Annotated in this window: 36 protein-coding genes (1 of these 36 cut by a window edge); 5 read left to right on the forward strand and 31 right to left on the reverse strand. The window is 38.8% G+C overall.

What is annotated here, in order from left to right; all coding sequences use genetic code 11:
- Window positions 1-564, forward strand: the 3' end of a protein-coding gene (locus H5203_RS01025; protein WP_145233113.1) for an Nramp family divalent metal transporter. The gene continues 636 nt to the left of window position 1, outside the view; the window shows 564 of its 1,200 coding nt (coding positions 637-1,200); the start codon falls outside the window, past its left edge; the stop codon is at window positions 562-564.
- Between the two features lie 25 nt (window positions 565-589).
- Here H5203_RS01025 and H5203_RS01030 read toward each other — a convergent pair whose 3' ends face one another.
- The 10 genes from H5203_RS01030 to H5203_RS01075 form a co-directional block, all read right to left on the reverse strand.
- The gene (locus H5203_RS01030) at window positions 590-994 is read right to left on the reverse strand and encodes an MAPEG family protein (RefSeq protein ID WP_145233112.1); all 405 of its coding nucleotides are present in this window, start codon (window positions 992-994) and stop codon (window positions 590-592) included.
- A 115-nt stretch (window positions 995-1,109) separates the two neighbouring features.
- Complete coding sequence (locus H5203_RS01035) at window positions 1,110-1,973, reverse strand: PhzF family phenazine biosynthesis protein (protein WP_145233111.1); 864 nt, start codon at window positions 1,971-1,973, stop codon at window positions 1,110-1,112.
- Between the two features lie 164 nt (window positions 1,974-2,137).
- Entirely contained in the window at window positions 2,138-3,004 is an 867-nt protein-coding gene (gene blaCARB, locus H5203_RS01040; RefSeq protein WP_182819213.1) for a CARB/PSE/RTG family carbenicillin-hydrolyzing class A beta-lactamase, read from the reverse strand.
- A gap of 135 nt (window positions 3,005-3,139) precedes the next feature.
- Window positions 3,140-5,113 (reverse strand): exodeoxyribonuclease V subunit alpha, encoded by a 1,974-nt coding sequence (gene recD, locus H5203_RS01045; RefSeq protein ID WP_182734284.1) that lies wholly within the window; start codon window positions 5,111-5,113, stop codon window positions 3,140-3,142.
- Complete coding sequence (recB, locus tag H5203_RS01050) at window positions 5,110-8,730, reverse strand: exodeoxyribonuclease V subunit beta (RefSeq protein ID WP_182819214.1); 3,621 nt, start codon at window positions 8,728-8,730, stop codon at window positions 5,110-5,112. The genes recD and recB overlap by 4 nt, the downstream gene beginning before the upstream one ends.
- Entirely contained in the window at window positions 8,717-12,025 is a 3,309-nt protein-coding gene (gene recC / locus H5203_RS01055) for an exodeoxyribonuclease V subunit gamma (protein ID WP_182819215.1), read from the reverse strand. Before recC ends, recB begins: the two co-directional genes overlap by 14 nt.
- A gap of 167 nt (window positions 12,026-12,192) precedes the next feature.
- Complete coding sequence (locus H5203_RS01060; RefSeq protein WP_182760883.1) at window positions 12,193-13,257, reverse strand: alkaline phosphatase D family protein; 1,065 nt, start codon at window positions 13,255-13,257, stop codon at window positions 12,193-12,195.
- A complete protein-coding gene (locus H5203_RS01065; RefSeq protein ID WP_182757597.1) occupies window positions 13,254-14,381 on the reverse strand; it encodes an alkaline phosphatase family protein in 1,128 nt (375 codons plus the stop codon). The genes H5203_RS01060 and H5203_RS01065 overlap by 4 nt, the downstream gene beginning before the upstream one ends.
- Window positions 14,382-14,447: 66 nt before the next feature.
- Complete coding sequence (locus H5203_RS01070; RefSeq protein ID WP_182777665.1) at window positions 14,448-16,817, reverse strand: TonB-dependent receptor domain-containing protein; 2,370 nt, start codon at window positions 16,815-16,817, stop codon at window positions 14,448-14,450.
- A 367-nt stretch (window positions 16,818-17,184) separates the two neighbouring features.
- Entirely contained in the window at window positions 17,185-18,228 is a 1,044-nt protein-coding gene (locus H5203_RS01075) for an alkene reductase (protein WP_182819216.1), read from the reverse strand.
- 145 nt (window positions 18,229-18,373) lie between these two features.
- Between H5203_RS01075 and H5203_RS01080 the strand changes: the two genes are divergently transcribed.
- The 4 genes from H5203_RS01080 to H5203_RS23100 all read left to right on the forward strand — a co-directional run bounded on the left by H5203_RS01080 (window position 18,374) and on the right by H5203_RS23100 (window position 22,852).
- A complete protein-coding gene (locus H5203_RS01080) occupies window positions 18,374-18,955 on the forward strand; it encodes a TetR/AcrR family transcriptional regulator (protein ID WP_145233102.1) in 582 nt (193 codons plus the stop codon).
- A gap of 72 nt (window positions 18,956-19,027) precedes the next feature.
- Window positions 19,028-19,423, forward strand: coding sequence for a DUF2750 domain-containing protein (locus H5203_RS01085; RefSeq protein ID WP_145233101.1), 396 nt, complete (start codon window positions 19,028-19,030; stop codon window positions 19,421-19,423).
- A 261-nt stretch (window positions 19,424-19,684) separates the two neighbouring features.
- The gene (locus H5203_RS01090; protein WP_182794003.1) at window positions 19,685-21,505 is read left to right on the forward strand and encodes a tetratricopeptide repeat-containing diguanylate cyclase; all 1,821 of its coding nucleotides are present in this window, start codon (window positions 19,685-19,687) and stop codon (window positions 21,503-21,505) included.
- 246 nt (window positions 21,506-21,751) lie between these two features.
- Window positions 21,752-22,852: a methyl-accepting chemotaxis protein gene (locus H5203_RS23100; protein WP_274803910.1), complete on the forward strand. Its 1,101-nt coding sequence runs from the start codon at window positions 21,752-21,754 to the stop codon at window positions 22,850-22,852.
- A gap of 175 nt (window positions 22,853-23,027) precedes the next feature.
- Here H5203_RS23100 and H5203_RS01100 read toward each other — a convergent pair whose 3' ends face one another.
- The 21 genes from H5203_RS01100 to H5203_RS01195 all read right to left on the reverse strand — a co-directional run bounded on the left by H5203_RS01100 (window position 23,028) and on the right by H5203_RS01195 (window position 57,637).
- Window positions 23,028-25,277 (reverse strand): dynamin family protein, encoded by a 2,250-nt coding sequence (locus H5203_RS01100; protein WP_182819217.1) that lies wholly within the window; start codon window positions 25,275-25,277, stop codon window positions 23,028-23,030.
- Window positions 25,270-26,655, reverse strand: coding sequence for a TerB family tellurite resistance protein (locus tag H5203_RS01105; protein ID WP_182819218.1), 1,386 nt, complete (start codon window positions 26,653-26,655; stop codon window positions 25,270-25,272). The genes H5203_RS01100 and H5203_RS01105 overlap by 8 nt, the downstream gene beginning before the upstream one ends.
- Window positions 26,656-26,667: 12 nt before the next feature.
- The gene (locus H5203_RS01110; protein WP_182819219.1) at window positions 26,668-27,912 is read right to left on the reverse strand and encodes a TerB family tellurite resistance protein; all 1,245 of its coding nucleotides are present in this window, start codon (window positions 27,910-27,912) and stop codon (window positions 26,668-26,670) included.
- A 45-nt stretch (window positions 27,913-27,957) separates the two neighbouring features.
- Window positions 27,958-29,652, reverse strand: coding sequence for a dynamin family protein (locus H5203_RS01115; RefSeq protein WP_182819220.1), 1,695 nt, complete (start codon window positions 29,650-29,652; stop codon window positions 27,958-27,960).
- Window positions 29,652-33,317, reverse strand: a complete 3,666-nt coding sequence (locus H5203_RS01120) for a patatin-like phospholipase family protein (RefSeq protein ID WP_182819221.1) — start codon at window positions 33,315-33,317, stop codon at window positions 29,652-29,654. Before H5203_RS01120 ends, H5203_RS01115 begins: the two co-directional genes overlap by 1 nt.
- 238 nt (window positions 33,318-33,555) lie before the next feature.
- Window positions 33,556-34,650 carry a hypothetical protein gene (locus H5203_RS01125; RefSeq protein ID WP_182819222.1) on the reverse strand — a complete coding sequence of 365 codons (1,095 nt, stop codon included), beginning with the start codon at window positions 34,648-34,650 and terminating at the stop codon, window positions 33,556-33,558.
- 61 nt (window positions 34,651-34,711) lie between these two features.
- Window positions 34,712-35,149, reverse strand: a complete 438-nt coding sequence (locus H5203_RS01130) for a hypothetical protein (protein WP_182819223.1) — start codon at window positions 35,147-35,149, stop codon at window positions 34,712-34,714.
- A 44-nt stretch (window positions 35,150-35,193) separates the two neighbouring features.
- Entirely contained in the window at window positions 35,194-35,388 is a 195-nt protein-coding gene (locus tag H5203_RS22745; protein WP_259401884.1) for a hypothetical protein, read from the reverse strand.
- Window positions 35,389-35,419: 31 nt separating this feature from the next.
- Entirely contained in the window at window positions 35,420-35,818 is a 399-nt protein-coding gene (locus H5203_RS22750) for a hypothetical protein (protein WP_259401885.1), read from the reverse strand.
- Between the two features lie 9 nt (window positions 35,819-35,827).
- Window positions 35,828-36,499 carry a hypothetical protein gene (locus H5203_RS01140; protein ID WP_182819224.1) on the reverse strand — a complete coding sequence of 224 codons (672 nt, stop codon included), beginning with the start codon at window positions 36,497-36,499 and terminating at the stop codon, window positions 35,828-35,830.
- Between the two features lie 7 nt (window positions 36,500-36,506).
- On the reverse strand, window positions 36,507-38,456 hold the full coding sequence (locus H5203_RS01145; RefSeq protein WP_182819225.1) for a dynamin family protein: 1,950 nt from the start codon (window positions 38,454-38,456) through the stop codon (window positions 36,507-36,509).
- Window positions 38,449-40,659 carry a sugar kinase gene (locus H5203_RS01150; protein WP_182819226.1) on the reverse strand — a complete coding sequence of 737 codons (2,211 nt, stop codon included), beginning with the start codon at window positions 40,657-40,659 and terminating at the stop codon, window positions 38,449-38,451. Before H5203_RS01150 ends, H5203_RS01145 begins: the two co-directional genes overlap by 8 nt.
- A 174-nt stretch (window positions 40,660-40,833) precedes the next feature.
- Complete coding sequence (locus H5203_RS01155) at window positions 40,834-43,857, reverse strand: DEAD/DEAH box helicase (RefSeq protein WP_182819227.1); 3,024 nt, start codon at window positions 43,855-43,857, stop codon at window positions 40,834-40,836.
- Between the two features lie 56 nt (window positions 43,858-43,913).
- The gene (locus H5203_RS01160; protein WP_182819228.1) at window positions 43,914-45,653 is read right to left on the reverse strand and encodes an EH signature domain-containing protein; all 1,740 of its coding nucleotides are present in this window, start codon (window positions 45,651-45,653) and stop codon (window positions 43,914-43,916) included.
- Window positions 45,654-45,655: 2 nt separating this feature from the next.
- On the reverse strand, window positions 45,656-46,414 hold the full coding sequence (locus H5203_RS01165; protein ID WP_024597107.1) for an OmpA family protein: 759 nt from the start codon (window positions 46,412-46,414) through the stop codon (window positions 45,656-45,658).
- Window positions 46,414-48,591, reverse strand: a complete 2,178-nt coding sequence (gene zorA / locus H5203_RS01170) for an anti-phage ZorAB system protein ZorA (protein ID WP_182819229.1) — start codon at window positions 48,589-48,591, stop codon at window positions 46,414-46,416. Before zorA ends, H5203_RS01165 begins: the two co-directional genes overlap by 1 nt.
- Window positions 48,592-49,039: 448 nt before the next feature.
- The gene (locus H5203_RS01175) at window positions 49,040-49,927 is read right to left on the reverse strand and encodes a hypothetical protein (protein ID WP_182819230.1); all 888 of its coding nucleotides are present in this window, start codon (window positions 49,925-49,927) and stop codon (window positions 49,040-49,042) included.
- Window positions 49,927-51,393 (reverse strand): AAA family ATPase, encoded by a 1,467-nt coding sequence (locus H5203_RS01180; RefSeq protein WP_182819231.1) that lies wholly within the window; start codon window positions 51,391-51,393, stop codon window positions 49,927-49,929. Before H5203_RS01180 ends, H5203_RS01175 begins: the two co-directional genes overlap by 1 nt.
- A gap of 3 nt (window positions 51,394-51,396) precedes the next feature.
- Window positions 51,397-52,563, reverse strand: coding sequence for a restriction endonuclease subunit S (locus H5203_RS23105; RefSeq protein ID WP_182819232.1), 1,167 nt, complete (start codon window positions 52,561-52,563; stop codon window positions 51,397-51,399).
- Window positions 52,560-54,140, reverse strand: coding sequence for a class I SAM-dependent DNA methyltransferase (locus H5203_RS01190; RefSeq protein ID WP_182819233.1), 1,581 nt, complete (start codon window positions 54,138-54,140; stop codon window positions 52,560-52,562). The genes H5203_RS23105 and H5203_RS01190 overlap by 4 nt, the downstream gene beginning before the upstream one ends.
- Window positions 54,141-54,196: 56 nt before the next feature.
- Window positions 54,197-57,637: a DEAD/DEAH box helicase family protein gene (locus tag H5203_RS01195; RefSeq protein WP_182819234.1), complete on the reverse strand. Its 3,441-nt coding sequence runs from the start codon at window positions 57,635-57,637 to the stop codon at window positions 54,197-54,199.
- Window positions 57,638-57,671: the final 34 nt, after the last annotated feature.

Consider the following 57,671-nt stretch of genomic DNA (forward strand, 5'->3'; position numbering starts at 1 on the left):
AAGCAAAAAGTTATTAAGCAAACTAATGTAGATACGGGTGTGTCTATCACCTTAGGTGGCGTGATCACGCTGGCAATTTTATCAACCGCGTCAGTGGCATTTTATGGCACAGATGCAGGGCAAATTAGCGCTGCCAACATGGCGGTACAACTTGAGCCATTACTTGGCGATGCCGCCCATTACTTTTTTGCTATTGGCTTATTTGCAGCAGGTTTAACCAGCGCAATAACAGCTCCCCTTGCCGGTGCATATGCAGTATGTGGCATGTTAGGTTGGTCAAATAAAATGGATAACACCCGCTTTAAAAGTGTCGCGATTATTATTTTATTATTTGGTGCAGCCGTGGCGTCTCTGGGTTTAGACCCTGTTGCCGTGATAATTTTTGCCCAAGCAGCTAATGGCCTATTACTGCCTATTGTCACCACTTACCTTGTGTGGCTGGTTAACCAAAAATCAGTAATGGGCAAATACACCAACTCACTGCTGGTAAACTTACTTACTTTACCGGTGTTAATGCTTATTTTTGGCCTAAGTGGTTACAAGCTGTTTAGTTTGATTTTTTGATACGTTTGCGAGTCTTTCCACCTTGTTAACTGCTCATTTTTTCAATGCTATACATCACCCACATTGCGAGTACTGCGATGAAGTTAATAGTAAAAACACTTCCTCGCAGCCTGATGTTTGAAGTGAATATTTGAACGCCACTGTGCAACACTCGCCCAGCGATAAAGACCCAAGCCAGCAAATAATAAGCTGAACTAATTGTTGAATCAGTAGAAATTAAAAGCACACAAACCAGATGAAAAAATACCGGCCACTCGAATTGGTTGCTCAAATTAGCGCTGAGTTTTGGCTGTATAGATTGAAATGGATTAGAGCCATCCGCTCTTTTACCAAGCCCCCATACACTTGGAGCTCTGGCAATAGTGAGCAAACCATATAGCACAACACACAAAATCACGTGCGCGAACATGGGCAAAAATATAGTATTCATTTCACACTGAGTCCTTTAAAGTAATCTAACCTTCGCTAAAACAAGCTTCTTCAACATAGAATAAAAACAGTCAATTGTACGCTATTGTCAATTACTAGGCTTAAGAGAGTAGCTGTTATACGGCGACTATTACTGAGCCTATACTATTGGCAAAACCACCCACCTTTACGCTGTTTATTATTGAATTGTTAGACTCAACAGATGCTGTAATTATTGAATGGCAATTCATAGCCCTACCTTGTTCAAAAACATATTCACTCCCTAACTCAGCAAGATGCTCGGTAAGGTAACATGCTAAAGCCCCACAAGAGCTTCCTGTTGCTGACTCTTCAGAAATACCAAACAAAGGAGCAAAATTACGGCAGCTGGCTGTATGTTTACTTTGCACTTCACAAAGCTCAAAAACATGAAAGCCAACAAGGTTATGCTGTTTGCAAAAATCAGCGATACGTTCATCGTTTGGCTCTATTGCATCTAAATAGCCATGAGGAACAGCAATAATGACATCGGCTAGTCCTGTTGAGATAGCTTCAATAGGTAAGTTTGTGCTTTCAAGTATATTACTTTCAATACCTATCACATGGGCAATTTCTTGATATGAAAAACCAGCTATTTTTTCAGGTAATTGCTGCTCCATGACAACCTTACCATTTGGTTCAATACTCACAGATAACATGCCAGCCTTGGTGCGCTGAACATAAGTGCCCGCAGTAAGCATACCTTCTTGGAACATAGTAGAAAAAGTAGCTAGCGTAGCATGACCACAAAAATCAACTTCTGCTGTTGTAGTAAAAAAAGACACCTCAAAATCAGCTTCATTATCACTAGCAACAAAAGCCGTTTCTGAATACCCGACAACTTGAGCAATTTTTAATTTTTGAGCATCTGTGAGCCTGTCAGCATTAAAAACAACGCCTGCAGGGTTGCCACCTTTGCCATTTACTGTAAACGCGTTTACCAAAGCAACTTCAATATCCACCTGTACCAACTCCCTCTATAACGAGCCTTAAGAGTGACTCGTTTTATTTATCTTTTAATCCATCAACCATAGCCGAGTTGCTATTTTGATTCAATGGTTTAGCTGTTCTGGGAGGATCATCAGACTTTACTCTTTATCCATGAAAGACCTCAACGTTAGCTTTATCAACGAGACTGCGATGTATAAACTTTAAAAATGGAGTTCCCTAGTTTAGCGATCACCTCATTGCGTTCTTTCATTGAGACCTCAGTTTGCGCTATGTAGATGCTAATTATGATCGGTGATTGATGTTCACTCCATACTACAGCTGTAATGCTTCGAGCACCAAAGCCACCAGCCCCGGAACGATCGGCTATGTTCCAACCTTCAGGCAACACTGAGCGCAACAAGTTACCAGTTACTTGGTTATTGACCATCCATGTTTTTAACTTTTCTTGGCTCATTGGAGAAAGTGTTGAGCCGAATAATAGCTCATTTAAAGTGTTTGCTATTGATTTAGGAGTCGTTGTATCCCTTAAGTCTCCTGGTATTCCTTCATTTAAATCGGGCTCAAAACGGTCTAAGCGAGTTTTTTCATCCCCTGTGTGCCTTACAAAATCAGTTATGCTTTTTGTGCCCCCTACTGCATTTATGATGATGTTTGCCGCGGTATTATCACTTGTTTTCATGGTTGCAGAGCACACATCATCGAGGGTTATTGCTTGTCCTACATACTTTTCTATAACCGGAGAATACGTCACAAGATCTGTCTTTTTAATTTTGACTGTACTATTAAGATTAATATCCCCTTGCTCAGAGTCATACAATAACTTTGCACAAGCAATTGTTTTAAAAGTACTTGTCAAAGGGAAGCGTTCATCACCTTTGTAATCCCAGTATTCTCCATTTTTAGTATCAAGAACCGTTACCCCTATCCGGCCCGAAAGCGTCACTTCTATTAACCTAGCTTCTTGCTCCACTTGTTGAAATTTTGGGCTATGTGAAAATGCCACAAATGGTATTAAAAGCAAAATAACCAATAAAGAATTCATCTATTTAATCCCATGATTCTGATTAACCAGCATTTTATATAAAAGCATCTGTGACAACAAAAAAGCTAAAGCTTGACCTACATGATAAATTTAACGGGGTCAGATCAAGCAGCTTAAAACTTAAAGCTTTCCCTTTCAAAGCTCCACCAACCTCTCATACAATCCTGATGCCCTGCTGACTGATTTATTCATTGCCATTAACAACACTTTTTTATCAGCCACCAGCTCGAAAGTGTTTTTAGCGCGGGTAATGCCGGTATAGACTAACTGGCGGTTGATGCCGGCAGTTGCTTGGTTTTGTGGTGGTAGTACCATAGCCGTATAGGCAAACTCTGAGCCTTGTGATTTATGAATAGTCATTACATAAACGGTGTCATGGGCAGGTAGTCTGGCTGGTGAAAATGCCCGTTGATTGCCCTGCTCGTCAATAAATATGGCTTTGAGCTGGGCACTGTCGTCGTGCATTAAAATCCCAATATCTCCATTAAATAGTTTTAGCTGATAATCGTTTTGCGCAATCATAATCGGCATGCCCAAATAATGCCGCTGATTTGAGTTTACATTAATCAATCCTTGCTGGCTTAATTGCGTTTCAATGCGTTTATTTAAACTATGAACGCCGTAATCGCCTTCGCGTACTGCGGCTAACAACTGGTAGCTGGCAAAGGCTTTATGTATGTCTTGTACGCTCGCGTGTTGTTTAATTAAATTAAGGTACTGAGCGTATTTACTGGCGGCGCTTTGTACTAGTTTATCAATCGGTTTACTTACAATGTCATAGTCTAAAATAACGTCTTTAAATTGGCCGCTGCTCAGCTCTTGCTCTACATAATTGAGCTTGCCGCTGTTATTGGTATTAACCGCTAATGCTAATTGCCCTATGCCGCTGTCGGCAGTGAAACGGTAACTGTGCTGTAAAAACGCGATACAGTCGGCCAGTTTGAATTGACTATTACCTGCGACTAATTTGCGCTGGTTATTAAAGCATAAGCTGTTTAGTTCAGCGCAACGCGCCTCTGAATAACTTGGTGTTTGGCCAAGCACTAAACCTTGGCATAAATCGCTCATTACACTGCCGGTATCAACCGAGGCAAGCTGGTCTTTGTCACCGAGTAATATAAGTCGCGCATGCTCTGGTAAGGCCTCAATTAGTTTAGCCATCAGCGATAAATCAACCATCGACGCTTCATCAATGATCAATACATCTAAATGCAATGGATTACTGCGGTTATGCCTAAACTTATTAGTAAACGGTTTTACCCCCAGTAACCGGTGAATCGTTTGCGCGCTTTCTGGGATCAGCGGCGTAATAGCAGCGCTTATTTTATCTTTTAACTGTTGTTTTGCCCCAAGGATTGATTCACTTAATCGCGCAGCGGCTTTGCCTGTCGGTGCCACCAACTTAATACTCAGTGGGGCATTTTGATAAAGCGATTGTAAAATTGCTAGTAGCTTAGTCACGGTCGTGGTTTTACCTGTTCCTGGGCCACCGGTAATAACGCTAAAGCCTTTGGTTGCTGCCATCGCACAGGCAACCTTTTGCCAATCGAGCCCTTGCTCTGGTGCATCTTGTTCGGGGAAATAGTCACAAAGTAACTGAGTTAACTTATCGCTATCAATATCGAGCTTACGCTCACTCATTAACAACAATCGTGATGCCAGTGTTTGCTCATAACCGCTTAGACGTGCAAAATAAAGTCGTTGTTCAAGTAACTGTAACGGTTTAGTCTCCCCGACACTAGGATGGTTTTGCAAGCAATTAATTGCCTCTGCGGTGGTAAATGTGTCGCTAAACGGGCTGAGTGTGTCAGGAATTATGCCCGCTAGTTTGGTAAAATCACTTTGCCGTAAATTAAACGGATTACGCCAATCTACCTGCGCTAAATCTAAACAGCTGTGCTGACTTTGCTGCGATAAACAGAGTAATAAAAGCAGTGAATAAACGTCGTTTGGTTGTTGAGTTTGCTCACTGCTACACAGTAATTCTGCCAGTTTTATATCAACCATTCGTAGCCGGTTTTCGCTAAGTAGGTAATCAAATAATGGCACTATTTGTACGTCGTTCGTCGCTGCTGTTGCAATGGCTGTATTGGTATCTAACACGCTCATAGCATTGCTCCTTGGCTATTTTCGGTTGCCTCATCTATGCTTTGGGCAACCCTGCCTTGACTAAAAAGCCCATCTAAAATAATAACTTGCTCGGCGGTCAACTTTTTAAAGTACACACCTTTTCCATCTGCCATACCACGTAAAAAGGTGTAATATACGCCACCTAAATGCTGCTCAATGCTGTAATTGTTGATCCGTTGTTTTAATAACCGATGCAATGCCACGGTGTAAATTAGATACTGTAAATGGTACTGGTGGCTACTCATAGCTTGCTCTAAATGCTCTTGCTCATAATCAGTAGGCTGATTGCCTAAAAAGTTAGACTTATAATCCAAAATAAAATACTGCTCGTTATGACAAAATATTAAATCGACAAACCCTTTTAATAAGCCTTTTACATCATAAAAATCGAGCCTACTTTGATTAAAACCAAAGTGCTTAATCAATGTTTCATTCAAGCCTTTTGCCGTTAAACTGGTAATTGGCAGATTAAACTCCATTTCAACCAAACAATCCCGTGGCGTTAATTTACTTAAACTTAAACCGTTTTCATTCAATGGGCAGTTTAACGCGGCAAGCACCCATTGCTCAGTTGTTTCTTGCCATTGCTCACTAATATGGTATTTGTTCAAGCTACGCTCAACTACCACGCTTAGGTTTTGCTCATGGTTTGTGGGGTGCTGCTCTGGGCTGGTGAAATCTAGTTGTTCAAAAATCTCGTGTAAACAACTACCCGGTTTTGCCCCCTTGGGAAAGCTATAAGGTGAGCGAATATCGTCTTGTTGCGTTGCAAACTCATCTTTTTGATGATCTTCGTCGCTGCGCCCAGGTTCTAAATGCTCGCTATGACTTTTAAAACTCAGCGCACTAAAACTGGTGGTGCGCCAATCACGTTCAATTTTAACTTTAACCTTATTAACACTCACACTGTGACTTTGTGTTTGGCTTGATTGCAGTGATAATGCACCCTGCTGAGATAACTCTTCCCTAGTAAACTGTTGATAGCTCATGGCTGGTTTGTCTGCACAAAACTCTTGTAAATGCGTGCGCCACACTAAACTACTGGTGATATCAAGTCCTGCAAATAATACATGCCCTAAGGAGCTACTTTGAATTGCCAACCGACTACTTTGTCCTTGGCCTAGGTTATACATACCAATTGCGCAGTAATGAACGGCGCGAGTGAGTGCAACATACAATAACCGTAAATCTTCAGCTAGGCGTTCTTGCTCCGCTTTTTGTAACGCATCGTCATTTTTACTGAGATCGTAAATCAGCTGGCCATCTTGATGATACAACGCATCTTTCGTTTCACGATACCCGCTGGCAAATGGCATAAATACCAGCGGGTATTCAAGCCCTTTTGAAGCATGCATAGTGACTATTTTTACCAAATTGGCATCACTCTCAAGGCGTACTTGCACGGTTTCACCATCTTGTTGACTTACTTGCTGCGCAAACCAACGCAATAACCGTAAAGTACCCTCTAGCTCGATTTGTTTTTGCTGTAGGATCTCGCCTAAATGACGAAAATCGGTCAGCCAACGCTCAACGTTGTAACCCAGCCCTTGCCATTTCGCGCTTAATTGATTGTGACTGAGTAAGTGCTCAAGCATAGCCATAGCACCTTGTTTGTACCAAATAGAGCTCAAGTAAGCAAAAAAGTTAAGATGCTCTTGCCACTGTGCTTCATCATCAGCCAAGGCATAAATGTCATTATAACTTAAGCAAAATAGTGGCCCAGCTAACACGCCGCGCAACAGTGATTCGTTGTATTGGCCATGTAAAGCCGATAAAAAATTAAGTAAATGATGGCTCAGCTCTTGGCTAAATACACTCTCACGGGATAAGTACACGCTCGCAATTTTGGCATCACTGAGGGCTTTTTTCATAATTTGCGCTTCAACCCGATCACGCACCAAAATACAAATATCTGCCGCCGTGACTGGCTTATTCGCAATACACGCACGCCCTTGCTGTGCTTGCTCAAGTAAGATCACTATTTTATTGGCAAAATAGCTAGCTAAATGTTGCTGGCCAATGCCTTTATTAGTTGGTTTATTTTTTTCATCTGCGGCGCTATCTGCAAACACACAAAACTCAAAGGCGGTGGCAGGTTGGCCATCAATTAAAAACGATTTATCGGCTTTTTTACCTTGTGCCGCCACGCGATTAAACGGGATCGCATCGTTATAAATAAAGCTGTTATCGTGTTTACTAAACAGTGCATTGACGCTTGCAACCACATCGCTACTGGAACGAAAGTTAGTACCAAGGGTAAATTGCTGCTCCTTTGCCACTTCGTGTTTAGCACCAATGTACGTAAAAATATCCGCGCCCCTAAAACCGTAAATAGCTTGTTTAGGGTCGCCTATCATGGCAAGCGTTGTGTTTTCTTGGCTATAAATTTTACTAAAAATACCGTACTGAATGGGATCAGTATCTTGAAACTCATCAATCATCGCTACCGGGAACAACTGCGCTATTTTTTCTGCCAGTGCTGCGCCTTGCTCTGTATTGAGTGCACTGTGCAAATTAGTTAATAAATCATCAGGAGTTATAACGCTTTGCTCTTGCTTGCGTTTTACAATGGCTTGTTTAACCCAACTTGCCGCATGTTGCACAATAGCGATTGCCAAGCCTTGATTAACGGTGTTAACAAGCTTAGCCATTTCATCAAACTGGCTAAGCATTACATGACTAAACAAAGGCTGATTTTTTTTATAATTAGCTTCGTCACTGAGGTTTTCAGTACTCCATATTTCATAAGAGTACTTGTTTGTACCAAACTCAAAAAATAGCTCATCACCTTTACAAAATGCCTCAAGCGCTGCAAGGCTGCCTTTACGTGCAGGTGTTTTGGCACCACTTAAGCCAGAGCTTTTTACAGCTGCAATAAATTCGCTATCAAGGCAGGCTTTTTTAAAGCTCGCGACTTTACCAAGATATAGCTCGCGTGCTTGCCACACATCATCTAGTTTTATTTGCGGAGTAACCAGCGCATTGCCTTTATTAAGTATGTTCGCCACTTTACTAAATAACGCTTCAGGGGCAGCAAATACCTCTAAAATTGCATCAGTTTTTTCTTTATTGAGTGGATATACAAACACTCGCCAAAAATCTTTAATGGTTTCAAGCAAGATCTCTCGTTGATCTAAAATAAACTCCAAATTAAACGCCACACCAGACTCAAACGCATGCTGTTTTAACATTCGTTGGCAAAAACCATGAATGGTGAATATTGCTGCTTCATCCATCGATTTAGCGGCGGCATCGAGCAAATCAAATGCACGGTGTTTATCATCGATTGTGGCGATCACAGCATTGATCAGCTCATCCTCTGTTGCTTGGCCAAGCAGTGCATCACGTGCTGCTATAATACGAGTGCGCACACGGTCTTTAATTTCTTGGGTGGCGGCATCGGTAAACGTAACGACCAATATTTGTTCAACACTCAACGGAGTATTTACGGGCGATGAGTGTTGTTGCGCGATTTGCATGCCGAGTAAATAACGTAAATATAAACCTGTAATAGTATAAGTTTTACCGGTGCCTGCACTGGCTTCAATGAGACTTTGCCCAATAAGCGGCATCGTAAGTGGATTAAGCGCTTGCATGGTCACTCTCCTTTGCATGTGCAAATAACGGCGCAAGTAGCATATCGCACCAGCGTATAAATTCCTCTTGGCACTCATTCAACGATTGCGTTGTTAAGCGAATATAGGGGTTCTCGCCCTCGCCTCGGCCAATATATTGTGGGCTAAATTTGCTCATTGCTTTGCCAATATCGCCACCACTTTTTACGTACTCATAGCCACTCACAGGAAAAAACGCCACTGGTTCTTTAAGTAGCGCGTTATATAAAGTAAACCAATCTTGCAACAGTGCTTGGGCATCTGCTTTATCCAAAGCTGCAAAAGTGATTTGTTTATCAAGCCCAAGTAATACAGTTTCTACATGTTGATCCACGCACTGCGCAACAAGGTGATATATAAAGCCCTTGATGAGATCTTTTGCCTTGATACTGGCACTGCGATAAAACACTTGTTTGTGCTGATAAAGATGATTTAACCAGCCTTCAAGCTCAGTACTGTTGTTATCACTGTGAAGTGTTAGCGCAACTTCAATCGGTTCATTTTTGCCGCCCTTGATGTGCTCTTTAACTTGCCCTGCCAGTGCATCAACCCGGTGCTGCATTTTCTCAAAGATTAAATCTCCAACATGCGCCTGCGGTAACTCGCCTCGTTGCAGTATTTGCTCACGACTAAGGGGCTGCTCAAAAATAGCCGCTTCGAGTATTTCGTCGAGATAAAAATAACGCTGCAGTGCGTCTAAACTAAATGGCTCTTCATCTTTAGCTACTTCGTTAAATTGTGCTAAACGCAACCCTAAACTTTGCTGATAAAAACTCTCTTGTGCATTGCATACGCTGCGGATAAACATATCCAGCTCAAGATGTTCAGGTGCGCTGACCTCAAGCGCCGTCAGTGGCTCTGGGATTATCGCCTGAGCGGGTAACCAAATTGGATTATAACTGTGATTGGATTGCAGCGTATTAGTGGTATCTGCCTGATAATTTAGGCTATTAAAAGGCTGTAAATGCTGTTTATTGATCAAACACTCAGGCAAGGTTTGCTCACTTGGCTCAGCAAATTTGAAACTGCGGCCAATGTATTCTAGTAATTCACTCACTAAGGTTGATGGCATACGCGGTTGATTATCAAAACATGAACGGCCAATATAGCTCATGTATAAGTTATCACGGGCACTGAGCAGCGCTTCTAAAAATAAGTAACGGTCATCTAATTTGCGCGATCGGTCACCTTTTTGCTTTTTCGAATAAGGCACTAAATCAAAACCAATCGGCTGCACAGTTCGTGGGTAATCGGCATCGTTAAGCCCTAACATACACACCACTTTAAATGGCACAGCACGCATTGGCATTAGCGTACAAAAGTTCACTTGGCCGACTAAAAAGCGTTGCCCTACACCTTTTTCTTGAATGCCTTGTTTAATTAAATAACTCACAATACGCTGCGACACTACTTGCGTGTAATCGCCATTATCATGGTGCTTTTGCAGCTCTTCGAGCACCTTTTGCAGTACCATTAAATCCCAGCTATCGTCGCTTTCGCTCTCGTAAATAGCCGTTAATAGTTCACTCAGGATAAGGGTTTTATTAGTTAGCGTGTCGTCTGGGGTGAGCCTGTGTTTAAAGTGTTGCAATACATCAATAAAATGCACTAATTTATTGAGTGTATCAAGTGCCATCCCTTCCACTTCATCAGCGCTATATATGCCATTAAACGGGCATTGTTCATCACGTTGGGCGATACCTAACAATAAGCGGTTTAAGCCATGTTGCCAGGTATTTAATTCTATCGCGGGTAAATCAAAGCTATGCTTATGCTCGGCGTTTATTCCCCACTTGACGCCAACACGCTCAAGCCAATATTGAATTTGCTCATATTCGTGCGCTTCAACACTAAACTTTTCAGCTATTTGCGTCACTTGCAGTAAATCAAGGATATCTGACACACCAAAGCGCGAAAACGGCAGATCTGCTAAACTTGCAAACGAACTAAGTACCGGTTTTTCTTGCTCAATGGCTAGATCGGCTAACGCATAGGGAATAAAACGGTTACCCTGCGCACCACCAAATACCGCTTCGATGTAAGGGCTATAAGTGCCAACATCCGGCATCATTACTATAATATCTTTTGGGGTGAGTGCGGGGTTTTGATTAAATAAATTAAGTAAGTAATCGTGCAAACGCTCAACTTCTCTAAGTGGAGTATGGCAATCACTTAGAGCAATGCTGGTATCGGTAGCGCTTATTGCAAGCTTACCTTCATCGTTTATAAACCATTCTTTATTGTCAGTAAGGGATTCACCTTTAAACGCTAACTGGTAAATTTCGCTTTGAATTTGACCAAGTAAACTGTCGTCAAACACATCAATAAAGCCATCAATCCAGCTTGCGTCACGCTGTACCAGTTGTTCAAAGTAATCACGGCCTAATTTACCCCACGATGATAACAACGGATTACCAATAAAATAGTAGTCTTGCTCTGGCTCACTTTGCTTTTTTTGCTGCGCTTCCAGCAATGGCATTTTGGCGTATTTAGCCGTTATTTTAGCTGCAGTTTTTTCATCAATTAAATCCCCCCAATAATGTTCGCTGGGATTAAAAAAGAATAAAAACACCTCAGTTTTTTTACTCAATGCATCAAACACATCAAGTTGCGAACTGGCAATGGCTGAAATACCAAATAAACTGATCCGCTTTGGTAATAAGCTACTGTCCATTTTATCAAGCGCGGCTAATAACTGCCCTTGCATATTGGCGCGATGAAACTGACTTTGCCCAAGCACTTGACTATGCGCTACTATTTTTCGCCACAGATCAGGCTGCCACGGCGCGATACTAATATCTACATCATCTAATTTATCAGTGCCGCTGTCCCATGTGGCTATCCAGTGCGGACGGTACATTAAATATTGGTCATATACATCGGCTATTTTTTCACATAAAGCAAAGGTTTTTTGACCGTCTGTGTCACCTGCTAAGTAGGTTTTAAGGGGTAAATATAACGGTTCATCAATGCAGTTTGGTAAAATAGCAAATAACTTCCAAGCAAGATTAGGTTTATTAAACGCCGACTCCTTGGGTACATTCGGTAATAGCTGCTGGTATAACTGCCAAATGAAACTCGACGGCAGTGGAAAATCTACCTGTGCTGCCACCCCCAAACTTTCACTTAAACCAATTTTCAGCCACTGCGACATACCCGGAGATTGCACCAACACCACTTCTTTATCAAATGGGCTGCTTAATGGGTTTACTTTTAAAAGCTGATGAAACTGCGCTTGCAGGGCTTCCATACGGTTAGATTGAATAATATTGAGCATAGCGACACTGTTCTTGCTTGAGATAAAAACAGTGTAAGATATTTTCAATTATAGGGGTAGCCATTGTCGCTAATTGGCATTAATAAATCAGCGAGTTAGCACAATAATTAACTCACTTTTTATACGCACAGTATAGCTACTGTCCGTTTTATTTTCTGAGGGAGTCATTATTTATATGGGCTAATACTTGATAAGCTAAATTGGCTTTGCATGATCACATCGCCATCAATGCCTTTTAGCTGGAGTGAAATAGCTGGATCTGTTTGTTGCCAATCAATGCTTAAATCACCGTAATTAACGTCATGTGTGAACTTCCCCACGCGGTGTTTATTAGGACTGACGTTTTTCCATTTTTCAGTAAGGCCTGAGCTGGTCATTTCAATCAGTGGATAATCAAGGTTCTGTTCATACCTTGATATCTCTCCCCAGTGTGTGTCACCACTGATAATTACCACGCCGTTTACTTTGTGTTTTTTAATTAACGCAAATAAACGGTTTCTATCCTCCGGAAAATTAGCCCATGACTCCCAGCCGGTAAAGTCAGGCAGTAACTGTAAGCTCGAAGCAATCAGTTTAATTGCAGCAGGCTTTTTAAGCTCTTGTTCAAGCCATTGCCACTGCGCCTCACCTAACATCGATGCGCCTTTTACTTCACTTGGGCTATAAGGCCCTTGATTATTCGCTTTACGCTCAGTCTTGTATTGTGTTTCACTAACGTGGTTAAGTGCATCGCGGTTCCAACGCAGATCAGGCATGATCACTTGTATCGTGTGCTCACCTTCGCCATACATATACGAGGTATAAATCCCATCGGCACGTGTGCGACGCACTGAACCCGTTGGCTCTTGCCAAAAGTCGAGCATAATTTTCCGAGACTGTTCTTTATGTGGGTACTCTTTACCTGCATCATTTTGGCCAAAATCATGATCATCCCACATGGCAATAAGGGGAGTCTGTGCTTTTAACGTTTTAAAACCGGGCTTAGCGCCTAAGCGCTGATATTTATCGGCAAGTACGCGCATATCGTTGGTGTCGCCGTAGATGTTATCACCCAAAAAGATAAACAAATCTGCCTGCTCTTTATTGATCGCGTCAAAAATCGGAATATCTTTATCTTGATGCCCACATGAGCCAAACAGTATTTTTTGCGGCGTTAGTTTTTGCGGTGTACTTAATACTGAAAAACTCGCAACAATGCTTACCAATGCGGCCGCTTTAATTAAATGCTTCATTTTAAAATCTCATCAATTGCATCCGCCATAGCGGGATTAAGCTGCTTAGGATTTTCGCCAAGTACGGTTAAAATCGTTGCCGCAACTTGTGCTTGTTTGAGCTCTGTTGTTGTTTTTAATAAACCTTGCGGTTTAATATCTGGGCCAATTGCAGCTAACCAAATATGCTCAGAGCCAATAATTCCCTCAGGAAAAGCTTTACGACCTTGCTCCGATTTTGCCATTGCTTGTTTTGAACTATGATGCTGCCAATCATTAGCGTTACTGCCACGGCCATGATCCGTGGTGATAATAAGCGTTGTGTTATTTTTATAGCCAGGTGTAGTCTGAATGGTTTGCCATAAGTCTTTGATAAAAGCGTCACTTTGTTTAGCCGACTGCAAATAGTGATCGTAATGACCATCATGGGCAAAATCATCGGTTTCACCTAAGCTGATCACTAATAACTTAGGCTTTTTTGCCAGCATATAAGCTTTGGCAAAACGATATGTAAAACTGTCTAAACGCACATTATGCCAAGGACTTGGGATCTCCTGTTGTAAAGCATTTAATAGTGGCGCATCGGCAAATAAGTCTGCCTCAATTGGCATAAAACCCGCATTTACATATACGTCGCTGCGTTTGGTATTAACAATAAACGGAAATACATCCCAACTGCCAAATAAGGCGGTTTTATTTTTATAGTCAGCGCGTTGCTCTAATCGCTCTAAAATAGTTTTATTTGGATTTGGCGTTTTATCATTACTGTTAATTGCCTCATCAACACTGCCAGTTAAGATCTCACTGTAGCCTGGGTATGAAAAATACCACGGGTTACTCACCGACATTGTTGAACCATTCTCTCTATCGCCAATTAACACACCGTGTTGAGCAATCGTATTGCTAATAAATGGCATTAACTGAGCTTGTCGGGCGTGTTTGTCATCGCGCCAAAACTGTTGTTTCAATTGCTCTGGCTGTTTAACAAAATCGGGATTTGCTAACAATTTTTTATCGGCGCCGTTAAATACCTCTTGCCAGCGCACACCATCAAGCGTCACAAGTACGACATTATCACTGGCTTTGACAATATGACTTACCATTAATGTACAGCCTATTACGGCCAGTTTAGCTATTGCTTTCATAGTATTCCTATCAATAAAAACCCATCAACAAGGATGGGTTTTGGTTATTATTTTTATAATTAGGGCTTAAAAATTAGCAGTAAATGTAAGTGCTGCAGTTCGTGGTGCACCAATAAAATAAGTGCTGCCATTACCTGTCCCACCCGCTAAATACTGTTTATCTGTTACGTTAGTGACAGCAAAAGCAATATCGATTGATTTAAATGGGCCGGCATTGACGTCTGCGGCATAACCGGCATTGATATCAAGCACGGTATAACCATCAACTTTATTACGTGTACGAGTTTGCTCATCTAAAAATGCACCTAAGCGTTCACCGGTATATTTAGCGGATATACCAAAGCGGAAGTCGCCACTGTAATAATCGGTCGAAAGCACAAACATATCGCTTGGTGAATCGATAACGTCATCGCCTTTTTTAAAGCTTGGCGGTAGCGCTTTTCCGTCTTCATCTTTGAGGATAACACCATCGGCATCGTAGGCACTTGGATCGTGCGATGCGTATTCAGAGCTGTTATTAGTATATGAAGTATAAATATTCCATTCATTTGTAAGCATATAACTTGCTGATAGTTCAATACCTTGCGAGTCAATACCACCTACATTGATGTAAGAGCCATTTGTACCTATCGTATAATCAATCCCGCCGGTATCACTGCCAGGTGCGATAAAGGTGATACGGTTATCAAAGGCAATAGAATAAGCGGTCGCAGTTAGGCTCAAGCGGTCTGCTTTATAACGTACACCAAAGTCGATATTTTCAGCTGTTTCTGGTTCAATTTCTGTGAGTGTAGAACTATCACGCTCCAGCACACCATCTTTAATTGCTGAGAAATTTTCACTGAAACTGGCAAATAACTCAGTGCTGCTAGTTAGCTGGTACAAAGCACCTGCACTAAATAACACATCTGAATCACTGTTTATTTTATCAGAGCGTAGATCTGCAAAATGATCGTATTTTTGTAATTCAACTAAATACTGTTTAGCGCCAAGATTAACTGTAAAATCGCCTAGGCTGATAGAATCTTGTACGTACCACTTAAAGGTATCTGTTTCAAAAGTATTTTTATATTGCGTCCAGTATGGGGTGCTATCAAAGTGATGATACACGCGAGCGTCAATAACTTTATGCCAATCACGAGATTCGTCACGATCAGTTTGCTCAAGCCAAATACCTGCTTCAATATCGTGCATCCCTAAGGTTAATTTATAATCGGCGGTTAAACCTAAACGGTCCTTGTCATAGTGTGTATGGCGATATGACATTACCGGTATTGCCGAATCTGGGTAACACGCCGGATTCAACCCTGTGCCTGAATCCCATGGCCAACTGAGTGTGTCTGTACAATTTGCGTTAGGCGTTAATGGCTTACCTTGGCTATCTGCAAAACCATATGAGCCAGCATTTGTGCCGCCTTCGGTTGTTGGATTACCGTCTTTGTCGACAGGTGATGTTAAATAAGGTGGGATCCAATCACCACGCCCTGAGTTTTTATGGTAATAAGGGCTGATTGTTAATAATGACGAAGGTGAGATTGCGTATTCAAACTTTACGTAACCTAACGCATTTTCACGCAATGTACCCCAACCTTCTGCAAACATTTGGTCAAAGTGTGGCACGCCAGTCCAATTCCAAGTTAGTTGATCCCAATTTGGTGTTTGCGCAAATTGCTGCAAGCTCACACTGTTATAGTTGGTCTCACTTACATCATCATACGATAAACGCCCTGTTACAGTCAGCGCATTAAAGTTAGATACAAATTTAGCCTCAGCATGTTGATTATCTTTACCGCCATTACTGCCATCACCTATCCAGCGGCTAGTATTGGTTTGTGAATAACTCACATAAGCTTGCGTGTTATCAAAGAGAGTGCCAGTTTCATGCTTAAAATAATAACGGGTCGCATCATGGTCACCATTGGTGTAAGCAAATGTAGTTCCTCGCTCAAGGCTAGGATCTTTACTAACAAAATTAAACGTACCACCGAGTGCTTCAAGTGATGCTGAGGCGATATCTGAGGTACCTTGTCCCACTTCAACCGTGGCTAAGTTTTCGCTGTCTAGGTAGCGATTAGCTTTTGCACCACCGCCATAATTAGAGCCGCCGTTTGGAATACCATCAACCGTCATACCTAACTGCTGTTGGTTACCATCGATACTAAAGCCGCGCATCGTAATAGTGGTAGACCAATCATCACCACCAAATGCATCACCTTCGTTAATACTAATTCCCGGTAGGTTATCCATCACCGATAATACACTTGATACCGAACTCTGCTGTTCAATCATTGATTGCTCAATCACACTATTTGCATAGCTCGTTGGTTTTGCCACTACCGTGACTTCTTCTATTTCATTGGTATTTGCAAAGCTATTAGTTGAAAACGCTAAAGCGATTGCTAAGCTTAAAGTCGATCTTTTAGTAAAAGTACGCATTGTTGTCCCATTTGCAATTATTGTTTTGTATACGGGCAAAGTATGGAGGGAATATATGACAAAAAAGCTCGAAAAAATTGACGTAACAGTGACAAATATATTGATTATTTATGGCAACAATGCAGCTTAAACAATTAACATATAAAGATATTATAATTTAAATAACAGTCTATCGCGGTAATATTTGTAGGAAATAGAGAGGGAGTTAAATCAATACGAAAGAGTATTTTTCACAGCATTAGTAACGATTAAAAAGCAATATTGCTAATCGCAAATAAATACCTAAAACGAGTTTGCAATCAACATGTATGGCGTTAATGCAACCACCTACAGAAGTAGGTGGTTTAGTAACTAAAACAAACTACGTTTAAATTAGTTCAGCCAGCATTTCATCACTATACGGAACCACTTCTTCAGCATTTTTGATTTTACTGATGTAATCTGGGTTTGCAATAAACGGGCGACCAATAGCAATTAAATCAAACTTATTGGCGTTAATCGCAGCTTTAGCCGTGTCAAAATCATAGCTACCAACACCCACTAAAGTACCTGAATAAGCTGCACGTAAATATTCTGACGTCGTTTTATCTGCAAGGCTTGCAAAGCGCATGCTATCGTCAAAAATACCGCCATGTAAGTAAGCGAGAGATCGGCTATTCAACTCATTTAAGAGGTAATCAAATACCGCTTTATCGCGGCTATCTTCGCTCATATTAAAGTAAGCACCAGGAGATAAACGTAGCCCAGTTTTATCTGCGCCGATGACATTAATTACCGCATCAACAACTTCAAGTGCAAAACGCGACATATTCTCTGGAGTTTGCCCGTATTCATCATCACGCTCATTGGCTGCATAATGTAAAAACTGATCGATTAAGTAACCATTCGCACCATGGATCTCAACGCCATCAAACCCTGCTTCAAGCGCATTCTCTGCAGCCTTTGCATAATCTGCAATTAATGACTTAATATCGGCAGTGGTTGCTGCTTTTGGGGTAATATAAGTAAGCTCACGCATACGTGGTACAGAGCCTTCAACACCAATCGCAGATGGGGCTAAAACGTCGCCATCAAAAAAGTGTGGATGTGCAACCCGACCAACATGCCAAAGTTGTGCAAACATTTTACCGCCCTGCTCATGCACAGCATCGGTTACTTTTTTCCAGCCTTGAATTTGTGCGCTGGTAAATAAACCTGGCGTATTCGGGTAACCTTGCGCATCAGGGCGAATAATCGTGGCTTCACTAATTATTAAACCGGCTTCAGCACGGCGTGCGTAGTAATCAACCATCGCTTGGGTTGGCACTAAGTTATCGTCAGCCATACAACGCGTTAGCGGTGCCATAAGTATACGGTTTTGTAATTCAATCGTGTCATTAAGCTTAAACGGTTGCAGTAGATCAGTGGTCATTCTTATCAATCCTTATCTTGAGTGTACATTCAAGATAAGGGCGAACAATAAAACATTCAAGTCTATTTTTGAATATTTGTTCAAGATTAAGTAAACTAACCCCATCTACACCTTATAAGTCAAATAGAATGCAACAGAGCGCCCTATGAGAATAGCCGAATTTGACCGTGAATTTGTACTTCGCCAAGCGATGCTGGCTTTTATGCAACACGGTTATGCTAAAACGAGTATGCAAAAATTAACGCAAGTTACAGCGCTTCATCCGGGATCTTTATATGCTGCGTTTGGCAATAAAAAAGGTATTTTTTTAGCAGCTATTGAGCAATATCAGGCTGATCGAAATCAGCAATTTACGGCACTTTTTTGTCAACATAAACCCGTTTTACCAAGCCTACGCCAATACTTAGACTCAATAGTCAACGAGTGCATCAGTGGTGATGCGATGAAAGTATGTTTACTGACTAAAAGTATTAGTGAAGTTGAAGGGCAAGATTCACAGATCAGCCACGTACTGATGACAAATTTAAACGCCTATGAAAACGCCCTCGCCGAACAATTTGAGCGCGCGATAAAAGAAGGTGAAATACCAAACACACGCACAGCTGAGCATCTAGCTCGTTTTTTAGCAATGGGCCTTTACGGCTTGCGAACCTATGCACTGACTAACCGCTGCGAACAAGATCTAAGCCAACTCGCCGACGATTTATACCACGCAATGTGTAATTAATTTTTAACTAATCGACATTTTGTCATATTAGTCAATATACTATACCTAAGCCATTCTAGAGAGAGTCTATTAATGAGTAATGCAACTGCAACCGCATCTGAAAAATTCGAGACAATCTTAAATTTAGGAGCCAAAAAAAGATTGGCTTTTATGTTTGAGACCGTCCAAGAGTTCAAACAAGTGTGGATATTAAATGACGACGATGGCTGTGTTATGCTCGCCAACGAAGATGATGATTGTGTGCCGGTATGGCCTGAACGTATTTATGCCGAGGCATGGGCTACCGGTGAGTGGGAAAATTGCACAGCTAAAGCAATTCCATTGAAAGATTGGACAACCCGATGGACACCCGGTCTTGAACAAGATGACTTACTTATCGCCGTTTTTCCAACTGAAGAAGACGACGGCACGATTTTATTTCCTGATGAATTTGATTCACAACTAAAAGCACCTAAAAAACGTTACTAATTACACTTCGCTATAATTGAGTCGCAGACGTGTTGTTCTGCGACTTATCCACGCAAACTTTAAATTTTTTACGCGCAACGCTTTAAGACAAAGATACAAAATTAATACCTATAAAAATTAAAATATAACGGCAATAATGTCGCTTTTAGCGATAATTAATTTATGCTTATTCACACTGATCAGTGAAATAAACACAGCTCCGACTGCAAAAACTTTGGCATTAGTTGACTTCAACACGCCCCTTACTCTTTGGACTTTATAATGGTACGACAAGGTATTTTAATATTACTACTGCTAACGTTTATTAATAGTGGCTATGCCACAGAGCAAATTGACTCACTAGAATCCACACTCAGTGAAATAAAACAGCTCAAAAGCGATGGTGAATCCGCACAAGCTTATCAACAATTAAGGACAACATATTCCTCGGCACAATCAACCACACAACAAGCTGAGTTAATGGTTGTTTGGCTTGCATTTATGAATGAAGACAAGAACTGGCATGAATTCGACTTGCTCAAAGACGATGTCTCACAATTACTCGTTAGCGAAGTCGATATAGAAACTAAATACGCACTTTATGACAACCTCGGACTAATGAAATATCGCTTAGGTAAGTTTGCCGAAGCCGATTCTTATTTATCAAAAGCGGTGTCTTTTGCTGATGACACACAGCTTGCTACGAGTATGACTTACTATTTGTATGGAATTAACTCTGTTAGACAAGGAAAAATGGTAGATGGACTCGATAAAATCTTACATGCTCACGATTTACAAATAAACATTCAAGGATATGCTTCACCGAAGATATTAATTGGTTTAGGGTTTACCAATTATTATATGAAAAACTACGACAAAGCGATTGAATACACTCAACAGGCAATAGCAGCATACCCTGAAAATGACATACTGCTCACTGAGCTGTATGCAAACTTAGCTGCAATGTACGTTGATAAAGCCCAATACCAAGAGGCATTAATTGCCATTAATCAAGCCGAAAAAGTAGCCCACTTTCATAATATATTTGACCGAGTTCCTATAATTATTAATAAAGGCACTATTTATGCTGAGCTAAATGAGCACCAAAAAGCCATTGATTATTATTTAAAAGCGTTAGATATTGTAAATAAAAACAATGATTTAATACATAAGCCTACCGTTTTAAGTAATCTGGCACAAAGCAATCAAAGTTTAGGTAATTATAAACTTGCTGCCGACTATTTTGAGCAAGCCCTTGCTATATTTTCAAGCGAGAGTCAACTCATCAAACGTTTAGAAAACTATCCGCCAATGATCGAAAATTATCAATCATTAGGAAATTACCAACGCGCATTAGAACTTATGGTTGAATACAAAGAATTAGATGATGAAAGTACCTCATTAGCTGCAAAAGAAAAATTTGATCAATCACAAGCAGCCTATGATATTGCCTCTAAAGAAAAGTCATTAATCGAAGCTAAACTAGCGCAAACAAGCAATGAAAATGCAATTCTACGACTCTATGGGATCGTTGCCTTCAGTCTTTTAATTATCCTATTTATTTATATTGCCTATAGACTAAAACACTCTGCCTACCTGCAAGTTAAAGAGCTTGCGTTGCGCGATCAGCTCACGGGACTATTTAATCGCCGCGCATTGCACGATATCTTTGAATTAGAAATGAGCCGGGTTAATCGCAATAAAAAAACTTTTAGTATTATTTTGCTGGATATAGATCATTTTAAAGTACTCAACGACACCTATGGACATGACTATGGTGACATTGTATTGCAAAAAGTGGCTAGCGCATTGCAAGATTCAATTAGAAGTATGGATAAAGTTGCTCGCTGGGGAGGTGAAGAATTTCTGGTGTTTTTACCTGAAACCAATAAAGAGCAAGCATCGCATCTTGCAGAAAAGTTACGCTTAGCCGTAAGTAACATTGAATTGACTTACCAAGATAAGCTACTTCAGGTCACTGTTTCTTTAGGTGTCTGTGAATATAATCAACAAGGTGAATATAAAGACATGGTTAAACAAGCCGATCTTGGTCTTTATAAAGCTAAAGAAACAGGGCGGAATAAAGTCGTCTGTCTCAGTTAAACTAACAAATGTTCTTGCGCGCAACTATCTTCAAACATATAGTTTACTAATAAAGCGATGTTATTTCCTCGCATTAAGGCTGCTCTGTTGACCTAAAAATAGCAATGGCACACTGTTTTATTGCGCTTGCTCAAAAAAATTACGACATAGTTTGCTAAACTAACCTAATAACCTATTAGATTAAGTGTGCTAGCACAACGCTGAGATTTACTCTGGGCACATTTACAGAAACAGTTGGACAAATACGTGATATTTAATTCTAAGTATAAAAAAGAAATTGCAAAACTAAAAAATGAAATTGTAGATATTCGTAACCAAAATGAAGCACTGCATGATGAACTGGAACAAGTTAAGAATGCTAAAAGTCAGTTAGTAGCGCAAATAAATCAAACTGATAAAACTGCCAAACAACAAGACGAATTAAACCGCTTGTGGCTACAGTCTTCAATTTTAATAGAGCAAATCAGGGAGAGCCTAGCAGCAAATTCAAGTGAACTTGTAATGCACAGAGATGGCTTTCAATCATCACAGCAATTGCTTGATAACATTATTGTAATGCTATCCGCCACTTTGCAATCAACTTCTGTGATATCCAGAGACACTAAAACAGCCTCTGAATCTGTAAAGCAATTACAAACAGTCACAGCAGGGATTAATGACTTTGTAAACATTATCAAAGGCATCTCTGACCAAACTAACTTACTAGCCCTTAATGCTGCTATTGAGGCCGCCAGAGCTGGAGAACAAGGTAGAGGCTTTGCCGTAGTTGCAGATGAAGTTCGCACATTAGCACAACGCTCAGCTGATGCATCGAATGAAATTTCAGGCTTAATTGAACAAGTAAACCAACAAATGGACCACGTTGTTGGCAACATTACCGACGTCGGGAAACAAAGTAATGAGATCAGTGAAAGTTCAGCGGCTATCGAAGATACCGCTAATAAAATTGTTACGTTCTCACAAAACATGTATTCAGTTATTACCGACTCAACTGAAAACGCATTTATTCAGACGGTAAAAATGGATCATATCGTTTGGAAACTGGAAGTTTATAAGGTACTACTTGGTTTATCTGATAAAACCACAGATGAATTTGCCGATCACACAATGTGTCGTTTAGGTAAATGGTACTATAAAGGTGATGGTGCAGCTAAATACGCCTCCCATATTGAATTTAAAAACTTAGAAGCCCCGCACGCCGAGATTCACAACCATGGCATACAAGCATTGCAAGCCTTTGCAGATGGCCATTCGGATAAAATGATTGATCATATATCGCAAATGGAAGCGGCGAGCTTTAAAGCCGTTGATTTATTAACTAACCTAGCAAACAAAATAACTAAATAACGGTCGTTTTAAGTTTAACTACAACTTTAGCGCTGCTCATTTTATATTTATTATCGATATTATGATGGGTACTGAGCTTTGGAGTTATACCCACTATCCGCTTATTGATGGGTAAAGCTGCTTTAGGCATTATCTATGTTTTTTAAAACACGATAATGCCTTAACCGCAGTAAACTTATAAATTAGTGTTTAAAGTAGCTAAATCAGTATTCACTTTTTGTAATACGTCATCGTACCCTTTTAATACCTCTTCTTTATGGGTTAAATCTTGCTTTAGTTGCTCAACACTTGCTACTAGGTCTTTGGTTAAGCTCGGAATAAAATTACTTTGCTCTTTAGCTAACTTCTCTACTATTAGATTTATACATTGTTTTAACTCAACACTTATATCTTGCAATAATAAAGCCACGACGCGGGCCTGTTCAGTACGTAACTGAGCTATATCATCGCCTTCAACTTGCTCAGCACTAAATTGTTGCCTAATAGTATTAATATGCGCATCAAGATCTAAACTCACCGCAGGGATCGTAATACGTTCAACGGCATTGTTTAATGGCATTAAAACCATTTCGGGGTCAAAGTTGTCATCCGTAAAATCAAACATATCCTTAATAGATGCTTTTATATCTTGTTTAAACAACCCTAATTGAATTGCGTTTTCACTTACGTCATAAATCGCTTTGCTGGTATCGACCACAAATGACTCAAGCTTACTCACTGCTTCATGAACACTTGCATAGGTGTAATTAACTGTACGATAATGGGTTGACGTTACTGTACGAGTTGAACCCCATGATAATGGGTTGTACCACGATGAATCACTTACTTCTCTTGATGTTGTATAACTTTCTTCCCGCGAGCCTGATTGCGACTGTACTTGTTTAACCTGTATTGCATCTTGGTTTATGTCTGTTAATAAGCGTGTTAAAGTTTTTGCAGCTTGAATGCTGTATTTTTCAAAAACACTATTAACTTTAACAGTACCAGACTCTATTCGCTTAACTGCTTCTTGTTGTTTTTTCGCTAAACTTTCAACATCACCTTCAAGTAAGTTTTTACGCTTATAAGTTACGTCATCTGCAATTTGCGCTAATTTTTGTTTAACCTCACGTTTTGAACCTATTAAAAGGTTATTAAAACGATCTGCCAATATTTGTTCTTTTTTCGCCTTAACAGTATCTAATTTACTTAGTACTTTTGTGAAGTTAGCCACTGCTGCAAACGTATTGGCATTAAACGAAAAGTCATCAAACATGCCATTAAGAAGGTTCAACGTATGCAACTCTTCTTCATTTAATGACTGCTCTGGCTTTATGGCTAAATCGTAACAGCGAGAAGAAATAAATATAGGCGGCAAAGCATTTTGTAAAGTGCTCATTAAATGGCTTTGATTATTATCTTCAGTACTTTGATGGGCTGCAAATTCATTACATACCTTATCTACATTACTTTTGGCCTGATTATTTAATTTTGTAGTAATGGCCGGTAACGCCTGTTGAATAGACGGGTACTTATGGTACTCATCCAATAAGGCCCCATCAAACAGTGAGCCAATTAGTACAATATCTTCAATACCTTTATTGGGAATATTTTGCGCCAGCAAGCTCATATCTGATTGGTCTAAAAATTGGCCGCTATTGCTGAGTACAAATACCACGTCACATTGGCCTATAAACTCTTGGGTACGCCTACCACGGGAGATTATTGGGTCGTTCATTCCCGGTGTATCAACCACCTCAATATCGCGTAAAGACTCAATATTTAAATGCAGCTCAGTGCTTTTTACTATTGGTGTAAACTCGCCGCTGGCTCCCACATAGTTGTTTAGTTTATCAACTAATTCATTATTATTTACTTCATCAAGCGATATGGTTGTATCTAAATACTGCGCAACGTTTAGTCCTGAACTTTTAACCATATTTAAAAGCTCAATACTGGCTTTTTCTTCATCAGATAAAACAGGCTTAGCGGGTGAAGGAATAAAAACGCCCTGCTTTTGCGATATTGCCTTATTGGCTTGATATTCAAGCAATGCGTTTTCGTAACTTGCTTGTTTAGTGAATGCTTTATCCGCTAAGTTTTTAACTTTATCCCACTCATTTTTGCTATAAAACTCAATCAGTGCTTTTGGCTGCTGTGCATAGCAAATTTTAGTTAGCGCAGCCGTCATCGGTGTTGCAGCCTTTGGGAGCACGTCTTGGCCATTAAATAACAAACTATTTAAAAACGAAGACTTACCCCGTTTTATTTGGCCGATTATACCAATACGCAGCAATCTATTTTCATTTTGTGTATGTAATGCATCGTTTTTAAAGTTACTAGATAATGCTTGTAACTCAGCCAACAGATTTGCATCCAGTGAGCTGCCTAACAACTCATAACCTTTACTTATTTTTAATAAACTTGATGACTGTTCTTCAATCATTTTTAATTCCTTTTATTGGCCTCATTAATCTAAATTGGCCTGAGACTAAAACTTCCCAAGGAGATAAGTCACATAAATAATCAACATCATTTACTATTGCTTCCCCCACACAACCAGTGTTCATATAAAATTGATCATCCAAGTCCATTACTATTTCATTTTGCAAAAAATGACCATTACTGTAAGGAAACAATACTCTTGTTTCTTTTAAGATATTTTGATTACAAGCAGAAGTCCAACTTTTTGCTTTTCCATACATACCCACGCCAAACATACCCACGCCTCCAGGGGTACCTGCATTAGGGTTGAAGGTACTCTGAACTGTGAGATCCTGTGCTTGAGCAATTTCAGCAGAAAAAAAACACCCTAGAATAGTATTAAGATCATTATAAGGCTTGCTTGCGGTTGCTTTTGGTTGTAAAGATTGAAGGATTAAATCAAAGAAATCTTTAGAGAGTTTGTTTGATATAACAAGTTTATCACCTGATACGTATTCTGATTTAACGCTCAAGACATCACTTTCATTATCATATTCTAACGATAGATCAGACAAAGTGGCGTAAAGTGTTTCTTCTGCGCTTTTAGCTATATAAATATCATCATTCGATATACGTAATTCGTGATGTGCTAGCTTGAATTGTAAAAATGGCAGTAATAATTCATGGCTTAAAAGGCTTGGAATAAAATTGGTTGTTATTTCAAACTCCGGTTTATAATTTCTCTTTGAATAACTCAGCTTTTCCCACTCTAAAGCACCCGGGTTAACTTTTTTCTTTATTTGCTCAATTAACCTATTGCTCCTGAGATCAGCGGTTTCTGCCATTAGCTCATCGAACTCAATTTCGTGATAGGCGAGTAAGTGTTTAAAGTGATCGAGGTTTAATAAATGGGAGCTGAAATATAATGCGCTTTCTTGCCAGTTACGGTTTTTAATATGGCAAAATAAATCGAATATATCTTGTTGAGTGCCTTTTAGTATTTCGAGTTGTTGTGCTATTGCGTTCACTAAAGGCATTTCTTTTTCGTGTACTTGGTTATCACGTCGGGCCATCATTAGCGCATCAAATAAAAACAATTGCGCCAATGGTTTACGCCTATAGTATGCAACAAATGCTTGAATTGTTACTTTGTCTGGCGCTTTAGCAAAATCAATCACGTCATCTAAAACAGAGCTATCGAGTGAAAAAGAGTTTATTAAAATTTGTAAATACTCAACCTCGGTTTCATGAATGTCATTATCTGCATTCATCACTAAGGCTAGGCCTTGCAAATACAATAACTGCCCTTCAATCCCTTGTTGCGCAATTGGGTGGTTTTCAAAAGCAATCGGCTCTTTCGTCGCTTCCATAAAACTGGTGAGCATGTCTAAATCATCCATCAACATGCTCCCTTATCGCATTAGCCTGAATTGACCTGAGGCTAGGACTTCCCATGGAGATGAAGAAGATAAATGACGTGTGCTAAATGATTCTGAAGATGTTTGCATTATATAAAGTCGATTATCGCAACCTAATAAGTATTCATTGCAAGCGTATATTCCATTGATTTTTATATTACTGAAACCCGAACCATCCCCATAATGCCCTTTAGCTTTAACTATTTTAGCTGAATAGAGGATATCTAAAACCATATTAATAACTTGAGGATCATCAGACTCAATATCTTTTTCTTTAATTAGATGTTCAGATATCATAAAGCCAAAATCGCTCAACAGTTCAGCGGTTACTTTAAAAACACTGTGTTCTGGCAAATTTGGAGTGACAAAAAATGCGTCTGTTTCTTTATCATGACTAAGTGTTAAATCAGTTAGTGAGCTATAAGCAAGTTCAACACCATCTTTAATTAATAAAACCTCACCCGCATTTATACGTAACTCTTTTCTATCAAGCTTTGATTGCAAAAATGGCAAAATAAGGTCAAGGGTGACGATGTTTGAAATAAGCGTAGTTGATATTTCTGTTGCATCTGGCATACAGTTATTATTGCAATATGCGAGCGGCTCCCACTCTAATGCATCAATATCAACCTTTTGTTTAATCACCTCAATTAACCTATTACTTCTGATCTCTGCGGTTTCTGCCATTAACGCATCGAACTCTATCTCATGATAGGCAAGCAAATGTTTAAAGTGATCGGGGTTTAATAAATGGGAGCTAAAATATAATGCGCTTTCTTGCCAGTTGCGGTTTTTAATATGGCAAAATAAATCAAATATATCTTGTTGAGTGCCTTTTAGTATTTCGAGCTGGTCGGCAATTTTGTCTACAACGGCCTTTTCTTTGTCTTCTACTTTGCCATCGCGGCGGGTCATCATTAGTGCGTCGAACAAAAACAATTGCGCAACGGGTCTACGGCGAAAAGTACGAAAAAACGCTTGTACTGTGTCTTTATCCGGCGCTTTTGCAAACGTTACCATATCATCAAGTATTGATTGATCAAGGCTCATTGATTTTATAAGTATGCGAATATATTCTTTTTCGGTGTCGTCAATGTGGCCGTCCGCATTCATAACCAGTGCTAAGCCATTTAAATATAATAGCTGCTCTTCCATGGTGAAATCAGCCGCTGGGTGGCCTTCAAATGCATCAGCTTCTTTTGTTGCATCGTTTATAACGTCTAAAATATCAAAATCCATCTTACTTCCTTTTTTATTAAGTAATTGTGGGTTGCTAATTCAAAATTATGCCGAAGCTATATCGACTGTAATGCTCGCTTTTTTATCGTTTACTATGTGAACTTTCACCCGCTGGCCTTCGTTAAAATAATCACTAATTACGGCATCACCCAACTGGGCTTTTATTTTTTGTTTAGTAATAATGATGTCGAAATCGGTTGGTACTTTCTCTTCTATTTTAATGTGCACGCCTACTGCACTTAACTTAATTACTCGCCCTTGCAAAGCAGTTATGTCAGCAATAGCCGACAATTGCTTAATACTGCCTTGCACGAGCGCTTCAAATACTAATGATTGTTGGGGTACATTATCGTTACCAAGTGAGCAAGTCGTATTAGTTGAACTCAATGCGACAGAGCTCGGCTGCATGGTTGTTTTTACATTGAGCAACTCGCATAACTGCGTTATTTGCTCTTGTAATTGTTGCTGTATTTTAGATGCGACTTGCTTTTGTGTTGCTAAAGCATTTAACTGCGCTTTTGTTTTATTGCTTATATCATCTAAATGTTGTTTGTTTTTATCTGATATAGTTTCAGCAAAAATCAGCTCTTTAATCGTGCCACTTGTTAAGCTATGAATTTGACGAGTAGACTCATAAAAATTTATATAGCTCTTAAATATTTGCTCTGCTTGCCATAAAACAATCGATCCATTTTTACCTTTACTCACTGTTTGTAATAAATCAGTTAGTACAGTTTGGGAGCTTGAAAACTCTTTATTTAACTGGGCTGAGTACCCTATTACGTCTAAAAAATTAATTTCAGCTCGTTGTAAGTCTTGCTTTGCTGTATTAATAATTTGTTGTATTTGCGATTCTGGCTTTTTATCCGCTTTACTAATCACCACTAATACAGGCTGAGTTAGCTCTAAGCTTTTTAAAAATTCAATATCTTGCTGTGGCACGGTACCATTTTGCTGATCAACCAACCAAATTAAATAGTCTGCACTGCGTAAATGCTCACGAGCAATGTTTTCGTCTGTATTGTTTTGTGTGTTAATTATATCGTCGGCTTTGCTGTAACCAGGGGTGTCTAAAAATACGAGGTTAGGGTATTTAAAGTCTTCACGCTCAACGGATATTAGCTGTAGTAAATGGCTAAAGGTTACGCCAAAACGATCATTAAATGCATGGCATATAGCTTTTAATGCTTCTTCATCAATTGCAGTTTTTTTCCGATAAAAATTAAGTGCACTTATTGCATTTTGCTCACCTAACGACAAATAAGTAGGTATAGATGTAGTGGGTGTTGTGTCTGTTGGCAGCAACGAGGGACACCCTAATACAGAGTTTAAAAAGCGCGATTTACCCGCACTAAATGAGCCACCCACTGCAACGGTATAGTATTTTTCAAGATGTGGAAAAGCCGCAATCTCATTCAATTGTTTTTCTAGCAATAACAATTGAGCATAAGTATGAGCCCCCGTGGTGTTATCGTCTTGTTTGGCAAGCTGTAAAAAGTCATGCTCAATCGTGTGTTTAATTTCGGCTAATAAACGGGCAATGGGTGTATTGCTATCACCATTAGCAATTAATTGAGCACATAAACTTAACCCTTTTTCGCTTTCGTATAAATATTGATTAACCCCCTCTGATTTTGTGTTTGGAAGTGATGCTTGTGAATAAGCTGATTGCTCATTTGCATTGCTACTTAAATCAAGGTGACCGTTCATTAAACTGTCAAAATCTAAATCATTACTCACTAGCTAGCTTCCTTTATAGCATTGGTTTTTATTTGCGCGGCTTGATTTGTTTGCTGAATTTGAATTAAAGCGTTATCAAACTTTAACTGCTGCTCGTTAAACGCGTCTTCGCTTTGCTGCAATTGTAGTTTAAGCTGTTCAATACCTTGGTTGAAGTCGTGTTGCTCTTGCTCAAATGAACTTAAAACGGCTTGTTTAATTTTTGAGACCGCTGTATTTAGTTGCTGTGTGCAATGTTCTACAGCCATATTAACGGCTTGAGGAATAACTTGCTCACGCACTTGTGACTCTATTTGCTGCTCGCGCTCTTCTGCGTTGTCTTTACGGCCCAATAAGCCACCTATAATACCCGAGGCAATAACACCTATTGGGCCTAAAATAACTATAGCAACTCCCGCTGCTACAGCTGCATACGTTACTGAAAAAGCCTCTTTCTCTTCTGCTGGTATATTAAGAGTAATTTGTACATCGCTAAATTGTTGCTCGCTTATGTTGTCGAGCTTTTTATCTAAATTTTGCAACTCTTGCTTTACTAAGTTATCAACACCTTGCTGTAAAACTGGCCTTAATAGCTCATTTATTTTTTGTGATACTTGATTCGATTTGGCCGCACTGACTAAAACTGATACCGATGAGCCTAACACATGTTGAGAGCGCTGAATTAACTGCTCTTTTCCTACGCTACATAAGTTATATTCAAGATCGTTAAGTGACGCTTGAAGCTTTTTTTCTACCGAGCTAAATGCACTGTGGGTTTTACTTATTTGTTGTTGAATTTGGGCTTCACTTGACTGGCTAGACTTTTTAAGACCATTTATCGCGCTAGTTATCTGCTCTGCTAACTTAGCTAATTGCTGTGAATAACGCTTAAAAAGTAATGTATCAAACTGATTTAATGCGTTGTCGACTGCATTCTCAAAATCAATTATATCTTTGTTCTTCCCTATATTTTCTATATTACCTATTGTTATATCACTCTCTAAAACTTCGGCTAAATACGCTTGCAACTGACTCTTAACCGCTAACAACTTACTACTTGGTAGCCGGCCAGATTTTGACACAATATGAGCAATGTCTTTTTCATAATTAAAGTTGATTTCTTGCAGTTGATTAATAGCCGTTGCATCGAAGGCTTTTTCTGAGGGTATTAAATTTATAAAGTAATCACCGCGCTCCAAGTAGCAAGCAATTGCCTTGGAGTGGCCGATATTATTTGATGCAAAACCCGGCATATCCACCAGCACTAAATTAGGGCGATTTTTAAGCTTTTGATTATTAATAAAAACTTGAATATAGAATATATTTTCGTCAAATTTTAAGTTTTGTAACTCGCTTATAGCTTTCCGATCACTCAGTTTATTATCAATATAATTAATTATGATATGTTCGTCTTCGCTATAGCTTAGCTCTGTGGCAACCGCTGTTTCAGGGTTTATGTCACACTTAAGGTAGTCTTTCCCTAAGTAATTATTTAGTAATGAACTTTTACCGGCTGAAAACTGGCCAATTACGGGGACGATGACTTTGAATTGTTCAATTTTATTTTGCAAAAAGGCTAAATCATCTCTGATATTTTTATTGTTTAAAATATCATTATTAACAGTATTGTAAGTAGAAATTTGACCCAACAATTGGGCTTGCATCGTTGAATGCTCATTCGCTGTCAGTAGATTTAAACCTACCGTATTTGAGTGAGCAGGCAGCCTTTTATCGTTACATTTTAGGCTATGTAATAGCTCCAACCCGAGTTCATAACCATTCAATTCATTATTGAGTGCTAAGCCTAACTGCTGTTCAATAATTTGGTTAACTTGTTCAGCTGTTGCGTAGTTTTGTGCTTCACTTGCTATTTGCAGCCCTTTTAATAAAGGATGAAACTGCTGGTGTTTAGGGGCCACAGGTAAAATAGCGCTTGCTTCTATGTTATCTAAAAATAACTTGGCTGAGCTTGAGCTAAATAAACTACACGGCGATAATAATGTTTGATGTAAGCCAATATCATGCAATAAATTTGTGTAGCAACTTAACTCACTATTAGACCACTCCCGCCCTAAATCATTGTAAAAGCTTAGCGTTACACTAATTAATAATTCACTTGGCTGTAAATTATTTAAACTTACGCACTTCGATTTTGTATTGTTATACCAACTATTTACCAATTGGCTACGTTCTAGGTTATCAATTCTATTTTCAAGTTGGTTGAATCTAACGTCGCATTGATGCGCTAATGCCTTGATTCCTTGCTTCATTAAAACAACCGATTGAAAAACATCTTGTTCAAGTTTTTTAACGCTGCCATATAACACATTAACATGGGTCATCAGGTAGTTTGTTTTATTAGCAAGCGACACCATCGCTTCCATTGTTAGCGCTTGTTTATGATTAAGCTTTTGAATTAGTAACTGGCTTGAATATATAGCGCGATTTAAATCATAGTTAATACCCGCTTGTAACTTAGCATTGCTCCCAGTGACAGACCCGATCAACCTACCTACATGGCTTTGGTCTAACTGAGCGTTAATACGCCCTTCGGTAGATGCAAGTGCTGTAATTGTATTAAAGGCATGTTCAAGTAATTCATTTGAGTTATCAGCAAATTCATCTATCAAGCTATCAATATTTTGACTAGCTATCTCTCGCTCTTGCTCATTTAACGTATAGGCAAGTTCGCTTAGTACGTCATCTAATGAATGAGGAGATATAAGCTGCTTAGAATCTAAAGCTCCATCATCACGCAACTGTCGGTTTACCGATATCTGATCGTTGAATTGTGTGTTTGAGGCTGCAAATTCAAAAGCGGCCTGCATAAAGCGGGCTTCATCATCCATAAAGGGTTTAAACTGCTTAAGAATTTTAGCAGTGTCGCTATAGCCCAGTTCAATAAGATTAGCAGCGTTTTCTTTTGTAAAATTAAGCGGCTCAATTAAGCCTGCGAATGCTTGCGACGGGACTATATTCCAAAAATTAACCGCTGGATATTGTTTGCTTGCAGTCACTACATCGGCAGTACGGTCCAAGTAAATATTAATAATGTGAGTGCAGTTATGCTGCTCAATTAGTGGCTTGTAAGGTGTGTTGTCGCTGTATGAAGGGAGTACGCCGCCATCAACATAATTTGTGCCGTCTATTTCAACTGCTTTAAAAACAGCGGGTATCGCAGATGTTGCCAATAGCCATTTTTGTTTGTCTTCAGCGCTTAATGTATTTAATTGAGGATAAACTAGCTCGCCATTTTTAGCTGTTAATGCACATAAATGCAGTGGTATATTATTATCAACAGCATTGCAAACATTGCTTTGGTGAATAAGTTCAGCAAGTCCATCTTGAGAAAAAGCTCCTACACCACCTAATAAAGAGCTAAGCGTCATCAATGCTTTTGGTGCTACACCCGGTAAATAAACCCCTACTGCGAACTTAGACACAGCAATAGCAATATCTTCTGCTTTAAGTGTTAAAACCTTACTAGGTGCAATATCCAGCCATAACTTCTCAGCAGAGCTGTAATCAACTGCTGTAAATAAAGCTGCATTTAAACCTCCAACAGAAGTACCAGCAACTGCTTCAACGTTTTTAGCTATACCAAACTCATTTAGTGCCTTCCAAACGCCTATCTCGTATGCGCCCTTACCACCACCACCAGAAAAAACTAAACCTAACTTGGTCATAAACATCCTTTTCAATTAATGATTAACCTTTAAAAGTTAACCACTTAAATTCCTTTACCTAAGCTAATAGACCACTTAAAGCGTTTCACTTCAAGGTGTTTTAGATACGCCTTGTTAATAACTGTGCACCGATGGTATGAACACGGGAACTCAGATTAGATTCAACTAATATAACAATCCTTGTGGGAAATAAATTTTTACAAGCTTGTGATTTCGACTGTTACACTTTTTGTTTGATCTATGCCTTGAGATTATCCTTGAGCGCTTTAATTAATCGTTTTGCCTTATCGCTTTCAATCGAACAACTTGTTGTATACGGATGGTGAATATTAAATTGGTTTCTTGCATCTGCGGGAGTAATTGAACCACTAAAATTGTCGTCAGTTGTACACTGCCATTTAACATTTAACCTGTGAAGGTGATACTCAGATACAGGATCATTCACAATTGGCTGGTTTAACAACTTATAAGTTGACGAGGAGCTTTTTGGAATTTCTGCAACACCAATAGCACCACAACCATTAGCATAAGCTATTAAAACATCTCCAGGTATAAAGCTATTAAGTAACCTATCCCCTTTGTCGCCCTCTGCTCCATCAAACCCAGCAGAAACAATGGACTTTTCTTTCAAGCAAGCCCAATTTTTGGGTTCTGTAGTGCCAATATTATACCAAAAATACTTAGGTTCTCGTTGCATAGCACTAAAGCTTAAAGGGAATGTTGATTCTGGGCTTCTATCAAATACAACCGAAAAGTCTATATACTGCGTACCGTCTTCATGATTAGATAGACTATATTGTATGCATTTAAACCCTACACCTTTATCTGATAGCCACTCTCCCATAGAAAAAAGTGTTCGGTCAAATTTATTGGCTATTAAAATGATACGATTTTTATTGTTTATTTTAGCTCTGTCAATTTCTGCTGAATCTATAAACGACTCTACGGCCTCTATATATGACTCATTTACTAACTTTTTATTTTTTATAAAATTATCGCCATTAAACCTAGAAATATCAGCTAAATATTGCAAAGCTTGCGTATCCACCCCCAAACAACCAAGGTCTTTTTTCAACTCAATAACTACACCATTCCCATTTTTATCAAGTGCTAAAACATCAAGCCTTTTACCATTAGCAATCTTAACTTGGTTTTTCAGTAGAATAAGTTCTTCGCCAAAAATACCTTCATTCAGTAATTGAGTTGTACCGTTATTATTATCATTTCTTTGATTTTCCATTATAAGTTGCTCAAGCTGAAGCTCCCCCATACTTTGAGAGTTCACAGCTTCTAATACTTGCTTATTATCTTTTGAGATTATTTTGAATAACATATTTCGTCCTAATTCTATTCATGAAACTTTAAATACATAGACTTTTTTGATGAAATTTTACTTAGCTTTTGCAATTAATCATATAAAACTCAAAGCTTTGTTGCTGCTCGTTTAAATCGGTGCAAACACCCGCTGATACATATAAGCATCCGTTACTCGCTAAAAGTTTATCGAGCTCTGATATGTATTGAGAGTAGCTATCGAAAACATTCACACCAGTAGTTAACTTTTTATGTCCAAATAATGATGTCGGTTTACTTTCGCTCGATTTCACAAATTCAGTTAATGCTTGTTGAGTTGTAAAAATTTTAAAGCCGTTTCTACACTCATGTAAAAACACTAACAAGTCGGCAAAATCGAGTTCAACAAATGTAGACTCTTCTATTATTTTTATAAAGGTAGTGATCAACTCATCTGAGTAAACATCACCAAAATTATTTTTGATTTCACCTGATTTTTCGTTCTTTATTTCAGCTGAAAATGGTTGGTAATCTTTCAAAATAAAATCCCTTTTAATGATCAGTTTAAAGAATTAACCAGCTCTTATTTTTTATGGTAATCACTAAAATTAATAATATTACTGGTATCTATTATTTCAGTTGATAGTTCATCATCATGTTGTTGATCAGTAACAAGCGATTGGCAATAACTCAATAAACGCTCTATGGGTATAAACTTCTCTTTGCGGCGAGTTGTTTTATTGGTGGTGCGTTTAGGCTGGGTATTTGGGTAACCCAAAGTGCAGCGTCGCTAATATGGCCGCTTATGCTTAAATTGGTATTTTTAGCCAGTGCGGAGTAAATTCTCTTTTAGATAATTCACTCAACAGCACAGCTATATCGCTGCATGGAATAAGCTGATATACCTCAAATGTTTGTGCCATTATTAATTGCCATTCATACGCTAAGCGCTGAGTTAATTCCTCTTGTGTTAGCTTTAAACTAACCGGTATAAAAAACGTAAAACGGCTATTCGCTTCACAAACAATGATTGTTTTTTTACGAGATTTAGAGCTGTTATCAATAATCTGCAATTGCCAGTTAAAAACATTACTATCGCTAATGAGGGTATTTACCCCTGCTTGTTTACCAGGCTCATGTGGCAAACGAGGTAAATCAGCTTTTAGATATTTATTAAGTGCGTTTGAGGCGCTGAATTGGAGTTTCATTCTGAGCTGTTAATAGCTAAGTGTTTGAAAACAACAATAAGAGGTAGCAATTAAAGCTGGCACTAATAAAACGAGTGAAAATAAATTAATCTTTTTGTTAACTTTAAATATTAAACCTTTAATTTCATCATTTTTACTAGTCAATTCCAATGTTGCTTTCTCTTGTTCTTCAATAATTTTAGCTATTTTATTATTAGTGTCTTCTAATCCATGGACTAATTTATCAACCTTAGAATTTAAACAACTATTCCTATCTAACAGTTCTTTATGACGCTCATCTATCTTGTTACTAAAAGAAACCAACATACCTTTAACGGTATCACTTGAGCATATTATTTCAGACACCGCACCATCAATAGACTTATTAAAAACTAACAGCTGTTGTTCAACTCTATCTTTATTGTCACTAATAATTTCTGCGCTATTTTTAGCTATATCGTTTAAAACACGCTCTTCTAAACGTGAAATTTTTTTTGTTAATTGTTTTAATAACTCATCTTTATCTGCACTCACCAAATCAAGCTTTTCATTGGCCTCCTCTAGCGCATCCCCTACAGATAAAATATCATTCTTTAATCTTTCCAAGTCATTGATAACAGGAGCAAGTGGTTGCTTAACGATTTTCACCATTAACTCAGTTAATTGTTTTTCTTTATTATTAATCTCACTGTTTGTAATCATATTCTAATCACTTTTTTCCATGTAAAAGCTTTAACGTATCTCTCTGAGCACTTAATTCACAAAATGAGATTAACTGCATAAAAGCATCACATTCATCATCTTCATCTAAAAATGCATCAATTTTTTTTGTTTTTAATGCATGATACTCTTGCTCCAATATATTAATAAAAGTTTCAAACTTTGTTATATCTTCCTTCATTAATTTTTCAGTATTTATAACTCTTATTTTCAACTTGCTTAATACATTATTTTTTATATGAGATTCTTTCTGTAGCTTTCTTTGTTCATCTTTGTTTATCAATATGCTCGCTTTAAGTTGTCTTTTTTTATTGTTATTTTTTTTGTTCATTGTATTAATTGCTTTAATCCAAGAATTCTCCCACTGCAAAAGGATAAATTCTTCTGATTTTTTCCTAGCCGTTTCTACTTTATTTTTATCATGGTGGTAGTTTTTAATTGATAGGTATTTTTTTATAAAGTATTTATCTAAATCTTTTTCCACCTGACCAAAAATAGATCGAACCTCATTATTAATCACGCTAGGATTTGGCTCCGTAAAAGTTTTCTCAACATCTCTCCAATATGCTTTATTATTTACAATTAAGGATTGGCTTAAATTTAATTCAATTTCATTCAGTTGAGATTTATAATTAAGAATCAACCTTTTGAGAGAAATAACACTTTCTTTCTCGGGATTTCTATCAATTTTATAGTGACACTCGCTCTTATAAACAGCTATCAAGTCATTAATATTGCTTTTTAAATTTTCACTTGTACCGTACTCAATTAACTTAATTTTTTTATTTAATTGTTCAAGCTCTCGTTCATTTAATTTTTTATAGATTTGAGCATCTTCGTCAATAGCTTGAATCTCTTTGATGATTTTTTTTTCGTCCTGTTTCAACCTCTCTAATTTCTTTTTATAAATATATTCGATCCTTACATGACTATCGAGCATATTTCGAAGACGACTAACAGGCGATACAGAAGCATGTATTTCATCAATTAATGTTGTTCGAAGCCCATTAATTAATGGTTTTAATTTTCTGTAAAGTACAGGTTCCTGCTTTTCTAGATTCTGCCAGCTATTTCCAAATTCAAGAGGGTAAAATAGATTCTGATTTTTACCTTCATTACTTAGCTCTCCAAAGCGCTGAATTTGCTCAATCAGTCTAGCTCTAATATCACTGATATTAACCTCTTCTTTCTTACGAATTAGGTCTCTTATTGATTGAGCTGAATAAGAAAATGTCGTTACTATACGAAAACGTCCAAGCATAGCTTGCCAATTCTCTAGCCCCGGAAAACTCATAGCCTCTGAGTTTAGAAAACTCAAATCATCTCCCCTTCCAACTAATAAAATTAAATCAGCAAAAGGGAGATAAGCTTTTGCCATAGCATATACATGCTTTTGCTCTGTAGCATTCGCAGGATTATCACCGGGTAAATCTAAAATACGTATATTAGCGCATTTTTTAGCAGCGATAGAAAAGAAACGTGTTGGTATATCTACAATACATGGAGAATTAAAAGACTGAGTTTCATTTTCCATACTCTCTCTTAAATCACTTAGAGCTAATATCATATCGGACTCAGCAGCATAGAACTCTTTTTTAGAGTTGATTGTTAGAGCCCAATCTTCACTTGTAGAACGACAGTATTCCATAGTTGTTGCAGTGGCTGACTTCCCAGCCTCTCTTCCTCCCCTTAGTACATGGGAAACTATACTTATTTGATCTGAATGAATACCGAGTAAATCAAGAAGAAGTGTCGTTTTTCCTACTTGAGTCTTGCCGAAAACAACTACAAAAGGATCTACCTGCTTTCCTTTCATCGATAATGTTTTTTTTATATCGTGATTCATAGAGCTTATTAATCGCTCGTATGCATCAAACGCCCAGCCCAAATTTGATAGATATAACTCAGACCAGTATTCAGTTAACCAATCATTAATCATACTCAGCTGTGTGTCCAACTAATAATGGATTTAAACCGCTTGCTGAAGAATCAATTTCAGCTTTAAGATCATTTGATAAAACAATTACATCAGCTAAAGCCTTTGTTAATCTTTCCTTACGCATTAAGTGCTCATCTAAATGATAGCGTTGTCGTAAAGTAAACTCTAATCTAGATCTTGCTGAGCGCATTACTTCATCAAAACTGCTGCAAAAGTTTACATAGTGAGAATCTGAGATTGCATTAAGCAAAGAGTGTGCTTGAATACTTAACTCTTGCTCTTGTTTCCTGAGCCCAGATACAGCTTTGGTTGTTACATAGCAAGCAGCAACAACGGCAGTAACAGCAATGGCAGCAGGGTGAAGCATAACAGGGGGAACACTGCCACCTTCTGGCTCATTGGTTGATTCTTCGCTTGCAAAATCATTCGAACTGGTTTCAGATTCTTTGTTTTTAGTATGACCAAAAAGTGTACCTAGTATGTCTGAATCACCATCACTAATCACGTCTACAGCTAATAAAGCAGCGACAGCTTTGAGAGCATTTCTACCTTCATTTGCGCCTTTACTAATTGCCTCCACACTCTGCTCTATTAACTCATCATTATCATTCATCTTTAATTTAAGTTCATCAGCTAACAACTTAGGCACAGAGTATGACAACCTCGCATATTCAAGGGATATAATAGGTATCAACCTTACACTTTCAGCTAGTTTTTTACTTGTTTCGCTACTGGTATTAGAGTTATGGCTTAGTACTATTTTGATGTCGTTCTTTATTTCTTCACTTAATACTTTAAACTGAATTGGTTTACCTGATCTCCCAGCATAACCAAGTTCAATAAGTTTTTTAGTGTTCGGTAACTTAGGGGTTTCATTTTTACTTATCTCTATCTCAGAATTGTTTACTGGTCCTAATTTTTCTAAAGTCAAACCTGTTAATTGACTAGCATAATCAGAAAGAAAGTTACTTCCTTCTTGTTGCCAAGCTTCTTCAACAGTTTGCTTTATTTTTGTCTTTTTTTCTGTTGTACTTTCAAGTGAACTTGTAATAAAATTTTTGAAGCCTTCATGCTCTAAAGATAATTTTTCGTCTAATTTCTTAGCCGCATTTATTCGGTTCCGATCAACATGCGCTTTTGCAATTTTTTTATGCTCTTCTCTCAATAATGTAACAGAGTCATCAAATTCACCTAGAAGCTCTTTACACATTAATGCACTCTCTGTTGCTTCAGAACTATTAAAGATAAGCCTAGCCTTAGATCTAATACTATTTAAAACTTTAGTTAAATCTCGGCCAATTAACTGTGCTAGATTATTAGTTTGAAAAACACGATTCGATTGCCCTGTATAATTTAGTTCATCAATCATGTTAACTAATTTCGGCATCCACTCTTCACAGTAATCAGAATCATCCGTTCCAGTCAATATTATCTGCTTATCAATTCGGCTCTCATCTATTTTGAAAGTGTTCATCGCACTATTTTTGAGTTGACTTTGGCGATCTGAGTTTCCTTTGTATGATTCAGTTTTAGAAATAACAACACAGGGTTCGCAATGCTTTAACTCATTTGCAAGCATATCCTTTGTAATATCAAGCTGTTGTTGATTTGCCATTCTTGTTTCGTCTGTAACAACTATACAACCACCTGCAGCTATCATTGCCTGACGCATTAACTCTTGCCAATCTTTATTATCTCGATCTTGTTTTTCATAGCCTGGTAAAAGTAGCCAAGACTGATTCTCCCTCTTAAAATAACGTTTTGGTACTTTTAAGACTGGGAGTAAATCTTCTGCTGAAGGGTCTGTTATAACTTGATTAAAGTTTTCGACATTTATAAGTACATCTTTTATTAATAGCTGATCTCCAATATCACTTTTTTGTAAACGTCTTACATAGCCCTGCGGTGCACTTACTTCATTAGTTTCAATAATCATAACGGGTAATTTTTCACCGCGCCCTTCGTTGCCTTGTAGCCAATCTCCACAGTCATAAATTTTAGACATTAAAGTTGTTTTGCCTGCCCCTTGCGAGCCACCTACTGCAATTATCCACTCATTCCCTAATATTTCAGCTAACAGTAACCGACGCATCACAGCTAATAATTTTTTATCTATTTCTTCATTAGCAAGTACATTGGATGCCCCCCTTAATCTGCGTAAAGTACTGTTAAGCTCTTTTAAAAAAATCTCTGGTGATTCCATATTCCACTATCCTAATTGTCTAAATATATTTACTTTTATAATCAATTAATAATAACTTATTTTTGTATTTGAGACCGCTAAGATGTTAGCGGCTCTCAATATTATGCTTTTATCTTTCGAAATTAATTTCACAAGCTTGCAAAGTAGTAAGCTCATCCTTAATGCCACTTAATCTCATAACCCCATTGACGACATCAGTTCATGTTCACTCACAACTTCAGGCGTTACTACCGCATCTCTTAGCATGGTTTTCTTTGCGAGTAGTTTGTCTAGGTTCACATCAAACGAATCATATTCTGGGTGTAAAAGGCAGGGTAAGTGAATAAACACAGGCTTTTTTTGACCAATACGATAAACACGATCTGTAGCTTGCGCTTCTTTTGCGGGGTTCCAGTGGCGTTCTAAGTGAACTACATGGTTTGCACCAACAACCGTTAAGCCAACACCTGCCGCTACAGGCGACATAATTATAATGTTAAAGCCTTCTTCTGCTTCAAAGTCAGTGATCATCCCTTTACGAGATAGCTGATCTTTTTTTGTAGCAATCGCTTTGCTGTCTCCGTTAATAACATGAATGTTTAGCTCATAAATTTTGTCTAAGCATATTTTAAGAACAGCCTGAAGCTTTTTAGTCGTCGCAAAAATAATTACTTTCTCTTGTTTGTTTTTTATATCTGACAATATATCTAACAACATACGCAACTTTTCAGACTCTTGTAAATTACGCTGTGCCTCTTTGGCATTATTAGGTGGCTGTTTAAAAACCTCATCAAGCCTTGGATGCAAACTAACAGCTCTTAATTGCTGTAGTACTGTTAAAGCATGGCCGCCGCCCTGCTCTTTTGCTTTCTCCTTTCTATAATCTTCAACAATTTGGTTGTAGCCAAGCAACTGACCTCCGGTCATATTACGAGCTAACTCTGGAGCAAATGCCATATTGTCAGCCAAGTCTTTATGAATACCTGTTTTTATTGTTTTAGTAGGCATTCCGGTTAGCTCGTCTTCCTTGGTTCGGCGTAACATAAACTGCCCAGCAGCATTACGTAAATCGTTACCAACTTCTAAACGCACCTCTGCTTTTTCTTCCTCATTAGCACTACTTATTGGCTTAATCCAGCGCTCTCTAAAATAGCCCCAATCGCCTAATAGCCCTGGTTGCGCTGTATCCATTAAACACCAAAACTCGCTTAAACTATTTTCAACAGGAGTACCTGTAGCTAGTAATTTAAAATCAGCTTTTAGTGCTTTAGCTGCACGTGTTGCTTGAGTATTTGGGTTTTTAATATTTTGAGCTTCATCAAATATTACAATTCCCCAGTCAATAACACATAAAGAAAATTGGTAATCCCGTAGCGTTTGATAAGTCGTAATAACAACACGTCTATCCATATCTAAACGCTTTGTTGCTGCATCAGCCCCAACATGCAAAGCGTATCGAATAGATTTATGATCAGCATGCGAATCATTCATTACCGTCGCAAGCTGCATAGACTCTCGTTCAGCCCCTTGAACTTTAAACTCTTTTAAATCCCTTGATGACTGCAGGACTTTAATATCTCTAAATGGGGAATCTTTAAAAGTAGCTTCAACCTCTTGTTCCCAATTTTCCAGTAAACTAAGTGGAGCGACTATTAATATGGGCTTTTCAGATTTATTGCTTTGCTGCTGCATCGACAAGTACTCAGCCAACATAACTAACGTCATATAGGTTTTACCAAGCCCCATATCATCGGCTAGTAAAGCCCCTTGCACTCTATACATATCATCATGGTTATCTAATTGCGCTGACTTAAGTAACGACATCATCCAGCTAATGCCAGACTCTTGATGAGGGAAAGGTGTTCGCGCTAAATTAGTTCTGTCAAAACTAATAGATCGGTCTAACTGCGCAACTTTATTTACAATGTCTTGATTATGTTCTTCCGCATCTTTTAGTAACAAAGAAACTTGCTCTTTACGAACCAGAGTATCTTCAACTTCAGGCGTATCTGAGTCATTAGAAGGGTTTGCTAAATTTTCTCTTACCTCTGCGAGTGTTTCACTAACTCGCTGCTCATCGCGTATGTCAATTAACTCATCATCAACAACAACACTATCTGCATTTTGCCCTTTAGCTTGCTGGTAACTTTGCTCAAACGATACAACATCTTCCTCGCATTCAAGCAACTTAACTAAGCGCTCTGGTGGCTCACTGTCTGTATTTGTCGAAAACCAGCCATTACTGCCATCGCTGTCTTGACCAAAAGGAATGTGTACCATTTTGCCAATACCAGCAACTCTCAGAGAAAATCCAAGATCGAGGTTAAGAATAGACGCATCTAAAAAAGCTGAAGGGGTTTTAATAAATTCTGCGACTTTGTGTGCAGGAATGGTTCTATTTTGCAGTACTTCTTTAACAGCTTGCTTTTTATCGTCAGTAAGTAAAACAATGCGGTCTTTTATTCGCATTACTTGCCCATCGCCCTGTAACTGAGCTAAGCGATTTTGTAAGTCTTCTGATGATGATCCATCACCAAAGCTAGGGCTAAGATCTAGGCTACCATCAACCTGTTGATTTGCTGTTACTGTAATTTGTTCTGGTTGTACTAAATCAAATTTATCAAAATGTTTTAAATCTAGTTTTAACCCATCTTTAGCTGCTTGCTGTAACTTAGCAACTGCCAACACATTATTTAGCTCAGTGTGGTCATCAGGCGTAAGCGACGAATGTTCTTCTACGGCTATAACTGCATTAAGCTGCTCAGGCGTCATTAAATACTGAGTCTGCTCACTAAAAAAAAGTATAGGTCCTTTTCTTTTTACTGGATATTTTTGCTGCTCAAATTTTGCAAATAACTGCAGCGAAAAGCTACTTTTAGTTGTTCTACCTTGAATATCAACGTCAAAGTCGTTATTAAAAAAAGGCGGTAGCCCTAAAACGTCTGCATCTTCGGGGTCTAATAAACATGCTTGCTCACTATCAAGCCTAAAGCCATTAGGCAGTGTTTCAGCAATATGTCTTTCTTCAAGCATTTTAAGTACTACATGCTGAATAAGCTGACTACTTGCACCCTCACCTTTGTTTAGGCAATGAAATGTAGCTTCATTAGTGGCAAAATTAACGCCATACGAGTCATATACTAAGGAGTATTTATCGTCCGCTAAATGACTATTTTTATTATTAGGCAAAAGCCCTTTTATCAAACTAACAAGTGACATGTATTTTTAAATCCCTTTTTAATATTCCTAAAGCTCATGCTTTTCTCTGAAGTGGGCTACAGCGAACGGCTCCATAACTCTTCAGAGTTTAAAGTGACCCTACCTTTTGTACGTAAAGAGTAAAGTGCAAAATTTACCTGGTGAACACTTTTGCGAAGCTCAAACTCCTGCGCTAAGATATTAGTAATTGAGTTACTATTTATAGGTTGATATACATCTAGTACATGCAAAATTAAAGACTCCAGCGATTGAGTGGCTTCCGTTTTTGCTTCTACTTCTACTTCTATTTCTACTTTTTCTTTACTTCCTAAAACAGGTAATCCATACCGACTTATATATCTTCTGTATTCGTCTTTATAAAACAGTTTTTCTAAATCGAGTTCAATACCGTTTTGAGTTAAAAACTCTATGGCCCTGTTTTGCCAAGTTGTAGGTGAGTGAGTTATATCCTTAAAATTACCATTAGGATAAAGTTCTCTAAAATCTTTAGGAAAGCGATGTATTAAATCGGAGCGGGTAAATTCACTGAGTGAATAATCTATTAGCTTTTCACTAGGTAGGCCCATATAAACCCAAAGTTTAAACTCATGTGAACCTTCTACTATGTGAAAGTCTCCACAATCTAGATAAATAATAGAAGTGTGAGTTTCTTGAGATCCACTTAAATTTATATAATTTATTTTAAGGTCATTCCCCAATACAGTCTTTACTGTCTTCGCAGCATTAGTACCGAGCATTAAGCGGGTATTACGCACAAATCCATGTTCATAAAGCCCTTCTAAAAAACGCTTACGTGCGGGGAACATTCTATTTAACGCTTCATCGCCGGTGTAATTTGCGTACTCTTCAATAGCGCCTAAAAATAACCGCAAGTCTTCTCTAGCAAGCCAGCTTGTTACTGCTTTTACTCTACTCTCACCAATGGGCTTCCACCACTGGCGGTAATTTGTAGCTGTATTAGCAATACGCGGATCGCCAGCTAAATTCAGTACAAAGTTTTGCCATATTTCACTTGGTGCACCAGCAGAGCGGTCAATAATAATTTCAAGCGCTATGTGCCCTATTCGTTTACCTTCTTCAAAAGGCATTGTGGCAACATCTTGTTTTAGTAGCTCATGCAGAACATCATGTTGCTCACCAACAGGAATTTCTTTCAGTGTATCCAGGTAATATTGCGCGTGACAAATATCTAAAAAACGCCCTTGCGGCAGCTCGTTTAAGCGTAGTTTTTTTAATTGTTCGCTTAAGTCTAAGTGGTTTTGTTTGGCAAGGTTAACCAAAGCCTTAGGGGCTGTTAAATCAAACAGCCATTTAGCTTGATTAAGCACAGACAAAATTGTGTCGCTTGTATTTTTGCGATCTTTTAAACGTTGCTCTATTTGCTGGTTAAGCCACTGCGTTAATCGATTAAAAATATTGCCATCAACAAGTGCATCAAAATAACGATAAACTAAAGAAATTAAATTCATTAACGACGACATACCAAGTTTGGGATGTTTAGCTTGAATGTAATCTATTGTTTCTTCGTTTAATGAGCCTTTTCTTACCTCTTCTTTATCAATCCATAACTGAGTTAAAACACGCACACCTTTGCGTTTAAGTAGTGTGTTTTTTAATTGTGTAATATCTCTGCTTAATACACATTGCCTTACCTGTTGCTCAAGCGCTTTAAATTCTTCACCTTGCCCTGCACCGTCGGCAATTTTCTTTGTTTGTAAAGTCAGGCTATTCCACTGCTGTGAAAATCGCTCCCAGCTAAATTCTGAAAGCTGAGGAATAGGAGGTAAAAGCAACATAATTAAGGCATCTCCAAACGGCTTCTCACCGTTTCATATTCCGCACTAGTAGGCCTGCGAATAGTAAAGCGTATGTCTATTCGCCTGTTAGATCTAAAATCACCTTCTGTTAACTCTTCAACTACCATTCTACGTGTTGCCGCATAGCCGCTAACCGAAAAAAGCGGATTACCTTCTTTGTTAGTAATACCTGCTAAATCATGTTGGCTTGGCAGTAACTTACTCCAAAGCTCCCATAACGAAATCGCCCTAAAGGTCGATAACCCCCAATTACCTTTACCCAGCATGCCGTTAAAGTTTTTACTGTCGGTGTGCCCTTCAATAAAAATAGTATCGAGGAATTGCTCACGGTTATCTTTATTTATAACCTCAGCTAGCACCTCACCAATTTCAAGTGCAGTGCCTTCAAACTGCGGACTTATATTAAATGCAGCGCTATCAAACCCTAAAATATCGTTAGGAATACTTAATACAGTTTCATTTTCGCTAACCGTAACTTGTATGCCTCGCTTACGCAGTAACTCAGCAGCCTCATGTAATATCGTTTTGCGAACACCCTCAGCCATGTGCAGCATTTCTAGCTCTTGGGTAAATGCTTGTTGTTTATTTTCAAGCTCTTCTTTGGCCTCCATAAGCTCAACCATTAACACAACAGACGCTAAAACAAATAAAATAAGTAAGCCCGACAAAATATCCGAAAACGACATCCAGTAAGGGTTTTCTTCATCAACACTTACTTGGTTGCTTTTAAATACTCGCATTAGCTACGCTCCAATTCATCCACTAAATCAGAAATAGAACTTACTGTACGGCGCATCTGGTCACCAAACTCAAGGGTTGTGGTGTTCCAGGTCTCCATACGCTCTTTAACTTGCGTATTTACTTCTGATGAATAGCTGCGTAGCCACTCATTCGTTTGCTTTTCAATATCAGATACTTGCTTAGCTAAGGTATTACTTAGCCCTTCAAAAGATGCCTCAACACCACTTATAAACTCAATTTGATGTGTTTTCATTTCGCTAAAGCCACTTTGAGCTAATTTAGCTGTATTACCAAATTGCTCTGTTGTAGCAACAAGTGAGGTTTCGAGCCCTCTTAGCACTTTAGCTTGTTCAATTACGTGATTCGCTAATCCATCATTTTGAGCTGAAATACCTTTAATAGTGTCGGTCATATCAGCTAAGCGCGTATCAAACAGCTCTGTTGCTTTTAATAAATTGCCCGATAACACCCCAATTTGGTTTGCGCTATTACTTAGGTTTTGGCTACTTGTAGCAGATGACTCCGCAACCGTTTTAAGCTCCCCAATAACGTCTTTATGCTGTGCAATAACCGAGTCCATATGTGTTTGCGTACGTATTACAGCATCAGTCATCGAGGTAAGCATTTGGTCTTGTTGTGCTAGCCACTTACCTAACTGCGATTGTAATTGCTCACGATATTCTGAGTCACGCTTAGAGGCTTCAAGCTGTTGGCTGTTAATCAATGAGCCAAACGTTTCTTCAAGCGTCTTTTGGCGCTGTTCAGAGCTTTGCATAAAGCTTTGTAAACTTGTTTCAAGGCCACTAGTAAACGCCTGTTGCTGCGCCGTTGTTTTTTCGTTTTGGCTAGAAAGCTCATTAACAAATCCACGGTTCGATTCGCCCATAGCGCTTTGTACTTCGGCCATAGAGTCAGAAAGCTTATTAAGCGTTTTCGATTGCTCAGTTAACCAACCACCTAATACCGACTGTAAATTATCTACATGGTTTGCTTCACGCGTCGCTTGGGATTGCTGTTGCGATTCAATAGCCGTAAATAACTTTTGCTCCATAAGCTGTTGGCGTTCTTCGCTTTTGCTAAGCATCGCTTCGAGTTGCTGGTTAAATTGCGACGATGCACCGGCTTGTTGCTGGGCCATTAGCTCGGCTTGCTTACTACTTTGTTCAAGCACTGCACTCATTTGCCCGCTCAGGCTACTTACTGCCTCATGCATTTGCTCAGTCGACTTTTGTATAAGCTCACCTTGGCCTCTGCCTGCCGCTTGCATGCTTTCGGTAAAGTTACTAATTAAATGCTCCAGCACGCCGCTAGTTTGTTGGCTGGCATTACTCACTAACGACTGCATAGCAGGTGCCATTACATTGTTAAGTGCATTGGTAAAGGCCTCTTGCATGTCTTTGTTCATGCCTGAAATAGTTTCTTGTAGGCGGTCGCCAATACGCTCATGTAATTCTTGCAGCGCTTCACTACTTTCACTAGTGTTTTTAGAAATATCAACTAACGACTTTTCAGCGGGTAAACGAGGGAATAAAAAGTCAATTTTTTGCTGAATTTTAACTACCTTTTTAATTATTCGGCGTTCTGTATTTTTTTCATAAATATTAAGTAATAAGCTAAGCCCCACACCCCAAACAGAGGTAACAAATGCCATTGCGGCACCGTTAATCATGCTTGCAATACCACCCTTAAGCGCCTCTATTTCGTTGCTTTCCATGTGCAGCCCTTTTAAGCCCATAGTTAAGCCTAAAAAAGTACCGAGTACACCAATTGCAGTTAAAAATGAGGGAGCTGCTGCTAGTAATCTATTTGAGGTAATACCCGAGGCAAGTGTTCTTGGGTTAAAAAAGTGCTCTGCATCTAAGGTGTTATATACGCCTTTTTCTCGGTGATCTAGTACTAAGCTTTCATCAAACTCACGCCAAAGGTTTTTAACTACGTCATCGTTTGATGATTTAGCTTTATCTCTAATATCAGCAATATTATCGTAAAGAGACTCTGTAGTTTGTTTTGCTACAATTTCTTCAACCTTTTTAATTGTTTTTTTACTGTTATGCTTTAGTAAAAGTACCCAACCAACAGCAAATACAAAAAGTAGTACCATAATAATTATAAATGAACGCCCTAACCATGCATTTGGCCATAATAAATCAGCGTTTAATAACAATCCTTCAAACATGCCTTACTCCTAATCCCTTAGTTTACGGGTAGTAATTACTTAATAAGTGGTTAATAGTTTATTTTTTACTTAATAATTAAAGTCATTAATAAACAAATATCTATCAGCTGTTAGTTTTAATTTTAATATATGAACACTTAACTCTTTAGCGATTTCTGCTTGGGTTAGTTAAAACAAGTTGGTGCCGTTGCTTTCAAAGCGGTTATTCCAAACCAAATCAAAATAAATACGGTGGTTTAAACCTATTTTTGCCGCTTTTTCTTTTAAAAGGTTTTGTATGTCATCGTAGTGCTATTTGAATATACCTATAAAATGTACAATAGGCACCAAAATTAAATCACTTAATTTTCAGGACTTTAACATACCCACATATACAAATAAGATAATATATAATACTTAAAGGTAATATTTATCACCTTTGGTACACCTAGTAGAAGTACCTTATTTATTAATTTGATGACCAAATGTCTCTGACAAGCGCAAATTGTTCATATTGCTGTGCTGTATTGAATGCTCTTGCCTTTTCAGTCAACAAACCGATTGGCATGGGTGTAACATCAGTTAATTCATCTCTTTGAGTCAAGTCACGAGGCTCTTCAAAACCACGGTCATATACGAGTCCACCTTTAGAAGTAAATAGCCCTCTGGAATGTAAAAACCCTGAACCACCATCATCGACACAGTAATAAAATAATCGAATGTTAGCGGGAAGGTCTGCCTGAAATGCCGACAAAGAATCTAGTCTAAGCTGCCAATCTGGTTTTCCGTCTTCTTCAGAGAAAACATGAAATTCAACATCAGCTTTTCTACAATGATTCATGCATTCTTTTAAAGTATTTAGGTAACCAACTTTCATTGGGCAAAAGTAGGGGTCATACAATGTTACTTTTTCTGCTCCATTGAGCAGTGCTTGAGCCGCACTTGCGAGTGATTGAGCATCTCGTTGATATTGTGTAGCAAAGACAAAATCGCTTTCCTCTAAATCTTCTATTGATGATATTAAGTGAGGGGGGCCATTCAATGACTCTTCGATCACTCTATGAAATGGAGATTGAACATGGCTATTTTGAGCTGCATGCGCCCAGTCATCACCAACATAATCCCGTTGAAAAGCTACTAATTTATTATTTTTAATCTGGCGAAGTTTTTCTGTAGTACGGTCAATGCTATTCTCAGCAACATTTCGGCGAAGATGTTCAGAAACTTCTCGAAACCATCCATTAGGAAACCTAGATAATAGGGCACCTTTTTCAAAGCCCATTCTGGCCTCTATTATCGATAAATGATGTAAAGAGGTAACTTCGTGTGGAGCAACAGCAAACTCTAAGTGAAGCATTAGAAAAGTTCCTCCCTTCTTTCCTCGAAGAAGCCATTAGGCCACGGCGCGTCAAAGTCTCCCTCATCGGTTGTTTTAATCGGTATTAGCTTTGTTTTTCCGCTCTCTTGTTCACAAAAAATTATTTGAACGTCCTCTTTTAAACACTGAAAGTTTGGCTCATCAAGTTCACCTTCAGCAGTAAGTCGCCTTCTCTTGAGCAAACGCAATAGAATATGCTCACTATGCGTTTCGATAAAGAACATTCGATCTGGGTTTTGATTAATAGCGGTTAGCATCATATCTGCCAACGCCAATTGCCACTTGGGATGGATATGTAATTCCGGTTGCTCGCATGCAATAAGTAAGTCTTTATCTAAACTAGTCGCAACAACAAACGGAAAGACCTGAGATAGGCCGACTCCAACACTCGAAGGTAATAATGATATCCCTGAAGAAATTTCCTGCACCACGACTCGTTTGTCTAAGTTGGTTGAGTCGCAAAATGATTCCGTTGTAAATTTATAGCCTGAATTAAAATAAGAAGGAGAATTAAATTTTTCATTAACTTTATCTTGGAAATTGTTGCCGCTATATGCAAAAAGATCCCATCCAGCTTTACCATCAAACCATCTTTTTGTATTGGTTTTTGTCGAAAGGGCAAGTGAACGAGACGGTACAATACGGAGCGGCCCAATATGAAACATATTTTCGAGCTTCTTAACCAACAGTTTTACTGGTGCTAAGGTAGCTTGAGATAGCGATGCTTCTGCAAATAATTGAGCAATTAAGGGGATCTCTTCATATATTCTTGACCAATCTACAGAAGCTCCTGATAAATCAAGACGCTTATATATATCAGGCAAAGAGTTCTGACCATTTAACGAAACATCATCCCATTCACCTGATTCAAAAACATTCTCAAGTTGAAAGGCGCTATCCACTTGCCAGTGCGGTAAAGGTTGATAATGGGTTATTTGGCTATCTGGCTTGCCTTCTTGAGACTGAACTTTAAAATAACAAATCCCATTACTTTTGCATTGATAGCGACTGATAAATACTCTTTTTTTTAAGTTGTCCCATTTCAAGTCAATTTCAAAGCTAATTTCAGGGGCGTCTGAGTCAGGATAAAAACCTAGATTTGTTTCCAGCAGCCACCTTTCAGAGTCAGATAAATAGTCATCCCATACATCATTTTCACTTTGGCTAAAATCTAACGATACGCCAAGAGTTACTACTTGATTGAGATCTTTTCCGTGAACGAGGTTTTTAAATCCACCAAAATACAACTGTTCACCTGCAATACTACTAACTAAAGGGTCGTAATTACCTTTTGCAATAACTTCATAAAGATATAAAAACGCATGTAACACAGTACTTTTGCCAGTGCTATTTGCTCCAAAGAATAAGGTAATAGGAGTTACAGGTAATACAGCCTTTTCCTTTATTCCTTTAAAATTCTGAATGCAGAGTGATTTGATTTTCATTGTTTACAATTGACCTTTTAAGGCTTGTTGGCTTAACGAGTTGAAATTATCATCTAACAATTCAGCACTCTTATCGAAGCTTTTTAGCTTCGATTTAGTTGCTCTCACAATTTGTTCATATTCATTTTGAAGCTCAATTGGCGGCAAAAGAATTTTTATATCTTGCAACTCTTGAGCATTAATATTTGCCATACCAACTATGCTTTTACACATACCAACTAAAGTTTTTTTACCGTGAGCTGAATTTAGGTAGCCAGATAAATAGTAATTATTTCCAAGTTCATTAGTTCTTACTCTAATCAAATAACCAGCTATAGCCATTGGCTTTTCTTCTTCGAAAACAGCTGTTTTGCCAACTAACTCTTTACTGTTTGTGCGGTTAAAAAGTAAATCACCTTTTTGCGTTAGATACTTAGGTTTATCTTTTTCACTCAAATCAATATATTTTAGATTTGTAAAATCCCAAGCACCTTCATATGTGATATTTCCCATACGAAGCATTGGATATTGCCCTTTCGTTTCTGATGCTTTGCCTGATGAGCCATAATTGGCTGTTTCAACAAAATCACGAATAGTACCTATTGGAAACCCTTTCGGATTAGTGACAGGATCGCCGAACATGTCTAGGAATACGCTGCGTAGGAAGTCGTCGGTGAGTTTGATGGCTTGTTGGCGTTTTCGGCGGATAGCGTCTGCTTTATCTAAAATTGCGGCAATTCGTTTTTGTTCGTCCAGTGGTGGTAATGGGATTTCAAACTCTGAAAAATTACTCTTATTTACGATAGGCATTGTTGTAGAGCTTGAGCGATTCAACAATAAAGGCTTAATAGTTAAACAAAAGTAATAGCCATATTTAGGATAAACCTGCAATTCATCAAAAATTAAACTATTGATTTGTTGATTTGAAATTACATCGCGCTCAGCTATTCCTACTTTCCCTATAGTTGCACCAATACAACACACCATTACTGTACCTTTGGGTAAGAGCCTACCTGACTTAGCACCTTTCTCTGTAACGGTTACTTTCGCATTCGATATCAGGGCGTTAGAGCCTAAATCTCCTGGTGTCACAAAAGGCACTGTACCGTTATAGTTACCATCAACTTTTTTTGGAGTCGAGCCAGTAACAATTTGAGCAACATCCTTAAATTTAGCTAAAGGCCAACTCACAACATCCCCTCCAGATCTTTTAAATCAGCCAGTATTTCATTCTCTAAACTCACTAATTTACCTAAAATCTCTTTTGGCGGATCGTAGCTTTCTTCTTCGTATACCACTTCTTTGTAGCGGTTGATTGATAGATCGTATTTATTGCTGGCTATTTCATCTTTACTTACCCAAAAGGCTTTCTGAGTTTTATCATTTTTATTACTTGTCGCCAGTGCTTTATCACGGGCTTTAAATTCGCTGATTAGGCTTGGTAAGTCGTTGGCTTTTATAGAGGTGCGTTTGTCATCAAGGCTAAAACCGTCGGCTTGTACGTCGTAAAACCATACATGATCAGTGCTGCCACCTTTGGTAAAAATTAATATAGCGGTTGATACACCAGCGTAGGGTTTAAACACGCCACTTGGTAGTGAAATTACCGCTTCTAGCTGATTGTTATCCACCAGCATTTGGCGCAGTTGTACGTGCGCTTTTGATGAGCCAAATAATACGCCGTCGGGCACGATAGTGGCAGATTGACCGCCTATTTTTAGCATACGCTCAATAAGGGCAACAAAAAGCAGCTCGGTTTTTTTAGTTTTTACTTTGCGTAGTAGCTCAGGGCACACGTCCTCTTCGTCTAGGCTGCCCTTAAATGGCGGGTTGGCGAGTATTATGTCGTACCCTTCTTTTGCCTTTTGCGGGTAATGCTCTTTAAAGTTTTGGCTTAGGGTATCTTGATAATGAATGCCCGGTTGTTTAATGCCGTGCATTACTAAGTTCATGGCAGCTACGCGCAGCATGGTGGCGTCAAAATCAAAGCCATTGAACATGTTTGTATCTATATGGGTGCGCTGCTCTGGGGTGATTAAATCACCTGAATAGAGACAATTTTCAAGCGGTTTGCCGCTGTCATCAAGTTGTACGTTGCCATCTACATCAAGCACTGGCTCGCGCTCTATACCCTCGGGAGAGGTGTATTTTTGTAATAGGTATTCGTAACTTACCGATAAAAAGCCACCGGTGCCGGTTGATGGGTCGCATATTTGGCTGGTGGTGCTTGGGTCCATCATTTCGACCATGGCGCGTATAATGTGGCGCGGCGTTCTAAATTGGCCGTTAATGCCTGCTGTGGTGAGTTTACTCAATAGGTATTCGTACAAATCGCCTTTGGTGTCTGAGTTTTCAAGCGGTAGGTCGTTTACCATTTCAACGGCTTTTACCAATAAGCTTTGCTTTTGAATCATTAATTGCGCGTCTTTCATAAACTCGTTAAATACCGCGCCTTCTGGCGATACGTCGTCTGAAGTTTTTGAGAAAAACGGGAATAGCTCATCTTTAACCAGTTTGTATAATTCTTCTGACCCTAAATGGCGCAAGTTTTGCCAACGAATATGTTGCTCGGCGTCGCTAAAGCGGCGGTTAAACGGCTGTTTAGTACGTGCGCTTCGTTTTTCGTCGGCTTGCTCGTTCATATCGAGCATACGGGCGTACATTAAAAAAGTAATTTGCTCTACTACGGTTAGCGGGTTAGTGATACCGCCTGTCCAAAATTCTTCCCATAGTTTGTCTATTTTACTTTTTAAAGGTCCGGTTATCATTAATGTGTATCCTAGTTAGTGCTGTTTAAACGCGTACTAATTACGCGCTTATAAAATTAAAGGTGTATTTGCTTTTCAACGCTTTGGGCTTTATCGCCTAGTTTTACGTCAAACTGCTTAATAAATTGCTCTATTACGTCGGCTTGTTGCTGGCTAAATACGCCATCGAGCCCCATGTCGTGTATTTGTGTAAAAGGCGCATCGTAAAGCTGGGCTATTTCAATAGAGCCGTGGCGAATTAAGTGGTTTTTTAACATACCAATAAAGCGCTGTTGTTTGGCATTTACATGGGTGTGTATTTGCTGCACAAAGGTTGTAAAGCTTTGCTCTATGGCGTTTTTATCCATGCCGACTATGGTACGCAATATTTTGTCGAGCGTCGCGGTTGATTCGGGAAAAAACTCTTTTAATGTATTTAAATCTACACTTGGGTTTTGCGTATGCACTAACGAACTTAATTGCGCTAAGTCGGCCTCGGTTACTTGTTCGCCATTGCGGATTTTTTTAAGTACGCTGTCGGTTTCAAACAACGGGATGAGTGTTTTTTCAACCTCTTGGCGATATATTTGATAATCAATAGAGACTATTTTTGTCAGCCTGTCGGCTTCGTGTATTTGGTTGGTGTCTTCGGTTATATCAAGTATAAAAGCAGTGGGTGGCGGTGCTATATCTTTATTACGCAGGTGTATAATACTGCGTAAATTAATACGACTTTGCTCAAGTGCTGCATGGGTTAAATACTGCCAATATTGCTCGGTTTGTATTTCTGCTATTGCAGGTGCTTTGCTACGTACTTCGTTTAAGTGCATTTGTAGCGATTCAACCTTGTTCATTACATTTTGTTTAGCTAAATCAATTTGGCTTTCATCAGTAAGTAACAGCGTTTGAATGGTGGTTAGCTCAGAATCAAATTTATAGGCTTCACTTTGCCCCATAATGTTACGCCATTGCATAAGCGGCGCTACTTCTTCTAGCAACGTTTGTACATCATCAGGGATAAACTGATTAAGGCGTTTTAGGTCTTTAAAGGTTTCGACCACTTGCCAGTTGTCGCGCACCGATATTGATTCCATTGGCAGTAAGCAAATATCGTCGTGAATTAATTTTATTGTTTGGTCAAACACATCCATATTGGCTTTTTTGAGGGCGGTTTGTGCAAGGGTTACCCGCGCTTCAAATAGCTTTTGCAGTAACGATTTAGCTTGTTTTACGTCTTCTTCTTCTGGGTTTTCATCAAAGTATTCAAAATTTGCCCAGTGGTCGAATATTAAAAAGTGTGTTTTGTGCTTACCTGGGCCATATAGGTTTTCGCATAAGCGTGTGCCACGGCCAATCATTTGCCAAAATTTTACTTTTGATTTTATGGGTTTGGCAAATACAAGGTTTACACATTCTGGTACGTCTATGCCGGTGTCGAGCATATCGACCGATACGGCAATGCGTACGCTGTTTTCGTCGCTTGATTTAAAGTCGTCTATTAGCTCTTCGGCGCGTTCGTACTTTGAGTGAATAACGCGACAAAAATTAGCACCATGTTGTGGGTAAAGCTCACTAAACAGCTGCGCCATTAATTCGGCATGGGCTATGTTACGAGCAAATATAATAGTTTTACCAGGTAGCTGGCCGTCTTTATCGCGCAGGCCTTTTTCCATTAAGTTGCGTAGTATTAGCCTGTTGGTGTCTTTATTTTTAATGGCTTCGTCTATTTGTTTTGCGTCAAAGTCGAGCTCGTTAGGATCAATCCCTTGCTCTTCTAGTTGGGCTATTTGTTCATCGGTTAGGTTGTCTTTTTTAATGCCTTCACGTAAAAACTGCGTTGTGTAACTTACAATTTTGTAGGGGACTAAGTTGCCTTGCTCTATGGCGTCTTCAAGTGGGTAATTGGCTGTTGGCATTTTGTAATCACAGCTAAACAAATCACAGGTTGAGCGCGATACCATTTCTACCGGCGTGGCGGTTAAGCCCACTTCTAGCGCGTCAAAGTATTTAAAAATATCGCCATAAATATTATAAATTGAGCGGTGCGATTCATCAGCCACGATCAGGTCAAAGTAGCCTACGTCGTACTTGTTCATTATGCGCAGCATGCCTGGGTAAGTCGCGATAAATACGCGCGCACTCGCTGCGGTATTTTTAGCGCTTTTTCCTACAATGTGTACTGGCTCTTTAGTGTGTTCGGTAAAGGCATTACCCGCTTGTTTACGTAGCTCTTTTCGGTCACATAAAAACAGTACGCGCTTTGCCCAACCCGCATCAAGTAAACGCTTAGCAAGCGCAATAGATACGCGTGTTTTACCTGTGCCGGTTGCTTGCACAATAAGCGCTTTGCGGTGTTTGTCGCTAAAGCGCTCACAAACACGGGTTATGGTTTCCATTTGATACAAACGCCCTGCTACTGCGGTATCTATTGGCGTGGTGTTTAGATCTTTTTTCAGCGTGCGCTGCTTTATTAAGTACTGCAGGGAATCTTTTGAATAGTAACCGTATAATCCACGGCTATTATAGCCTTGCGCATCATCTAGGATTTTTATATCCCAGCCGTTTGAATAAAAAATAACAGGGCGTTGACCAAATTGTTTTTCGAGCGCGTTGGCATAAAGCGTTGCTTGCTGGCGGCCTTTTTCGATGTTTTCACGGGCGCGTTTGGCTTCTATTACAGCAAGTGGCTTTCCGTCGTCATCCCATAAAACGTAATCTATGTAGCCAGTGCCTGTTGGCGTTGGTTGTTCATTTACCTTTACTTCTTTGCCTACTTCATCGGTAGAAACATCATCAAGTGCAACATGCCACCCTGCTGCGCGTAAGTCTAAATCGATAATTCGTTTGCGGGTTTCGTCTTCATTAAAGTTAAAGCTAGATGTAATTGCACTATTATTTGTTTGCAATTCAGTGAGTTTATTTTGATCAATAACACTTTTAAGTTTGGCCGCTTCTTTTTGAGCCAATTGCTGCGCTTGCTGAGCGGCTTCTAATTCATTTAACGCTTGTTTTAAGCGAAGTTTATTTTCTTCTAGCTGTTTTGATAGTTGCTTATTTTGTTTTGCAAAAGCGGCATCTGTTTGGTTAGTTAATTGAGTAAGTTCGGGTGCAGTGAATTCTGGTAAGTCTTTTTGATCGCCATTGGCAAAAGCCATATAAAGATAACAAGAAATAAAGTAAGTTTCTTTTAAAATCCATACCGCTTCTTGCTGACTTACTTTGCCTTCGTGCGCTGCTCTGTTACCGCTTTTACGTATAGCATGCAGTTTATCTTGTATTTGTTGTGGTACTGCTGATTTAAAGTTGTCAGCAATGAGTTTATCTTGAAAAGTCGAATTAGGGTTGGCAGGTAAACAGAGCTCTTTATAAATGAAGCCTACGACTTTTTCGGCAAAGCAACGTAATTTAACCAATGAGCTTTGCGGATCGGTAATCGCATACTCCTCTGCAAAAGCGGCTAACTGGTGTAGTTCTGGCCATTGTTGCTTAATGTGTTCAAAGTTCATTGATTGCTTCATTCTTCGTTACTTCCTTATAAACTAATTTACCAAA

The organism is Pseudoalteromonas sp. SG41-1 (genome assembly GCF_014164575.1).
Lineage (GTDB): Bacteria > Pseudomonadota > Gammaproteobacteria > Enterobacterales > Alteromonadaceae > Pseudoalteromonas > Pseudoalteromonas rhizosphaerae.

Bases quoted from the DNA above. Each gene is read 5' to 3' on its own strand.
- H5203_RS01190 (WP_182819233.1), bottom strand. From the start codon at position 54,140: ATGATAACCGGACCTTTAAAAAGTAAAATAGACAAACTATGGGAAGAA.
- H5203_RS01160 (WP_182819228.1), bottom strand. From the start codon at position 45,653: ATGTTGCTTTTACCTCCTATTCCTCAGCTTTCAGAATTTAGCTGGGAG.
- H5203_RS01155 (WP_182819227.1), bottom strand. From the start codon at position 43,857: ATGTCACTTGTTAGTTTGATAAAAGGGCTTTTGCCTAATAATAAAAAT.
- H5203_RS01085 (WP_145233101.1), top strand. From the start codon at position 19,028: ATGAGTAATGCAACTGCAACCGCATCTGAAAAATTCGAGACAATCTTA.
- H5203_RS01030 (WP_145233112.1), bottom strand. From the start codon at position 994: ATGAATACTATATTTTTGCCCATGTTCGCGCACGTGATTTTGTGTGTT.
- zorA (WP_182819229.1), bottom strand. From the start codon at position 48,591: ATGTTTGAAGGATTGTTATTAAACGCTGATTTATTATGGCCAAATGCA.
- H5203_RS22750 (WP_259401885.1), bottom strand. From the start codon at position 35,818: ATGAAACTCCAATTCAGCGCCTCAAACGCACTTAATAAATATCTAAAA.
- H5203_RS01080 (WP_145233102.1), top strand. From the start codon at position 18,374: ATGAGAATAGCCGAATTTGACCGTGAATTTGTACTTCGCCAAGCGATG.
- H5203_RS01105 (WP_182819218.1), bottom strand. From the start codon at position 26,655: ATGGATGATTTAGACATGCTCACCAGTTTTATGGAAGCGACGAAAGAG.
- H5203_RS01145 (WP_182819225.1), bottom strand. From the start codon at position 38,456: ATGATTAATGATTGGTTAACTGAATACTGGTCTGAGTTATATCTATCA.
- H5203_RS01150 (WP_182819226.1), bottom strand. From the start codon at position 40,659: ATGGAATCACCAGAGATTTTTTTAAAAGAGCTTAACAGTACTTTACGC.
- H5203_RS01175 (WP_182819230.1), bottom strand. From the start codon at position 49,927: ATGCTTCACTTAGAGTTTGCTGTTGCTCCACACGAAGTTACCTCTTTA.
- H5203_RS01070 (WP_182777665.1), bottom strand. From the start codon at position 16,817: ATGCGTACTTTTACTAAAAGATCGACTTTAAGCTTAGCAATCGCTTTA.
- H5203_RS01065 (WP_182757597.1), bottom strand. From the start codon at position 14,381: ATGAAAGCAATAGCTAAACTGGCCGTAATAGGCTGTACATTAATGGTA.
- H5203_RS01125 (WP_182819222.1), bottom strand. From the start codon at position 34,650: ATGTTATTCAAAATAATCTCAAAAGATAATAAGCAAGTATTAGAAGCT.
- recC (WP_182819215.1), bottom strand. From the start codon at position 12,025: ATGCTCAATATTATTCAATCTAACCGTATGGAAGCCCTGCAAGCGCAG.
- H5203_RS01165 (WP_024597107.1), bottom strand. From the start codon at position 46,414: ATGCGAGTATTTAAAAGCAACCAAGTAAGTGTTGATGAAGAAAACCCT.
- H5203_RS01120 (WP_182819221.1), bottom strand. From the start codon at position 33,317: ATGACCAAGTTAGGTTTAGTTTTTTCTGGTGGTGGTGGTAAGGGCGCA.
- recB (WP_182819214.1), bottom strand. From the start codon at position 8,730: ATGCAAGCGCTTAATCCACTTACGATGCCGCTTATTGGGCAAAGTCTC.
- H5203_RS01110 (WP_182819219.1), bottom strand. From the start codon at position 27,912: ATGGATTTTGATATTTTAGACGTTATAAACGATGCAACAAAAGAAGCT.
- blaCARB (WP_182819213.1), bottom strand. From the start codon at position 3,004: ATGAATTCTTTATTGGTTATTTTGCTTTTAATACCATTTGTGGCATTT.
- H5203_RS01180 (WP_182819231.1), bottom strand. From the start codon at position 51,393: ATGAAAATCAAATCACTCTGCATTCAGAATTTTAAAGGAATAAAGGAA.
- H5203_RS01060 (WP_182760883.1), bottom strand. From the start codon at position 13,257: ATGAAGCATTTAATTAAAGCGGCCGCATTGGTAAGCATTGTTGCGAGT.
- H5203_RS01195 (WP_182819234.1), bottom strand. From the start codon at position 57,637: ATGAAGCAATCAATGAACTTTGAACACATTAAGCAACAATGGCCAGAA.
- H5203_RS01090 (WP_182794003.1), top strand. From the start codon at position 19,685: ATGGTACGACAAGGTATTTTAATATTACTACTGCTAACGTTTATTAAT.
- recD (WP_182734284.1), bottom strand. From the start codon at position 5,113: ATGAGCGTGTTAGATACCAATACAGCCATTGCAACAGCAGCGACGAAC.
- H5203_RS01100 (WP_182819217.1), bottom strand. From the start codon at position 25,277: ATGATTGAAGAACAGTCATCAAGTTTATTAAAAATAAGTAAAGGTTAT.
- H5203_RS01075 (WP_182819216.1), bottom strand. From the start codon at position 18,228: ATGACCACTGATCTACTGCAACCGTTTAAGCTTAATGACACGATTGAA.
- H5203_RS01140 (WP_182819224.1), bottom strand. From the start codon at position 36,499: ATGATTACAAACAGTGAGATTAATAATAAAGAAAAACAATTAACTGAG.